57 protein-coding genes and 1 pseudogene (2 of these 58 running past the window's edge) are annotated in these 55909 nt (G+C 64.9%); 26 read left to right on the top strand and 32 right to left on the bottom strand.

Annotation, left to right across the window (positions count from 1 at the left end; genetic code table 11):
* Positions 1–845, bottom strand: partial view of a CoA ester lyase gene (locus HTY51_RS03655; protein WP_174251457.1) — the 5' portion only. It extends 235 nt beyond the left edge of the window; only the first 845 of its 1080 coding nucleotides appear in the window; it begins with the start codon at positions 843–845; its stop codon lies off the left edge, out of view.
* A gap of 7 nt (positions 846–852) precedes the next feature.
* On the bottom strand, positions 853–1839 hold the full coding sequence (locus HTY51_RS03650) for a malate dehydrogenase (protein ID WP_174251456.1): 987 nt from the start codon (positions 1837–1839) through the stop codon (positions 853–855).
* Between the two features lie 182 nt (positions 1840–2021).
* Between HTY51_RS03650 and HTY51_RS03645 the strand changes: the two genes are divergently transcribed.
* The 18 genes and pseudogenes from HTY51_RS03645 (at position 2022) to accD (ending at position 20009) form a co-directional block, all read left to right on the top strand.
* Entirely contained in the window at positions 2022–2819 is a 798-nt protein-coding gene (locus tag HTY51_RS03645; protein ID WP_174251455.1) for a GntR family transcriptional regulator, read from the top strand.
* Between the two features lie 132 nt (positions 2820–2951).
* Positions 2952–3395, top strand: a complete 444-nt coding sequence (gene sdhC / locus HTY51_RS03640) for a succinate dehydrogenase, cytochrome b556 subunit (RefSeq protein ID WP_174251454.1) — start codon at positions 2952–2954, stop codon at positions 3393–3395.
* Positions 3396–3414: 19 nt separating this feature from the next.
* Positions 3415–3780, top strand: coding sequence for a succinate dehydrogenase, hydrophobic membrane anchor protein (gene sdhD / locus HTY51_RS03635; RefSeq protein ID WP_174251453.1), 366 nt, complete (start codon positions 3415–3417; stop codon positions 3778–3780).
* A gap of 3 nt (positions 3781–3783) precedes the next feature.
* Positions 3784–5580 (top strand): succinate dehydrogenase flavoprotein subunit, encoded by a 1797-nt coding sequence (gene sdhA / locus HTY51_RS03630; protein WP_174251452.1) that lies wholly within the window; start codon positions 3784–3786, stop codon positions 5578–5580.
* Positions 5581–5602: 22 nt separating this feature from the next.
* Entirely contained in the window at positions 5603–6307 is a 705-nt protein-coding gene (locus HTY51_RS03625) for a succinate dehydrogenase iron-sulfur subunit (RefSeq protein WP_174251451.1), read from the top strand.
* Between the two features lie 20 nt (positions 6308–6327).
* Complete coding sequence (locus HTY51_RS03620) at positions 6328–6606, top strand: succinate dehydrogenase assembly factor 2 (protein WP_174251450.1); 279 nt, start codon at positions 6328–6330, stop codon at positions 6604–6606.
* A 10-nt stretch (positions 6607–6616) separates the two neighbouring features.
* Positions 6617–7927 carry a citrate synthase gene (gene gltA / locus HTY51_RS03615; RefSeq protein ID WP_174251449.1) on the top strand — a complete coding sequence of 437 codons (1311 nt, stop codon included), beginning with the start codon at positions 6617–6619 and terminating at the stop codon, positions 7925–7927.
* A gap of 67 nt (positions 7928–7994) precedes the next feature.
* The gene (locus tag HTY51_RS03610; protein ID WP_174251448.1) at positions 7995–8378 is read left to right on the top strand and encodes a hypothetical protein; all 384 of its coding nucleotides are present in this window, start codon (positions 7995–7997) and stop codon (positions 8376–8378) included.
* Between the two features lie 65 nt (positions 8379–8443).
* On the top strand, positions 8444–9865 hold the full coding sequence (gene leuC, locus HTY51_RS03605) for a 3-isopropylmalate dehydratase large subunit (protein ID WP_174251447.1): 1422 nt from the start codon (positions 8444–8446) through the stop codon (positions 9863–9865).
* An 8-nt stretch (positions 9866–9873) separates the two neighbouring features.
* Entirely contained in the window at positions 9874–10524 is a 651-nt protein-coding gene (gene leuD, locus HTY51_RS03600; RefSeq protein ID WP_174251446.1) for a 3-isopropylmalate dehydratase small subunit, read from the top strand.
* A 30-nt stretch (positions 10525–10554) separates the two neighbouring features.
* Positions 10555–11637: a 3-isopropylmalate dehydrogenase gene (gene leuB / locus HTY51_RS03595; protein ID WP_174251445.1), complete on the top strand. Its 1083-nt coding sequence runs from the start codon at positions 10555–10557 to the stop codon at positions 11635–11637.
* 72 nt (positions 11638–11709) lie between these two features.
* Positions 11710–12849 (top strand): aspartate-semialdehyde dehydrogenase, encoded by a 1140-nt coding sequence (asd, locus tag HTY51_RS03590; RefSeq protein ID WP_174251444.1) that lies wholly within the window; start codon positions 11710–11712, stop codon positions 12847–12849.
* A gap of 205 nt (positions 12850–13054) precedes the next feature.
* Positions 13055–15490, top strand: a complete 2436-nt coding sequence (locus HTY51_RS03585) for a FimV/HubP family polar landmark protein (RefSeq protein ID WP_371733853.1) — start codon at positions 13055–13057, stop codon at positions 15488–15490.
* Positions 15491–15521: 31 nt separating this feature from the next.
* Positions 15522–16304: a tRNA pseudouridine(38-40) synthase TruA gene (gene truA / locus HTY51_RS03580; RefSeq protein ID WP_174251443.1), complete on the top strand. Its 783-nt coding sequence runs from the start codon at positions 15522–15524 to the stop codon at positions 16302–16304.
* A complete protein-coding gene (locus HTY51_RS03575) occupies positions 16301–16972 on the top strand; it encodes a phosphoribosylanthranilate isomerase (RefSeq protein WP_174251442.1) in 672 nt (223 codons plus the stop codon). The genes truA and HTY51_RS03575 overlap by 4 nt, the downstream gene beginning before the upstream one ends.
* A gap of 3 nt (positions 16973–16975) precedes the next feature.
* The gene (gene trpB / locus HTY51_RS03570) at positions 16976–18262 is read left to right on the top strand and encodes a tryptophan synthase subunit beta (RefSeq protein ID WP_174251441.1); all 1287 of its coding nucleotides are present in this window, start codon (positions 16976–16978) and stop codon (positions 18260–18262) included.
* Positions 18259–19076, top strand: a pseudogene (gene trpA / locus HTY51_RS03565) (tryptophan synthase subunit alpha). Before trpB ends, trpA begins: the two are co-directional and overlap by 4 nt.
* 60 nt (positions 19077–19136) lie before the next feature.
* Positions 19137–20009: an acetyl-CoA carboxylase, carboxyltransferase subunit beta gene (accD, locus tag HTY51_RS03560; RefSeq protein WP_174251440.1), complete on the top strand. Its 873-nt coding sequence runs from the start codon at positions 19137–19139 to the stop codon at positions 20007–20009.
* 45 nt (positions 20010–20054) lie between these two features.
* On the opposite strand, the gene HTY51_RS03555 is transcribed toward accD, so the two are convergent.
* Positions 20055–20615: a YggT family protein gene (locus HTY51_RS03555; protein WP_174251439.1), complete on the bottom strand. Its 561-nt coding sequence runs from the start codon at positions 20613–20615 to the stop codon at positions 20055–20057.
* Positions 20616–20715: 100 nt separating this feature from the next.
* On the opposite strand from HTY51_RS03555, the gene lysS reads away from it, so the two are divergent.
* The 3 genes from lysS to HTY51_RS03540 are packed head-to-tail and all read left to right on the top strand — an operon-like array spanning position 20716 to position 24141.
* Positions 20716–22248, top strand: coding sequence for a lysine--tRNA ligase (lysS, locus tag HTY51_RS03550; RefSeq protein ID WP_174251438.1), 1533 nt, complete (start codon positions 20716–20718; stop codon positions 22246–22248).
* A 34-nt stretch (positions 22249–22282) separates the two neighbouring features.
* The gene (locus HTY51_RS03545; protein ID WP_174251437.1) at positions 22283–22798 is read left to right on the top strand and encodes a hypothetical protein; all 516 of its coding nucleotides are present in this window, start codon (positions 22283–22285) and stop codon (positions 22796–22798) included.
* Complete coding sequence (locus HTY51_RS03540; protein ID WP_174251436.1) at positions 22795–24141, top strand: GAF domain-containing protein; 1347 nt, start codon at positions 22795–22797, stop codon at positions 24139–24141. The genes HTY51_RS03545 and HTY51_RS03540 overlap by 4 nt, the downstream gene beginning before the upstream one ends.
* A gap of 12 nt (positions 24142–24153) precedes the next feature.
* Here the strand turns inward: HTY51_RS03540 and HTY51_RS03535 are convergent, their stop codons facing one another.
* A complete protein-coding gene (locus tag HTY51_RS03535) occupies positions 24154–24894 on the bottom strand; it encodes a hemerythrin domain-containing protein (RefSeq protein ID WP_174251435.1) in 741 nt (246 codons plus the stop codon).
* A gap of 150 nt (positions 24895–25044) precedes the next feature.
* Between HTY51_RS03535 and HTY51_RS03530 the strand changes: the two genes are divergently transcribed.
* On the top strand, positions 25045–25608 hold the full coding sequence (locus HTY51_RS03530; RefSeq protein WP_174251434.1) for a M48 family metallopeptidase: 564 nt from the start codon (positions 25045–25047) through the stop codon (positions 25606–25608).
* A 23-nt stretch (positions 25609–25631) separates the two neighbouring features.
* On the opposite strand, the gene HTY51_RS03525 is transcribed toward HTY51_RS03530, so the two are convergent.
* The 24 genes from HTY51_RS03525 to HTY51_RS03410 all read right to left on the bottom strand — a co-directional run bounded on the left by HTY51_RS03525 (position 25632) and on the right by HTY51_RS03410 (position 46780).
* Complete coding sequence (locus tag HTY51_RS03525; RefSeq protein ID WP_174251433.1) at positions 25632–25967, bottom strand: antibiotic biosynthesis monooxygenase; 336 nt, start codon at positions 25965–25967, stop codon at positions 25632–25634.
* A gap of 38 nt (positions 25968–26005) precedes the next feature.
* A complete protein-coding gene (locus tag HTY51_RS03520; RefSeq protein WP_174251432.1) occupies positions 26006–27589 on the bottom strand; it encodes a methyl-accepting chemotaxis protein in 1584 nt (527 codons plus the stop codon).
* Between the two features lie 100 nt (positions 27590–27689).
* Positions 27690–28748 carry a beta-N-acetylhexosaminidase gene (gene nagZ / locus HTY51_RS03515; RefSeq protein ID WP_174251431.1) on the bottom strand — a complete coding sequence of 353 codons (1059 nt, stop codon included), beginning with the start codon at positions 28746–28748 and terminating at the stop codon, positions 27690–27692.
* Positions 28749–28767: 19 nt separating this feature from the next.
* On the bottom strand, positions 28768–29190 hold the full coding sequence (acpS, locus tag HTY51_RS03510) for a holo-ACP synthase (RefSeq protein ID WP_174251430.1): 423 nt from the start codon (positions 29188–29190) through the stop codon (positions 28768–28770).
* A complete protein-coding gene (locus HTY51_RS03505) occupies positions 29187–29936 on the bottom strand; it encodes a pyridoxine 5'-phosphate synthase (protein WP_174251429.1) in 750 nt (249 codons plus the stop codon). The genes acpS and HTY51_RS03505 overlap by 4 nt, the downstream gene beginning before the upstream one ends.
* Positions 29933–30682, bottom strand: coding sequence for a DNA repair protein RecO (gene recO / locus HTY51_RS03500; protein WP_174251428.1), 750 nt, complete (start codon positions 30680–30682; stop codon positions 29933–29935). Before recO ends, HTY51_RS03505 begins: the two co-directional genes overlap by 4 nt.
* A 24-nt stretch (positions 30683–30706) precedes the next feature.
* Positions 30707–31642 (bottom strand): GTPase Era, encoded by a 936-nt coding sequence (gene era, locus HTY51_RS03495; protein WP_174251427.1) that lies wholly within the window; start codon positions 31640–31642, stop codon positions 30707–30709.
* Between the two features lie 5 nt (positions 31643–31647).
* Positions 31648–32334 (bottom strand): ribonuclease III, encoded by a 687-nt coding sequence (gene rnc / locus HTY51_RS03490; protein ID WP_174251426.1) that lies wholly within the window; start codon positions 32332–32334, stop codon positions 31648–31650.
* A 1-nt stretch (position 32335) separates the two neighbouring features.
* Positions 32336–32692, bottom strand: a complete 357-nt coding sequence (locus HTY51_RS03485; protein WP_174251425.1) for a DUF4845 domain-containing protein — start codon at positions 32690–32692, stop codon at positions 32336–32338.
* A gap of 28 nt (positions 32693–32720) precedes the next feature.
* Positions 32721–33695: a signal peptidase I gene (gene lepB / locus HTY51_RS03480; protein ID WP_174251424.1), complete on the bottom strand. Its 975-nt coding sequence runs from the start codon at positions 33693–33695 to the stop codon at positions 32721–32723.
* Positions 33695–35503 (bottom strand): translation elongation factor 4, encoded by a 1809-nt coding sequence (lepA, locus tag HTY51_RS03475; protein WP_174251423.1) that lies wholly within the window; start codon positions 35501–35503, stop codon positions 33695–33697. Before lepA ends, lepB begins: the two co-directional genes overlap by 1 nt.
* Positions 35504–35992: 489 nt before the next feature.
* A complete protein-coding gene (locus tag HTY51_RS03470) occupies positions 35993–37465 on the bottom strand; it encodes a DegQ family serine endoprotease (RefSeq protein WP_371733852.1) in 1473 nt (490 codons plus the stop codon).
* A gap of 57 nt (positions 37466–37522) precedes the next feature.
* On the bottom strand, positions 37523–38560 hold the full coding sequence (locus HTY51_RS03465; protein ID WP_174251422.1) for a MucB/RseB C-terminal domain-containing protein: 1038 nt from the start codon (positions 38558–38560) through the stop codon (positions 37523–37525).
* Positions 38561–38567: 7 nt separating this feature from the next.
* A complete protein-coding gene (locus HTY51_RS03460; RefSeq protein WP_174251421.1) occupies positions 38568–39158 on the bottom strand; it encodes a sigma-E factor negative regulatory protein in 591 nt (196 codons plus the stop codon).
* A gap of 11 nt (positions 39159–39169) precedes the next feature.
* Positions 39170–39796, bottom strand: coding sequence for an RNA polymerase sigma factor RpoE (rpoE, locus tag HTY51_RS03455; protein WP_174251420.1), 627 nt, complete (start codon positions 39794–39796; stop codon positions 39170–39172).
* Positions 39790–40203, bottom strand: a complete 414-nt coding sequence (locus HTY51_RS03450; protein ID WP_174251419.1) for a hypothetical protein — start codon at positions 40201–40203, stop codon at positions 39790–39792. Before HTY51_RS03450 ends, rpoE begins: the two co-directional genes overlap by 7 nt.
* Before the next feature lie 72 nt (positions 40204–40275).
* Positions 40276–41520, bottom strand: coding sequence for a beta-ketoacyl-ACP synthase II (gene fabF, locus HTY51_RS03445; protein ID WP_174251418.1), 1245 nt, complete (start codon positions 41518–41520; stop codon positions 40276–40278).
* A gap of 116 nt (positions 41521–41636) precedes the next feature.
* The gene (gene acpP / locus HTY51_RS03440; RefSeq protein WP_174251417.1) at positions 41637–41876 is read right to left on the bottom strand and encodes an acyl carrier protein; all 240 of its coding nucleotides are present in this window, start codon (positions 41874–41876) and stop codon (positions 41637–41639) included.
* Positions 41877–41982: 106 nt separating this feature from the next.
* Positions 41983–42729 (bottom strand): 3-oxoacyl-ACP reductase FabG, encoded by a 747-nt coding sequence (gene fabG / locus HTY51_RS03435; protein WP_174251416.1) that lies wholly within the window; start codon positions 42727–42729, stop codon positions 41983–41985.
* Positions 42726–43676 (bottom strand): ACP S-malonyltransferase, encoded by a 951-nt coding sequence (gene fabD, locus HTY51_RS03430; RefSeq protein WP_174251415.1) that lies wholly within the window; start codon positions 43674–43676, stop codon positions 42726–42728. Before fabD ends, fabG begins: the two co-directional genes overlap by 4 nt.
* A gap of 59 nt (positions 43677–43735) precedes the next feature.
* A complete protein-coding gene (locus tag HTY51_RS03425) occupies positions 43736–44713 on the bottom strand; it encodes a beta-ketoacyl-ACP synthase III (RefSeq protein WP_174251414.1) in 978 nt (325 codons plus the stop codon).
* A gap of 48 nt (positions 44714–44761) precedes the next feature.
* Positions 44762–45787 (bottom strand): phosphate acyltransferase PlsX, encoded by a 1026-nt coding sequence (plsX, locus tag HTY51_RS03420; RefSeq protein ID WP_174251413.1) that lies wholly within the window; start codon positions 45785–45787, stop codon positions 44762–44764.
* 110 nt (positions 45788–45897) lie between these two features.
* Complete coding sequence (gene rpmF, locus HTY51_RS03415) at positions 45898–46080, bottom strand: 50S ribosomal protein L32 (RefSeq protein WP_057676887.1); 183 nt, start codon at positions 46078–46080, stop codon at positions 45898–45900.
* Positions 46081–46231: 151 nt separating this feature from the next.
* Positions 46232–46780, bottom strand: coding sequence for a DUF177 domain-containing protein (locus tag HTY51_RS03410; RefSeq protein ID WP_174251412.1), 549 nt, complete (start codon positions 46778–46780; stop codon positions 46232–46234).
* 25 nt (positions 46781–46805) lie between these two features.
* Here HTY51_RS03410 and HTY51_RS03405 point away from each other — a divergent pair, with 25 nt between their 5' ends.
* The 3 genes from HTY51_RS03405 to HTY51_RS03395 are packed head-to-tail and all read left to right on the top strand — an operon-like array spanning position 46806 to position 49428.
* Entirely contained in the window at positions 46806–47408 is a 603-nt protein-coding gene (locus HTY51_RS03405) for a Maf family nucleotide pyrophosphatase (RefSeq protein WP_174251411.1), read from the top strand.
* Positions 47405–48169, top strand: a complete 765-nt coding sequence (locus HTY51_RS03400) for an SAM-dependent methyltransferase (RefSeq protein WP_174251410.1) — start codon at positions 47405–47407, stop codon at positions 48167–48169. The genes HTY51_RS03405 and HTY51_RS03400 overlap by 4 nt, the downstream gene beginning before the upstream one ends.
* Before the next feature lie 59 nt (positions 48170–48228).
* A complete protein-coding gene (locus HTY51_RS03395) occupies positions 48229–49428 on the top strand; it encodes an HD-GYP domain-containing protein (RefSeq protein WP_174251409.1) in 1200 nt (399 codons plus the stop codon).
* A gap of 15 nt (positions 49429–49443) precedes the next feature.
* Here the strand turns inward: HTY51_RS03395 and HTY51_RS03390 are convergent, their stop codons facing one another.
* From HTY51_RS03390 to HTY51_RS03375, 4 genes are read right to left on the bottom strand one after another with little or no spacing between them, the layout of a single operon-like run.
* Positions 49444–50436 (bottom strand): S49 family peptidase, encoded by a 993-nt coding sequence (locus tag HTY51_RS03390; protein ID WP_174251408.1) that lies wholly within the window; start codon positions 50434–50436, stop codon positions 49444–49446.
* Position 50437: 1 nt separating this feature from the next.
* Entirely contained in the window at positions 50438–50809 is a 372-nt protein-coding gene (locus HTY51_RS03385) for a Rieske 2Fe-2S domain-containing protein (RefSeq protein ID WP_174251407.1), read from the bottom strand.
* 4 nt (positions 50810–50813) lie between these two features.
* Positions 50814–51479 carry an HAD family hydrolase gene (locus tag HTY51_RS03380; protein WP_174251406.1) on the bottom strand — a complete coding sequence of 222 codons (666 nt, stop codon included), beginning with the start codon at positions 51477–51479 and terminating at the stop codon, positions 50814–50816.
* A 7-nt stretch (positions 51480–51486) separates the two neighbouring features.
* On the bottom strand, positions 51487–52536 hold the full coding sequence (locus HTY51_RS03375) for an RluA family pseudouridine synthase (protein ID WP_174251405.1): 1050 nt from the start codon (positions 52534–52536) through the stop codon (positions 51487–51489).
* Positions 52537–53030: 494 nt separating this feature from the next.
* On the opposite strand from HTY51_RS03375, the gene HTY51_RS03370 reads away from it, so the two are divergent.
* A protein-coding gene (locus HTY51_RS03370; protein WP_174251404.1) for an Rne/Rng family ribonuclease crosses the window boundary here: on the top strand, positions 53031–55909 show its 5' portion. The gene runs 31 nt beyond the window's last position; 2879 of the gene's 2910 nt are visible here — the first part of the coding sequence; the start codon lies at positions 53031–53033; its stop codon lies beyond the right edge, outside the window.

Here is a 55909-nt window from a genome sequence, read left to right as displayed (position 1 = left end):
TCCAGGATGGGGCGAATCTGGCTCGGGTGGATGCTCCACATGCGCGTGTAGCCGAACTCGCGCGATGCCTTGCGGGCGGCAGCCTTCATGGCTTCAGTGTCGCTGAATTCGGTAACCACGCAGTGGGAAGGCACTTTGCCGTGGGCATGGCAGGCAGAGGCGATCTCCAGCTTGGCGCGTAACACCAGCGGGTGCGTGAACTGGCCCAGTTCGCCGCTCACGCTGTCCGGCCGCGAACTCATGGCGCTGTCGGGGATGGCCCCGCCATGCGCCGAAACAAAATCCATGAGACCGAAGCTGATGGACTGCACGCGCGGATGTGCCGCAATATCAAAGGCACGATGCACGGCGGCCGGCGACTCCAGCAGCACCTGCAAGGGCAAGGGGGCGGCCCGGCCAGCGCCGCGGGCGGCCGCATCGACGGCCGCCACGGCGCGCTCGACATCGGCCACCGTCTCGACCTTGGGGATCATCAGATGGCACAGGGCCTGGCCGGCGCCGCCAACGATGGTCGCCACGTCGGCCTCGAAAGCGGCATGGTCCACCGGATGCACGCGCACTGCGACGCGCGGTGCCACCGGCAGGGCCGCCTTGCGCGCAGCGGCCTGCGCCTCATTGGCCAGCGCCACCACCATCTGGGCATGGTCGCGCTCGCCGCCGACGGGCGCGCCGTCCTCGCAATCGAGCGAGACGTCGAACACGCAGGCACCGAACTCGGCCGTCATCTCGGCCTGCAACTGCAGGCTCTTGCGCATGCGCAACTCGACACCGCTGTAATGGTCGCAAACCGGCAGGAAGCTGGCTGCGGCCTGGGCGCCGAGGAGGATGTCGCGCGGGTGGGCCATGACAGGATTACAGGAGGTGCTTGACGCCGTCCTGCTCACCCACCAGCTCGGCCAGAGTCTTGGCTATGCACTGCTGGCTGAATTCGTCGATGGTCAGACCCTCGACCAGCTTGTACTCGCCACCTTCACAGGTAACCGGAAAACCGAACATGACGTCCTTCGGGATGCCGTACTGACCGTCCGAGGGGATGCCCATGGTGACCCACTTGCCATTGGTGCCCAGTGCCCAGTCGCGCATGTGGTCGATGGCGGCGTTGGCCGCCGAGGCAGCGGAAGACAGGCCGCGCGCCTCGATGATGGCGGCACCACGCTTGCCCACGGTGGGCAGGAAGACGTTGGCGTTCCATTCCTGGTCGTTGATCATCTTGGCCACGCTCTCACCCTTGATGGTGGCGAAGCGGTAGTCGGCGTACATGGTGGGCGAGTGGTTGCCCCAGACAGTGAGTTTCTCGATGTCGGCCACGGCCTTGCCGGTCTTGGCGGCGATCTGGCTGGCGGCACGGTTGTGGTCCAGGCGCAGCATGGCGGTGAAATTCTTGCGCGGCAGGTTCGGGGCGCTCTTCATCGCAATGTAGGCGTTGGTGTTGGCAGGGTTGCCGACCACCAGCACCTTGACCTTGCGCGAGGCCACGGCGTTCAGGGCCTTGCCCTGGGCCGTGAAGATGGCGCCATTGACAGCCAGCAGTTCAGCACGTTCCATGCCCGGGCCGCGCGGGCGCGAGCCCACCAGCAAAGCGTAGTCGGTATCCCTGAAGGCGGTCATCGGGTCGCTGTGGGCTTCCATGCCGGCCAGCAGCGGGAAGGCACAGTCTTCCAGTTCCATCATCACACCCTTGAGCGCCTTCTGGGCCTTCTCGTCCGGAATTTCCAGCAGTTGCAGAATGACGGGCTGGTCCTTGCCCAGCATTTCGCCGGAGGCGATGCGGAACAACAGGGCGTAACCGATTTGGCCGGCGGCGCCGGTGACGGCGACGCGGACGGGCTTTTTGCTCATGGTGGAAACTCCAGAAAGTGATAGGGAATCGGTGACCGCGGGGGGATGCCGGACCGGCCGGCGGGTACCCCGGATGTGCCCGGGAGTGTAGCGCGAAAACCCTGATTTATCAATTTGTCTTATGTCTTATATAAGATATGATTCGAACTGTTTTCGCACTCCCAACCGACCCGGCACACCGCATGAACTCCAGCGCCCCCCCTCTGGCTGACAGCACTTCGGCCGCCGTCGACAACGGCGCTTCGGCGCCGCCCGCGCCCGCCTTCAGCCCCCTGTACCAGCAGATCAAGGGCCTGATCCTGCAAAGCCTGCAATCCGGCGAGTGGAAACCGGGCGAAGCCATTCCCAGCGAGATGGATCTGGCCGCGCGCTACCGGGTCAGCCAGGGCACGGTGCGCAAGGCCATCGATGAACTGGCGGCCGAACACCTGCTGGTGCGCCGCCAGGGCAAGGGCACCTTCGTGGCCACCCATGCCGAGCAGCATGTGCAGTACCGTTTCCTGCGCCTGATGCCCGACCAGGGCGATCGCCAGAGCGAGGGGCCGGCCGAGCGCAACATCATCGACTGCAAACGACTGCGCGCGCCGGCCGAGATCGCGCGCGCCCTGGCACTGCGCACCGGCGACAGCGTGCTGCAAGCCAGGCGCGTGCTGTCCTTCGCTGGCCACCCCACCATTCTGGAAGACCTGTGGCTGCCCGGCACCCCCTTCAAGGGACTGACCGCCGAGCGCCTGAGCCAGCACCATGGCCACATGTACGAACTGTTCGAGACCGAATTCGGCGTGCGCATGGTGCGGGCCGAGGAAAAAATCCGTGCCGTGCTGCCCGATGCCGCCCAGGCCACATTCCTGAAGGTGTCAAAAACCACCCCGCTGCTGAGCGTGGAGCGCATCGCGTATACCTATAACGATGTGCCCATGGAATTGCGCCGCGGCCTGTACCTGACCGACACCCACCACTATCGGAATGTGCTGAGTTGAGAAACTTGGTTACCAGCATCCAGGCGCAGAATGAACCAGCATCAGGCCCGATTGAATGCTGCATTGCAATAGAATTTGCCACTGTTTAGGCCCAGAAATTACAAAGCGGTTACATCCACAGAAAGCCCATCCATGACTGAGCTTGCCCCCTCCTCCCGGCCACAGCGGCCCGAGTTCCGCAACATCCACGCGCTGAAAGACCTGCCCAGCTACCGCCTGCCCCCGGCCGGCTGGGTATCCATCCTGCACCGCGTCAGCGGCGCGCTGATGTTCCTGCTGCTGCCCTTCATCATCTGGCTGTTCGACACCTCGGTGTCCTCCGAATACTCCTTTGCCCGCTTCAGCGCCCTGTTCAGCGCCGGCGCAGGCTTTGTACCCGGCTGGTTCTTCAAACTGGTCGCGCTGGCCCTGATCTGGGCCTATCTGCACCACATCATTGCCGGCATCCGTCACCTCTGGATGGACGTGGCCCATGCCGTGAGCAAGGAATTCGGCCACAGTTCGGCCATCGTCACCCTGGTGCTGAGCGTGGCCTTGACCGTCGTGCTGGGTGCCAAGCTGTTCGGCCTCTACTAAGAAGAACAAGGAGCAACACATGTCCGTCAACTACGGCTCCAAGCGCATCGTCGTCGGCGCGCACTACGGTCTGCGCGACTGGCTGAGCCAGCGCATCACCGCCGCCCTGATGGTCCTCTTCACCTTCGTGGTGCTGGCCCAGGTGCTGTTCACCCGCGGCCCCATCGGCTACGAACTCTGGGCCAGCATCTTCGCCGCCCAGTGGATGAAGGTGCTGACCTTCGCCATCATCGTCGCGCTGATCTGGCACGTCTGGGTGGGCATGCGCGATATCTGGATGGATTACATCAAGCCGGTCTGGCTGCGCCTGTCCCTGCAGGTATTCACCATCGTCTGGCTGGTCGGCTGCGCCGGCTGGGCCATCCAAGTCCTGTGGAGACTCTGAGCCATGTCGTATTCCGTATCCAAGCGCAAATTTGACGTCGTCATCGTCGGGGCCGGCGGCTCCGGCATGCGTGCCTCGCTGCAGCTCGCGCGTGCCGGCCTGAACGTGGCCGTGCTGTCCAAGGTCTTCCCGACCCGCTCGCACACCGTGGCGGCCCAGGGCGGCATCGGCGCCTCGCTGGGCAATATGTCCGAGGACAACTGGCACTTCCACTTCTACGACACTGTCAAGGGCTCCGACTGGCTCGGCGACCAGGACGCCATCGAGTTCATGTGCCGTGAAGCACCCAAGGTCGTGTACGACCTCGAGCACATGGGCATGCCCTTCGACCGCAACCCCGACGGCACCATCTACCAGCGCCCCTTCGGCGGGCACACGGCCAACTACGGCGAGAAGCCCGTGCAGCGCGCCTGCGCCGCGGCCGACCGCACCGGCCACGCCATGCTGCACACCCTGTACCAGCAGAACGTGGCAGCACGCACCCAGTTCTTCGTCGAATGGATGGCGCTGGATCTGGTCCGCGACGCCGAAGGTGACGTGGTCGGCGTGACCGCTCTTGAGATGGAAACCGGCGACCTGCACGTGCTGCACGCCAAGACCGTGCTGCTGGCCACCGGTGGTGCCGGCCGCATCTTTGCAGCCTCCACCAACGCCTTCATCAACACCGGTGACGGCCTGGGCATGGCGGCACGTGCCGGCATCCCGCTGCAGGACATGGAGTTCTGGCAGTTCCACCCGACCGGCGTGGCCGGCGCGGGCGTGCTGCTGACCGAGGGCTGCCGCGGCGAGGGCGCCATCCTGCTCAACAGCAATGGCGAGCGCTTCATGGAGCGCTACGCCCCGACCTTGAAGGACCTGGCCCCGCGCGATTTCGTCTCACGCTGCATGGACCAGGAGATCAAGGAAGGTCGCGGCTGCGGTCCGAACAAGGACTACGTGATGCTCAAGCTCGACCACCTGGGCGCCGAGACCATCCACAAGCGCCTGCCCTCGGTCTACGAGATCGGCGTCAACTTCGCCAACGTGGACATCACCAAGGAAGCGATCCCCGTGGTGCCCACCATCCACTACCAGATGGGCGGCATCCCGACCAATATCAACGGCCAGGTGGTGGTGCATGACGGCAGCAGCAACAAGGTCGTCAACGGCCTGTACGCCGTGGGTGAATGCTCCTGCGTCAGCGTGCACGGCGCCAACCGCCTGGGCACCAACTCCCTGCTGGATCTGCTGGTCTTCGGCCGCGCCGCCGGCAACCACATCGTCGAGTTCGCCTCGCGGACCAAGTCGCACAAGTCGCTGCCGGCCGATGCCGCCGACCGTACGCTGGCGCGCCTGGCCCGCCTCGATGCGGCGAGCAACGGTGAATATGCCCAGAACGTGGCCAACGACATGCGCGCCACAATGCAGCAACACGCTGGCGTGTTCCGCACCCAGGCCAGCATGGACGAAGGTGTCAGGAAAATCGCCGAACTGCGCGAGCGCAGCAAGCACGTCGGGCTGAAGGACACCTCCAAGGTCTTCAACACTGCGCGCATCGAGGCGCTGGAAGTCGACAACCTGATCGAGTGCGCCCAGGCCACCATGGTCTCGGCCGCCGCCCGCAGGGAATGCCGTGGCGCCCACACCGTGAGCGACTACGAGCGCCCGGTGGACGACGCCGTGGCGCCGCTGGGCCGCGACGACGCCAACTGGATGAAGCACACCCTGTGGCACAGCGCGAACAACAGCCTGAGCTACAAGCCTGTCAACCTCAAGCCGCTGACGGTCGAGTCCGTCCCGCCCAAGGTTCGCACCTTCTAAGACGTCACGCCGAGAGACCATCATGACCCTACGCACCTTCCAGATCTATCGCTACGACCCGGACAAGGACGCCAAGCCCTACATGCAGACCCTCGAGGTCGAACTCGACGGCAACGAGCGCATGCTGCTGGATGCCCTGATCAAGCTCAAGGCCGTCGACCCCACCCTGTCCTTCCGCCGCTCCTGCCGCGAAGGCGTGTGCGGTTCGGATGCCATGAACATCAATGGCAAGAACGGTCTGGCCTGCCTGACCAACATGAACACGCTCAAGGGCACTGTGGTGCTCAAGCCCCTGCCCGGCCTGCCGGTGGTGCGCGACCTGATCGTGGACATGACGCAGTTCTTCAAGCAGTACCACTCGATCAAGCCCTACCTGATCAACGAGGACGTGCCGCCCGAGAAGGAGCGCCTGCAGTCGCCCGAGGAGCGTGAAGAGCTCAACGGCCTGTACGAATGCATCCTGTGCGCCAGCTGCTCCACCAGCTGCCCGAGCTTCTGGTGGAACCCGGACAAGTTCGTCGGCCCGGCCGGTCTGCTGCAGGCCTACCGTTTCATCGCCGACAGCCGCGACCAGGCCACGGGTGAGCGACTGGACAACCTGGAAGACCCCTACCGCCTGTTCCGCTGCCACACCATCATGAACTGCGTCGACGTCTGCCCCAAGGGCCTGAACCCGACCAAGGCGATCGGCAAGATCAAGGAAATGATGGTCGCCCGCGCGGTGTAAGCAAAGCACCAGGGTAGACCGTGGACAATGAACTGATCGATGCGAGGGCGCTGAGCAAGCTGAAGTGGCGCTGCCGCCGCGGCCTGCTCGAAAACGACCTCTTCATCGAGCGATTTTTTCGCCAGTTCGAGTCCACCCTGACCGTGCGCCAGTCGCAGGGTCTGAACGCCCTGATGGACCTGAGCGACAACGACCTGCTCGACCTGCACCTCGGCCGCAAGCCCTTGGCCGAGGTGGAACCCGGGCTGGATCGCGAAGAAGTACGCGAAGTATTGAAGATGTTGAGAACCACCTGCTGAAAGGTCAAAAATGAAACTTGCTGATAACAAAGCCACCCTGTCGTTCAGTAACGGCAAGCCCAGCGTCGAGCTGCCGGTCTACCAGGGCAATATCGGCCCGGATGTCATCGACATCCGCAAGCTGTACGGCCAGACCGGCATGTTCACCTATGACCCGGGTTTCCTGTCGACCGCCTCCTGCCAGTCGGCCATCACCTATATCGATGGTGACAAGGGCGAGTTGCTGTACCGCGGTTACCCGATCGAACAGCTGGCCACCCAGTGCGACTTCCTGGAAACCTGCCATCTGCTGCTCTACGGCGACCTGCCCAATGCCGCGAAGAAGGTCGAATTCACCCAGCGCGTGACCATGCACACCATGGTCAACGAGCAGATGCAGTTCTTCCTGCGCGGGTTCCGCCGTGATGCACACCCCATGGCCGTGCTGACCGGTCTGATCGGCGCCCTGTCGGCCTTCTATCACGACAGCACCGACATCAACAACCCCGAGCACCGCGAGATCGCCGCGATCCGCCTGATTGCCAAGCTGCCCACGCTGGTCGCCATGGCCTACAAGTACGGCATCGGCCAGCCCTACATGTACCCGCGCAATGACCTGAGTTATTCCGGCAACTTCCTGCGCATGATGTTCGGCACGCCCTGCGAGGACTACAAGGTCAATCCGGTGCTCGAGCGCGCCCTCGACCGCATCTTCGTCCTGCACGCCGACCACGAGCAGAACGCCTCCACCTCGACCGTTCGCCTGTGCGGCTCCTCGGGTACCAACCCGTTTGCGGCCATCGCCGCTGGCGTGGCCTGCCTCTGGGGCCCTGCCCATGGCGGCGCCAACGAGGCCTGCCTGAACATGCTGGAGGACATCCAGCGCCAGGGCGGCATCGCCAAGGTCGGCGAGTACATGGAGCAGGTCAAGGACAAGAACTCGGGCGTGCGCCTGATGGGCTTTGGCCACCGCGTCTACAAAAACTACGACCCCCGTGCCAAGCTGATGCAGGAAACCTGCAAGGAAGTGCTGGCCGAACTGGGTCTGGAGAAGGATCCGCTGTTCAAGCTGGCCATGGCCGTGGAGAAGATCGCCGTGGAAGACGACTACTTCGTGCAGCGCAAGCTCTACCCGAACGTGGACTTCTATTCCGGCATCGTACAGCGCGCGATCGGCATCCCGGTCAACCTGTTCACCGGCATCTTCGCCCTGGCCCGCACCGTGGGCTGGATCGCCCAGCTCAACGAAATGATCAGCGACCCCGAGTACAAGATCGGCCGTCCGCGCCAGCTCTACACCGGTTCGCCGCGCCGCGACGTGCCGCCGATGGCCAAGCGCTGAACCTTTCGGAAACACAGCCCGCCGCACGGCAACGTCGGCGGGCTTTTTTCTTCAAGGCCCGTGCCGCATGAAACTCATCCGACTCGCCGCTGAACTGCGCGTCCTGCAGGCCGACAGCCCGCTCGCCGCCCACTGCAGCTGCGGCCTGGGGCCCTGCCCCGGCTGGACCAGCCTGACCGAGGAACGCTGGCCCGCCGCCCAGATGCAGGCCCTGGCCACGCTGCGCGACCCCGAGGTCCATGAGCCGACCTTCGAGGAACGCCACCCGCAGGGCACGCGCTACGACTCGCCCGACGCGCCGGTGGCGATCGAGTTCTTCCCCTACAACCGCTGCGAGCTCTGGCGCTGCAAGGCCTGCCAGCGACAGCTGCTGCGCTACACAGAGTACGGTGGCTACTACGTGGACCACCGGGTGCGTGAGTTCTCGCCCACGCTGGATATCCTGGACTGAAGCCCCTCTTCGCAACGTCCGCATAAAATGGCAGATTGCCTAGAACTGCAACGCGGACAACAGCCATGGGACGCACCCTTTACGACAAGATCTGGGACGAGCACGTCGTCCATACCGAGGAAGACGGCACCGCCGTCCTCTACATCGACCGCCACCTGGTCCATGAAGTGACCAGCCCGCAGGCCTTCGAAGGCCTGCGCCAGGCGGGCCGCAAGGTCTGGCGCGTATCGTCCATCGTGGCGACGGCCGACCACAACACCCCCACCACGGGCTGGGAACTGGGCTACGACGGCATCGCCGATCCGATCAGCAAGGAACAGATCACCACGCTGGACGCCAACATCAAGGAGTCCGGCGCCGCCGCCTTCTTCCCCTTCCTGTCCAGGCGCCAGGGCATCGTGCACGTGATCGGCCCCGAGAACGGCGCCACCCTGCCCGGCATGACAGTCGTGTGCGGTGACTCGCACACCTCCACCCACGGCGCCTTCGGCGCGCTGGCGCATGGCATCGGCACCAGCGAAGTCGAGCACGTCATGGCCACGCAGACCCTGCTGGCCAAGAAGGCGAAGAACATGCTGATCAAGGTGGAGGGCAAAGTGGCCCCGGGCGTGACCGCCAAGGACATCGTGCTGGCCATCATTGGCCGCATCGGCACCGCTGGCGGCACGGGCTACACCATCGAATTCGCCGGCTCGGCCATCCGTTCTCTCTCCATGGAAGGCCGCATGACGGTCTGCAACATGGCCATCGAAGGCGGCGCACGCGCCGGCCTGGTGGCCGTGGACGACAAGACCATCGAGTACGTCAGGGGCCGTCCGCTCTCGCCCACCGGCGTGGAGTGGGAGCAGGCCGTCGCCTACTGGAAGACCTTGCAGTCCGACCCGGATGCCAGGTTCGACACCGTGGTCGAACTCGACGCCACACAGATCCTGCCGCAGGTCACCTGGGGCACCTCGCCCGAGATGGTGCTGGGCATTGATGGCCGCGTGCCCGACCCGGACAAGGAAAAAGACGCCAACAAGCGCGGCGCCATCGAGCGCGCCCTGAGCTATATGGGCCTGGAGCCCGGCAAGCCGCTGGCCGACATCAGCATCGACAAGGTCTTCATCGGCTCCTGCACCAACAGCCGCATCGAGGACATGCGCGAGGCCGCCGCCGTGGTCAAGAAACTGGGCCAGAAGGTCGCCAGGAACGTCAAGCTGGCCCTGGTCGTACCGGGTTCGGGCCAGGTCAAGGAACAGGCCGAACGCGAAGGCCTGCACGAGATCTTCAAGGCCGCCGGCTTCGAGTGGCGTGAACCCGGCTGCTCCATGTGCCTGGCCATGAACGCCGACCGGCTGGAGCCCGGCGAGCGCTGCGCCTCCACCAGCAACCGCAACTTCGAAGGGCGCCAGGGCGCCGGAGGCCGTACCCACCTGGTCAGCCCGGCCATGGCCGCCGCCGCCGCCGTGCACGGCCACTTCGTCGACATCCGCAAGTTCTCCTGAGGTCCGCCATGCAGAAGTTCACCATCCACAAGGGTCTCGTGGCGCCGATGGACCGCGAGAACGTCGACACCGACGCCATCATCCCCAAGCAGTTCCTCAAGTCCATCCGCAAGACCGGCTTCGGCCCCAACCTGTTCGACGAATGGCGCTACCTGGACGCCGGTTACCCGGGCCAGGACCCGGCCAGCCGCAAGCCCAACCCGGACTTCGTACTGAACCAGCCGCGTTATGCCGGTGCTTCCGTGCTGCTGGCGCGCAAGAACTTCGGCTGCGGCTCCTCGCGTGAGCACGCGCCCTGGGCGCTGGACCAGTACGGCTTCCGCGCCATCCTCGCGCCCAGCTTTGCCGACATCTTCTTCAACAACAGCTTCAAGAACGGCCTGCTGCCCATCGTGCTGCCCGAAGCCACGGTGGCCCAGCTGTTCGACGAATGTGCGGCCTTCCCCGGCTACCAGCTCACCATCGACCTGGAGCGCCAGGTCGTCGTCAAGCCCCAGGGCGAAGAGATCCCCTTCGAGGTGCAGGCCTTCCGCAAGTACTGCCTGCTCAACGGCTTCGACGACATCGGCCTGACCCTGCGTCACAAGGACAAGATCGCGGCTTACGAAGCCGAACGCCTGGCCAAGAAGCCCTGGCTCGCCCACACCATGATGGGCTGATCGCTCACAAATTCATAGCAAAGCTACCACATGAAAATCGCAGTTCTGCCGGGTGACGGCATCGGTACCGAAATCGTGGCCGAGGCCGTCAAGGTCCTCCAGGTCCTGGACCTGAAATTCGAGATGGAAACCGCCCCCGTGGGCGGCGCCGCCTACGAGGCCGCCGGCCATCCCTTGCCCGATGCCACACTGAACCTGGCCAAGGCGGCCGACGCCATCCTGTTCGGCGCCGTCGGTGACTGGAAATACGACAAGCTCGAGCGCGCCCTGCGCCCCGAGCAGGCCATCCTCGGCCTGCGCAAGCACCTGGGCCTGTACGCCAACTTCCGCCCGGCCATTTGCTACGAAGAACTCGTGGGGGCCTCCAGCCTCAAGCCCGAGCTGATTGCCGGCCTGGACATCCTGATCGTGCGCGAACTCACCGGCGACATCTACTTCGGCCAGCCGCGCGGCCGCCGTACAGCCACCGACGGTGCCTTCCCCGGCGCCGAGGAAGCCTACGACACCATGCGCTACAGCAAGCCCGAGATCGAGCGCATCGCCCACACCGCCTTCCAGGCCGCGCGCAAGCGCAACAAGAAGGTCACCAGCGTGGACAAGGCCAATGTGCTCGAGACCTTCCAGTTCTGGAAGGACGTGGTCACCGAAGTGCACCAGCAGTACCCGGACGTCGAGCTGAGCCATATGTACGTGGACAACGCCGCCATGCAGCTGGTCAAGGCCCCCAAGAGCTTCGACGTCATCGTCACCGGCAATATGTTCGGCGACATCCTGTCCGACGAAGCCGCCATGCTGACCGGCTCCATCGGCATGCTGCCCTCGGCCAGCCTGAACAGCAAGAACCAGGGCCTGTACGAGCCCAGCCACGGCAGCGCGCCCGACATCGCGGGCAAGGGCATCGCCAACCCGCTGGCTACAATACTGTCTGCTGCCATGATGCTCCGCTTCTCGCTCAACCAGGCCACGGCCGCCGACCGTATCGAGTCGGCCGTCAAGAGCGTGCTCGCGTCCGGACTGCGCACGGCAGACATCTGGTCGGCAGGTACCACGAAGGTGGGCACCCGCGAAATGGGCGACGCGGTGGTCGCCGCCATTACGAAAACCAAGGGCTGAAACAGCTCTCGGTTCGTCACGCCCACCCGGCCGACGAGCCGGGTTAACAGGATTTGATTGAAAGGGCATGTGATGAGCAAGGTAGGCAATGTGGTGGGCCTCGTCGGCTGGCGTGGCATGGTGGGCTCGGTCCTGATGGACCGCATGCAGGCCGAAGGCGACTTCGGCCTGATCGAGCCGGTGTTCTTCTCCACTTCCAATGCCGGCGGCAAAGCCCCGGCCCTGGCCAGGAACGAAACCACCCTCAAGGACGCCAACAGCATCGAGGACCTCAGGAAGTGCGACATCGTCCTGACCTGCCAGGGCGGCGACTACACCAAGGAGGTCTACCCCAAGCTGCGCGCTGCCGGCTGGAAGGGCCACTGGATCGATGCAGCCTCGGCCCTGCGCATGGCCGACGACGCCGTCATCATCCTGGACCCCGTCAACCGCCACGTGATCGACCAGTCGCTGGCCCAGGGCGGCCGCAACTGGATCGGCGGCAACTGCACCGTGAGCCTGATGCTCATGGGCATGGGCGGCCTGTTCAAGGCTGGCCTGGTCGAATGGGTCAGCGCCATGACCTACCAGGCCGCCTCGGGTGCCGGCGCGCAGAACATGCGCGAACTGCTGAGCCAGATGGGCGCCCTGCACGACTCCGTCAAGGCCGAGCTTGCCGATCCGGCCTCGGCCATCCTGGACATCGACCGCAAGGTGGCCGCCACCATGCGCGATGCCAGCTTCCCGACCAAGAACTTCCGCAGCACGGCCCTGGCCGGCAGCCTGATCCCCTGGATCGACGTGCCGGTCGAGCACGGCCAGAGCAAGGAAGAGTGGAAGGGCGGCGCCGAATGCAACAAGATCCTGGGCAACCCGGCCTTCCGCAGCGCCGGCAGCATCCCGATCGACGGCCTGTGCGTGCGCATCGGCGCCATGCGCTGCCACTCGCAGGGCCTGACGGTCAAGCTGAAGAAGGACGTGCCGCTGGCCGAGATCGAAGGCCTGCTGGCCGGCGCCAACGACTGGGTGAAAGTGGTCCCCAACCAGCGCGAGATCAGCGAGCGCGAACTCACGCCGGCCGCCGTCACGGGTACGCTGACTGTGCCGGTGGGCCGCCTGCACAAGCTGGCCATGGGCAATGACTATCTGGGCGCATTCACGGTCGGCGACCAGCTTTTGTGGGGTGCGGCCGAGCCGCTGCGTCGTATGCTGCGCATCCTGCTGCAAGCTTGATGCGGAGACAGATATTCGTTGTCCGTTAACAACAAATACAGCCTGAACCAGAGCCAGGAGCTTAGGCCAAGAAAGTTAAGCGCTTTCTCAGCTTGTCAGGCTAACATATTGATGTTAACGTACTTTTCCAGTTTCATGATCACGGTTTTGGACTAAAAACCGTGGCGTTCACACCTACTTCGCCCGAGCACCGGAGGCCCCTAAATTGATTGCTAAGTCACAACGCTGGCAAAGAACCGCCCTGGCGATTGCCTCCGCCACGGTTCTCGGTTTGTGGGGCACGCAAGCTGCTGCGCTCTCCCTGGGCCGCATCGTGGTTCAGTCGGCGCTGGGCGAACCGCTACGTGCCGAAATCGAGATCCTCGAGATCAACGAGGACGAAGCCTCCTCGCTACGGCCCCGTGTCGCCCTGCCGGATACCTACCGGGCCAGTGGCATGGAGTACAGCGCGGCCCTCAATGGCCTGCAGATTTCCCTGCAGAAACGCGCGAACGGACAGCAGTACCTGCGTCTGAGCAACTCACGCGCCATCAACGAACCCTATGTGGACCTGATCCTGGAGGCCAACTGGTCCTCCGGCCGCATCGTGCGCGATTACACGATGCTTTTTGATCCCCCGGTCCTCAACGGATCGCAGCCCGTCACGCCGCAGGCCCCTCAGGTCAGTGCCGTGCCGGTCCAGATCGCGCCGCCCGCGGCACCCGCACCTGTACCGGCCGAAGCCCCGGCCGTGGTCCCCGCCCCGGCGGCCGAGCCTGTCCAGCCCAGTCCGGAGCCTGCCCCGGTGGCCACCGCCGAGCCCCCCAAAAGCACGGAGCCCCCGGCCCCGGCCGTGGCAGGACGACAGCAACTGACCGTCAAGGCCGGTGATACGGCCGGGCGCATAGCCCTGGCCCAGAAAGCGGCCGACGTATCACTCGACCAGATGCTGGTCGCCATGCTGCGCAGCAACCCGGAAGCCTTTATCGGCGGCAACGTCAACCGGCTGCGCAAGGGCGCTGTGCTGGACATGCCCGGCGCCGAGGAAGCACAAGCCACCCCGGCCGACGAGGCTCGCCAGATCCTGCAGACCCAGAGCAGGGACTTCAACGAATTCCGCCGCCGCCTCGCGGCCAGTGCCCCGGCCAGCCCCGAAGCGGCAGCCGACCGCAAGACCAGCGGCAGCGTGCAGACCCAGGTCGAGGAAAAGAAACCGGCCACCACCGCCCCCGACAAGCTGACCTTGTCCAAGGGCGCTGTCCAGGCCAAGGCACCTGAAGACAAACTGGCCATGGAGCGCAGCGCCAAGGACGCCGCAGCCCGCACGGAGGCCCTGTCCAAGAACGTCGCTGAACTGGAAAAACTCAGCAAGACGGCCGCCGCCCCCGCACCGGTGGCCTCGGCACCAGCCAAACCGGCGGCACCCGCTGTGCCTGCCGCGGCACCGGTGGCCTCTGCGCCGGTCGCGACGCCCGCCCCCGCGGTCACCGTGGCACCCGCAGCAGTTCCGGCGGCCAGCGCCCCGGCGCCTGCCCCTCAGGCCACCGCACCGATGCCGCGTCCGGTGGCATCGGCCCCGATGCCAGCTCCCGTGGTCGAAGAACCCTCCCTGCTCGACGAGCTGATGGACAACCCGCTGATCCCGGCGGCGGCTGGTGGTCTGGTGGCCCTGCTGGCCGGTCTGGCCTTTTACCGCAGCCGTCAGCGCAAGAACGCCTCCCAAGTCGACAGCGCCTACCTGGAGAGCCGTCTCCAGCCCGACTCTTTTTTCGGAGCAAGCGGCGGACAACGAGTTGACACCAATGACAACGGTGCCAGCAGTTCCTCGTCCATGGTCTACTCGCCCAGCCAGCTTGATGCTGGCGACGATGTCGACCCCGTCGCTGAAGCCGATGTCTACCTCGCTTACGGCCGTGACCTGCAGGCCGAGGAAATCCTCAAGGAAGCGCTGCGCAACCACCCCAGCCGCGTCGCCATCCACCAGAAATTGCTGGAAATCTACGCCAAGCGGCGCGACGTGAAGAACTTTGGCGTGATCGCCAAGGAAGCCTACAAGGTCACCGGCGGCAGCGGCAGTGAATGGGAACACATCTGTGAACTCGGCCGCGGCATCGACCCGAACAATGAGGCCTACCAGCCCGGCGGCGAACCGCCCGCTTCGGCGCCCGCCCCGCTGCAGGCCAGTTCCGGCAGTTATGCCAGCCAGCCCGTGCGGCAAGCGGCCCCCGTGGCGGCCGCTGCTGCCGCAGGAGCCGGCATGGACCTGGATCTGGACCTGGACTTCTCGCTCGACGAAGCCGAGTCACGCGCCCCGGCCCCTTCGGCCTCCACCATGCCTGCGCCGATCGCCACGGCTCCCGACAACAGCATGGCTTTTGAGGCCCCGTCCCTGCCCGAGATCAGCCTGGCACCCGCCGCCGCCCCGGCTGCAGACAATATGATGAACTTCGACATGGGTGGCCTGTCGCTCGACCTGGACTCGCCCTCGGAGCAGCCGGGTGGTGGCTCGGACGACCCGCTGGCCACCAAGCTGGCGCTGGCCGACGAGTTCAAGGCCATCGGCGACACCGATGGTGCCCGCGCCCTGATCGAGGAAATCATTGCCGAAGCCTCGGGTGACATGAAGTCCAGGGCCCAGAAGGCACTGGCCGCGCTCGGCTGATCCGGCCGGGCTCGTCCCTGCAGGCCGTGTCGTGAGGATCGCCCTCGGCGTCAGTTACGACGGCACCCCTTACGACGGCTGGCAGAGCCAGCCCTCGGGCCGCACGGTCCAGGACCAACTGGAAAAAGCGCTGGGCCAGTTCGCCGACCAGCGCATCTCCACCCTCTGTGCCGGTCGCACCGATGCCGGCGTACATGGCCTGATGCAGGTGGTGCACTTCGACACCACGGCCGAGCGCATGGCCTACGCCTGGGTGCGCGGCACCAACAGCTTCCTGCCGCGCGATATTGCTGCGCAATGGGCGCAGATCGTCCCTGACGCGTTCCACTGCCGCGCCAGCGCCACCTCGCGGCGCTACGCCTACCTGCTACTGGAGTCGCCGGTGCGCCCCAGCATCGACACCCACCGCGTCGGCTGGGTGTTCCAGCCCCTGGATCTGGCACGGATGCAACAGGCCCTGCCCCACCTGCTGGGCGAGCGCGATTTCACCTCCTTGCGCGCCTCGGCCTGTCAGGCCCTGTCGCCGGTCAAGAACCTCATGCGGATCGACATCAGCCGGCGCGGCGCCTACTGGCGCTTCGAGTTCGAGGCCAATGCCTTCCTGCACCACATGATCCGCAACATCATGGGTTGTCTCATCACCATCGGTCAGGGCAAGCAGCCGCCCGAGTGGATGGCCGAGGTCATCGCCGCGCGCAGCCGCGACGCCGCCGCCCCGACCTTCGCCCCGGATGGCCTGTATTTCCTGGGGCCCCGCTACGATGCCCGCTGGGGCCTGCCGGACCGTACGCCTGCGTATGATTGGTTGCCATGAACACGCGGACAAGAATCAAAATCTGCGGCCTGACGCGTGAGCAGGACGTGGAGGCGGCCGTGGCTGCAGGTGCCGACGCCGTGGGTTTTGTGCTGTACGAGAAAAGCCCGCGTCATGTCACGGCACAACGCGCCGCCGAGCTGGTCCGTCGCCTGCCCGCCTTCATGACGCCGGTGCTGCTCGTGGTCAACGCCCCCCCGGAGCAGATCCAGGCCGCCTGCGCCCTGATCCCCAACGCCACCCTGCAATTCCATGGCGACGAGACACCGGAGCAATGCCTGGCGGCGGCTGGCGCCCGCCCTTTCCTGCGCGCCGCCCGCATACCCCTGGGCGAAGCCGGCCGTCGCTTCGATCTCGTAAAATACGTCCAGCAATACTCGGCCGCCCAGGCCGTCCTGCTCGACGCGCATGTCGAGGGGTTCGGCGGCGGCGGAAAATCGTTCGAATGGTCACTCCTGCCTCCAAGCGTCGACGCTCACCTCGTCTTGAGTGGTGGACTCACGCCTGCAAACGTGACCGAAGGCATACGGCAGCTGCGGCCGCGCTGTAAGTCGCTGGCCGTTGACGTCAGTTCCGGCGTCGAGCTCTCCAAGGGCATCAAGGACGCCACCAAGATCCACCAGTTCGTCGCGGCCGTGCGTGCCACCGACGCACAACTCGCAGGTTAAAACATGTTCGACTATCACCAGCCCGATGCCAAGGGCCATTTCGGCATCTACGGAGGCAGCTTCGTCAGCGAAACGCTGACCCACGCCATCAACCAGTTGCGCGCGGCCTACGCCCAATACCAGCACGACCCGGACTTCATCGCCGAGTTTAAGTACGAGCTGGCCCACTTCGTCGGCCGCCCCTCGCCGGTCTACCACGCAGCCCGCATGAGCCGCGAGCAGGGTGGCGCCCAGATTTTCCTCAAGCGCGAGGACCTGAACCACACCGGTGCGCACAAGATCAACAACACCATCGGCCAGGCCATGCTGGCCCGCCGCATGGGCAAGACGCGCATCATTGCCGAAACCGGTGCCGGCCAGCACGGCGTGGCCACGGCCACCATCTGCGCGCGCTACGGCCTGGAGTGCGTGGTCTACATGGGCTCGGAGGACGTCAAGCGCCAGAGCCCCAACGTCTACCGCATGAAACTGCTGGGCGCCACCGTGGTGCCGGTCGAATCCGGCTCCAAGACGCTCAAGGACGCCCTCAACGAAGCCATGCGCGACTGGGTGGCCAATGTGGACAACACCTTCTACATCATCGGCACCGTGGCCGGCCCGCACCCCTATCCCATGATGGTGCGCGACTTCCAGAGCGTGATCGGTGAGGAATGCCTGGTACAGATGCCCGAGATGCTCCAGCGCACCGGCTGCAAGAGCACCCAGCCCGACGCCGTGGTCGCCTGCGTGGGCGGCGGCAGCAATGCCATGGGCATCTTCTACCCCTACATCCAGCACGAGCAGACGCGCCTGATCGGCGTGGAAGCCGCTGGCGAGGGCATGGACAGCGGCAAGCACTCGGCCTCGCTGCAGCGCGGCAGCCCGGGCGTGCTGCACGGCAACCGCACCTATGTGCTGCAGAACGAGGATGGCCAGGTCACCGAGACGCACAGCATCAGCGCCGGCCTGGACTACCCCGGCGTCGGCCCCGAGCACGCCTACCTGAAGGACATCGGCCGCGCCGAGTACGTCGGCATCACGGACACCGAAGCCCTGGCTGCCTTCCACTACCTCTGTCGCACCGAGGGCATCATCCCCGCGCTGGAATCCAGCCACGCCGTGGCCTACGCCATGAAGCTGGCCAAGACGATGCGGCCCGACCAGTCCATCCTGGTCAGCCTCTCGGGCCGGGGCGACAAGGACATCGGCACCGTGGCCGACCTGAGCCAGGCCGACTTCTACTGCCGCCCGAGCTGCAAGGGCCAGGCCGTCAAGGGCGGCATCGAACAAAAAGTCGAGTTGAAAAAATGAGCCGCATCGCTTCCACGTTCGCCGCGCTGCAAAAGAGCCAGCGCAAGGCCCTGATCCCCTTCATCACGGCCGGCTACCCCTATCCCGACATCACGCCCGAGCTCATGCACAGCATGGTGGCGGCCGGCTCCGACGTGATCGAGCTGGGCGTGCCTTTCTCCGACCCCAGCGCCGATGGCCCGGTCATCCAGGCGGCGGGTGACAAGGCCCTGGCCGCCGGCATCGGCCTGCGCCAGGTGCTGGAGATGGTGCGTGTCTTTCGTCAGAAGAACAGCAGCACCCCGGTGGTCCTGATGGGCTACGCCAACCCCATCGAGCGCTACGACCAGTTGCATCAGGCCGGCGGCTCCAACGCCTTCGCGCGCGATGCCGCAGCGGCCGGCGTCGACGGCGTGCTGGTGGTGGACTACCCCCCGAAGAGTGTGAAGCCTTCGCCGCAGCACTCAAGCAGCACGGCCTGGACCTGATCTTCCTGCTGGCCCCCACCAGCACGGACGAGCGCATGGCCCAGGTCGCCCGCGTGGCCACTGGCTACGTCTATTACGTCTCGCTCAAGGGCGTGACAGGTGCCGGTACGCTGGACACGGCCGCCGTGGAAGCCATGCTGCCGCGTATCCGCCAGCATGTGAAGGTGCCGGTGGGCGTGGGTTTCGGCATCCGCGATGCGGCCAGCGCCAAGGCCGTGGGCCGCGTGGCCGACGCCGTGGTCATCGGCACCCGCATCATCCAGCTGATCGACCCGCTGCCCCGGGCACAAGTCCTTACCGTGGCCTCGGATTTCCTGCGGGAAATTCGCCAGGCTTTGGATACATAATGCCGGTCTTGCGCCGCGCAGGCCCAGGAATCCGACCCCATTTATAGAGGGAAGCAAACCATGAGTTGGCTCGAAAAACTTCTGCCCCCGAAAATCCAGCACACCGACCCAGCGGACCGCCGCAGCGTCCCCGAGGGCCTGTGGATCAAGTGCCCCAGCTGTGAGTCCGTGCTCTACAAGACCGATCTGGAGCAGAACCAGAACGTCTGCCCGACCTGCAGCCACCACCACCGCATCGACGCGCGCACGCGCCTCAACCTCTTCCTGGACAACGAAGGCCGCTTCGAGATCGGCCAGGAAGTGCTGCCGGTCGATGCGCTCAAGTTCAAGGACAGCCGCAAGTACCCCGAACGCCTGAAGGAAGCCCTGGAGGCCACGGGCGAGACCGACGCCCTGGTGGTCATGGGTGGTGCCGTGCATGGCATCAGCCTGGTGGCAGCCAGCTTCGAGTTCGGTTTCATGGGCGGCTCCATGGGCTCGGTGGTCGGCGAGCGTTTCGTGCGCGGCGTCGAGACCGCCATCGAGCAGAAAGTGCCCTTCCTGTGCTTCACCGCCACCGGCGGCGCCCGCATGCAGGAAGGCCTGCTCTCGCTGATGCAGATGGCCAAGACCAATGCGGCCCTGACCCGCCTGGCCAAGAAAAAACTGCCCTATATCAGCGTGCTGACCGACCCGACCATGGGCGGCGTGAGCGCCGGCTTCGCCTTCCTGGGCGACGTGGTGATCGCCGAGCCCAAGGCCCTGATCGGCTTTGCCGGCCCGCGCGTGATTGAATCCACGGTACGCGTGAAGCTGCCCGAAGGTTTCCAGCGCGCCGAGTTCCTGCAGGAAAAGGGCGCCGTGGATTTCATCTGCGACCGCCGCGAACTGCGCAAGACCGTGGCCAACACCCTGGCCATGCTGCAGCGCCAGCCGGCTGATGCCGTGATCTGAAAATACCAGCCCAGACCAAAGCCGGCCTTGCGCCGGCTTTTTTATTTACAGCAGGGCCAGCCCTTGCAAATGACCCAGCACGATGGCCGCGACCTGCAGCAGGACCAGCAGGACCAGCGGCGACAGGTCCACCCCGCCCACCAGCGGCACGAAACGGCGGATCGGCGCCAGGAAGGGCGCCACCAGGCGTTGGATGATGTCGGACAGCACCGTATGGGACTGCACCCAGGACAGCACGGCATAAACGATGATCAGGCCGGTCAGGCCGGAAATCACCAGCCGCACCACGCCAAAAGCGGCCAGGATCAGCACCGATACATAGCTGGTGACAAAGCTGGTGAAGACCCAGATCAGCGAGAACATGGCCAGTTCGATCAGCCAGGCCGCCAGCAGGCTGGACAAGTCCCAGCGGCCGGCTGCCGGCACGAAACGGCGCAGCGGCAGCACCAGCCAGTCGGTCAGGGCGAAGACAAAACGCCCCAGCGGGTTGCCCGAGCGCGCCGACATGGGGATGCGCTGGTACTGCATGTACAGGCGCAAAAGGCAGGCACCGCCGAGCACGCCGGCCACGACTTCGAGCAAGAGGGAAAAGATCTGGAACAGCATGACGGGCCCGGTCAGAAGGGAAAAAGCTGAAGGGATGATAGCGTCATTAAAATAGCGGGTTCTGGCCCTCTCTCAGGGCCACCTCCTACCCGGCCCTCTCATGTCAGAACAACACACCGCTGCCCCCGCCCAGGACGAAAACCAGCTGATCGCCGAACGGCGCGAAAAGCTCAAGGCCATCCGCCAGCAGCAGGCCGACGGCAAGGGCCCGGCCTTCCCCAACGACTTCAAGCCGGCCGACCGAGCCGCCGAGCTCTTCGCCGCCCACGCCGGCCAGACCCCCGAAGGTTTGCTGGCCCAGGCCAGCCGCGCCAGCGTGGCCGGCCGCATGATGCTCAAGCGCGTCATGGGCAAGGCCAGCTTCGCCACCCTGCAGGACAGCAGCGGCCGCATCCAGATCTACGTCAAGCGCGACGAGATCGGCGAGGAAGCCTACGAGACCTTCAAGCACTGGGACCTGGGCGACATCGTGGCCGCCGAAGGCCTGGTCTTCAAGACCAAGACCGGCGAGCTTTCGATCCAGGCCACGAGCGTGCGCCTGCTGACCAAGAGCCTGCGCCCCATGCCCGACAAGTTCCACGGCGTGGCCGACCAGGAGGTCAAGTACCGCCAGCGTTACGTGGACCTGATGACCGACGAGGAGGCGCGCCAGCGCTTCGTGGCCCGCAGCAAGGCCGTGAGTTCGATCCGCGAGTTCATGGTTTCGCATCGCTTCCTCGAAGTCGAGACACCGATGCTGCACCCCATCCCGGGCGGCGCCAATGCCAAGCCTTTCATCACGCACCACAACGCGCTGGACCAGGAGATGTTCCTGCGCATTGCGCCCGAACTGTTTCTCAAGCGCCTGATCGTGGGCGGTTTCGAGCGCGTGTTCGAGATCAACCGAAACTTCCGCAACGAAGGCATCTCGGTGCGCCACAACCCCGAGTTCACCATGATGGAGTTCTATGCGGCCTACTGGGACTACCAGGATCTCATGACCTTCACCGAAGGCCTGGTGCGCCACGCTGCCCAGCAGGCGACCGGTACGCTGCAACTGAGCTATGGCGGCAAGCCGGTGGACCTGGCCCAGCCCTTCGAGCGCCTGACCATCCGTGAAGCCATCGTCCGCCACAGCGAGGCTGGCAGTGCCTTTGTCGACGACAGCGCCTGGCTGATCAACGCGCTCAAGAAACTCGGGATGAACGAGGAAAAGCACAAACTCTCGACCCGCTCGCTGTCCAGCCTGCAGGTTCTGTATTTCGAGGAAGTGGTGGAAGAGAAGCTCTGGCAGCCCACCTTCATCTGCGAGCACCCGGTGGAAATCTCACCGCTGGCGCGCGCCAGCGACACGCGCCCGGATGTGACCGAACGCTTCGAGCTCTACATCACCGGGCGCGAGTTCGGCAACGGCTTTTCCGAGCTGAACGATGCCGAAGAGCAGGCCGCGCGCTTCCACGCCCAGGTGGCGGCCAAGGACAGCGGCGACGACGAGGCCATGTTCTTCGACCACGACTTCGTGCGCGCGCTCGAATACGGCATGCCGCCCACCGGCGGTTGCGGCATCGGCATCGACCGCCTGATGATGCTGCTGACCGACAGCCCCAGCATCCGCGACGTGATCCTCTTCCCCGCGCTGCGCCGCGAGGGCTGATCCGCACCGGCCTGCTTGCATGAAGGACACCCCCATGACAGGCAAGACGACAGGCGGACCAGGCCTGCTCAGCGCCGAACACATCGCCCTGATCGACAGCGGGGTATCCACCATCGTCGCCTCGCGCGACGCTGCGCAACGCCCCAGCCTGATGCGGGCGGTCGGCGCCAGCATCACGCCCCAGGGTGATCGCATCACCGTCTACCTGAACCGCCCCAGCTCCGTCCAGCTGCTGGCCGACCTGCAGGCCACGGGACACATTGCCGTGGTGTTCAGCGAGCCCTCCACCCACCGCACGGTCCAGGTGAAAGCCGGCGCCGTTCAGCTGCGCGCGGCCCTGCCGGCCGAATCGGAACTGCTGCAACGCTATCTGCGGGCCATGGAAGGACAGCTCGCCCATGTGGGCATCCGGGCTGAGCAGACCCGCGCCATGCTGGCGCACCAGCTGGCCGATGTCGTCGCCGTCAGCTTCGCGCCGGAGCAGGCCTACGACCAGACCCCCGGCCCCAAGGCCGGATCGCAATTGCCGGGCAGCGGAGTCCGGGCATGAACGAACCCACCCTGGACGACATCCGGCCCTGCCTGGAAGGCATCATCCCGGCGATGATTGCCACCTGCGCACCCGACGGCACCCCCAATGTGGCCTATCTGTCCCAGGTCTATTACCTGGACGCACGCCACGTCGCCCTGTCCTTCCAGTTTTTCAACAAGACACGGCAGAACATCCTGGCGCACCCACAGGCCACGCTGCTGCTGCTGCACCCCCAGACCTGCATCTTCTACCGGCTGCAGATCCGCTACCAGCACACCGAAACCGAAGGACCCCTGTTCGAGGGCATGCGGGCCCAGCTGGCCGGAATCGCCTCACACAGCGGCATGGCCGACGTGTTCGAGCTCAAGGGATCGGACATCTACGAGATCCAGGCCATCGAACAGGTGCCTGGTGACGCCATGGAGGCTCCGCCGCCGCGCTGCGGCCTCCTCGGCCAGATGCGCCGCTGCAGCGAGCGGCTGGCACGCTGCAGCACGCTCGACGAGGCGCTGGGCGCGGTGATGGCCACCCTGACACAGGATTTCGGCATCGCGCACGCCATGATCCTGCTGCTGGACCCGACCCTGCAGCGCCTCTATACCGTGACCAGCCATGGCTACGCCGAGTCCGGGGTGGGCTCCGAGATCGAACTGGGCCAGGGCGTGATCGGCATGGCGGCGCGCGAGCGCACCCCGGTGCGCATCCCCCACATGACCAGTGCCAGTCTCTACAGCCATGCCGTGCGCCGCACTATGGAGAGCGGGCAGCCTGGCCTGGCGCTCAATACCGACATCCCCTACCCGGGCCTGCCCCGGCCGCAGAGCCAGATGGCCGTACCCATCCTCTCGACCAACCAGGCATTGGGTGTGATCTTCGTCGAAAGCACGCAGGAACTGCGCTTCACCTTCGAGGACGAGGATGTCCTGGTGACCATCGCCGGTCACCTCGGAGCGGCCATCGACCTGCTGCGCCTGGACACGGGCACCACGGCAGAGCCCGCGGCTCCGCCGACCACGGCTCCTTGTCCCGTCCCGCAGGGGACGGTGCAGGTGCGCCGCTACCGCAGCAACAACAGCATCTTTTTCAACGACAACTACGTCATCAAGGGCGTGGCCGGCGCCATCTTCTGGAAGCTGCTGCAGGACCATCGACAGCGCGGCCGAACGGAATTCAGCAACCGCGAACTGCGACTGGATCCCGGCATCGGCCTGCCGGAGGTGGTGGACAACCTGGAAGCCCGGCTGATCCTGCTGGAGCGCCGGCTGGCCGAGCAGGCCCAGCCCATCCGCATCGAGAAGACAGGCCGTGGCCAGTTCAGGCTGTGCGTGGCTGCCGCCCTCGAACTCAGTGAGGGCGACTAGGCTCGCCACGGCTCAGACCTCGACCAGGCCCGCCACCGGCGCCAGATTCAGGCCGCGTGAAAGCTTGCCCCAGCCGCGCAGGTCCAGGTGCGGCTGCACCACGTCCAGGGCGGCCGCAAAGACTGGTGCCGGAGCGTGGGCCTGCATGTCCCCGAGCACCTGCAGGCGTTCCGCCGGCGTCATGGCGGGCACCATCCAGCGCAATGCGAACAGGTTTTCCTCAGGTGGCAGCGAAGCGACCAGCCGGGCGTGCAGGGCCATCAACTCTTCATCGCTGTAATGCGCCCACAAAACCTGGTTGTGCACCGTCTCCTCGGTGTGCATGTGCTCGAAATTATGGGCAACGAACAGCGCCAGCTGCCGGTACAGGGACAAGGCCTCGCCGGCACGCCGCGCACCCTGGCTGGCACGCATCTGCTGTACCGCGTCCTTCAGGCGGGCGATCGCATCCCCATGCTCGAGGTGTTCATGGGCGATACGCCCGCTGGAGCCCGGCTGGCAGGCCTCCATGGCCCCGTGCACGAACTCGTTCTCGTGCATCAGATGCGAGGTGCAGACGTCGGCCAGCTGCAGCACACGCGAACTGACCCAGTCGAATTCGGATTCATCCTCCGGGTCCATGCGGCCGACGGCCACCAGAATGTCAGCCATCAGGGCTCGCAGGGCCTTGTGGATGCCGCTGTAGAGGTCCACCCTCGGGGCGGTGCCGGTGGCGTGCTCAAGCTTCGCCATTTCGTTCGTGTCAATTTTCATGGTTTACTTCCTGGTGGCCCGGAAGAACTGCCGGGCTGGTCTTGGTCCCCGCTCACCCCGAGCAGGAACATGCAGGAAGTCTAGGAATCTGGCCACATCATGTCTCTTAAGAACTCGCTAGAAAATTCCTAAAGAATTGCTAACGCAGCCATGAAACCATCCCGGCCGCCCGGCACCGCCACACCTCTGCCGCAACCCAGAGACCCGCTACGCTACCTCACCGGGTACCAGCCAGCGGTTCTGGAACAGGTGCGCCAGCTCCTGGCCAGCGAGCAGTTGGGGAAGGTCTTGCACAAGAAGTACCCGGACACCCATGACATCCGTAGCGACAAGGCCCTGTTCGACTACGTGCAGGGCCTCAAGGCAGAATACCTGCGCAGTGCCGAGCCACTGAACAAGATCTGTTTTGACAGCAGGCTGCACGTCGTCCACCATGCCCTGGGTACGCACACCAGCGTCTCGCGGGTGCAAGGATCCAGGCTGAAGAGCAAACGCGAGATTCGCATCGCCACCCTGTTCAAGAGCGTACCGCCCGAGTTCCTGAGAATGATCGTGGTGCACGAATTGGCCCACCTCAAGGAAAAGGCCCACGACAAAGCCTTCTACCAGCTCTGCACCTACATGGAACCTGACTACCACCAGCTTGAGTTCGATCTGCGTCTGTACCTGACCCAGATTGAATTTCTCAGCCAGCCGCCCGGCCCCGTGGGCTGAGACTGAAGCCCGGCTGCGGCCTCTCAGGCCGGTTTGCCCCAGGCCCGCTCGACCCGCGCCACACGGATTTCGTAGTGCTCGTACCAGCGCGTGCGGCCGCTTTCCTGTGCGATGCGGTGCTCGGCATGCCCCCGCCAGGCGGCGATCGCCGCTTCGGACATCCAATAGGACACCGTGATGCCGAAGCCATCTGCACTGCGCACGCTCTCGGCACCGAGGAAGCCGGGCTGACCTGCGGCCAGATCGACCATGCGTTCGGCCGTCTGTTCATAGCCGTCGTTACCCGCCGTTCGCAGGGAAGAAAAGACCACGGCGTAATACGGCGGTGCTGGCAACTGTGCGAACTGATGCGTCGACATGAGGGGCCTCCGGAATCAGGCCGCAGTGTAGTCCGGCTTCAGGCCGGCAACAGCAGCTGATGTTCCCGGCCCACGGTGAACATGCGCATCACGTCGGCCATGCGGTCGGCCTGGTCCCTGAGGCTGGCGGAAGCGGCAGCCGCCTGTTCGACCAGCGCGGCATTCTGCTGCGTCATCTGTTCGAGCTGTCCCATGGACTGGTTGACCCCCCCGATCTCGCTCGACTGGATGCGGGCGTCCTGCGTGATCGCCTGGATCACGTGGCTGACCTCGGCCACTTGCCGCACGATCTGCGACATTGCGCTCCCGGCTTCCTGCACCAGACGGGAACCCGACGCCACTTCGTCGCGGCTGGCATCGATCAAGGCCTTGATCTCGCGGGCCGCCTCGGCTGAACGCTGGGCCAACAGGCGGACTTCACCGGCAACGACGGCAAATCCCCGCCCCTGCTCACCCGCCCGCGCGGCCTCTACCGCCGCATTGAGCGCCAGGATATTGGTCTGGAAGGCAATCCCGTCGATGACGGCCGTGATATCGGCGATGCGACTGCTGGAGGTCTGGATGCCGGCCATGCTGAGAACGACCTGCTGGACCAGATCACCGCATTGACCCGCCGAGGAGGCCGCGGACGATGCAATCCCGTTGGCAGCGTGCGCCGAATCGGCTGTCTTGCGCACCGTGCTGGTCAGCGTGTCCAGGGACGCCGCAGCCTGCTGCAGGCTGGCAGCGGCCTGCTCGGTTCGGCTGCTCAAGTCATTGTTGCCGCTGGCAATCTGCGAACTCGCCTCGGTCACTCCCTCGGCGCCTTGCCGGACCTCCTGCACCATGGCCCGCAGCGAGGCCACCATGGTATTGAAGTTGCCGGCCATTTGTCCCAGCTCGTCGCTGGAATAGACCGGGACCTCCTGGGACAGATTGCCGGCCCTGACACTGGCAATGCCCTGGGTCAGATGCGCCAGCGGCCGCCGGATGCCACGCAACAAGGACTGGCCCAGCAGCAGGCCAAAGGCAATGGCAAGCCCCAGCCCCAGACCGATGATCCAGAAGAGTTGACGGACGGCAGCGCTCATCTGCTCGCCTCCCCGTGTGGTCAATTCACTGGTATGCAGCATGGCCTGGCCTATCTGCGCTTCGGCAGCCATTGCGGATTTCAGGTGCGCCTGGATTTCCTCTTCATAGACAGCCTGATCGAGAATTTCCTTGCTCTCGATGCGCGCCAGAATGCCGCTGAGTCGCGAGGTGTAGGCCTCGAACTCTCGTGCACCCTGCTGGATCGAATCCAGCACCTGCGGATGGAACTCAGCCTCTCTCACGGTGCGCATCAGTGCGTTGGCCTCGGCGACGTGCTGCTTCCATTCCGCAATGCGCTGTGGCACCCGATCCATTTTCATCAGCAGGTCGATCGAGACGTCCTTTTCGGCTCTGCGTGCCTGGCTGACACTCTTCTGCATGTTCGACATGCGCAGCAACTGCACCAGATCGGATTCAACTGTCTGCCTGGCCTGCTGGTGGATGCCATACACCGACCAGGCGGTGAATCCACCGGCGACCAGCATCAAGCCCAGCAACAAGCCAATGGTCAGTTCAATCCGCTGCACCAGCGTCAGCTTCAGCGCTCTCATAACTCTCCTCGATCCACCTGACCACAGGCGTGGCCTTCATGTGTGACGAAGAAAGTTTATGACCGTCGCGTTACGCCTTCATGACACTCAAGGCCAGGCTTCAGGGAAGCAGATCCAGCGCGTGCATATAGGCCGGGCTGATCATGAGTTGATCCCAGTCCGGTGCCGGCGTCTGCGGCAGCAGGGCCAGGCGCCGGGATTCACCCGCCTCGTCCGGCTGCCACCGGCCCCTGACCTGCGCCTCGGTCATGCCGGCGATCAACTCATCGACCGCCTGCCCGCCATCCAGCGACTGGTTGCACAGCAGCACCATGTCGCAGCCGGCATTCAGCGCCGTCACGGCGGCCTCGGTGTAGCTGACCTGGCGCCCGTCGATCATGCGCGCTCCGGCCATGCTGAGGTCGTCGCTGAAGACGGCGCCCTGGAAACGCAGACGACCGCGCAGGATCTCACCCAGCCACTTTTCGGAGAAACCCGCCGGCCGCGCATCGACCTTGGGGTAGATCACGTGGGCGGGCATCACGCTGTCCAGTGAAGTACTGAGCCAGCCATAAGGCGCGGCATCGTCGGCCAGGATGGCCTTGAGGCTGCGCCTGTCCACCGGGATGTCGGTATGCGAATCGGCCTTCACGAAACCATGGCCGGGAAAGTGCTTGCCACAGCTGGCCAAACCGGCCAGGCGCAGGCCGTGCATCAGGCTCTTGGCCAGCAGGGTGATGACACGCGGGTCGCGGCCGAAAGCACGGTCGCCGATGACACCACTCTCGCCATAGTCCAGGTCCAGCACCGGCGTGAAGCTGAAGTCCACGCCGCAGGCGCGCAGCTCGCTGGCCAGCACCAGGCCGCTGGCGGTGGCCGCGTTGGTGGCGCCCAGCTGATCGCGTAACCACAACTCACCCAGGGCGCGCATGGGCGGCAGATGGGTAAAGCCCCCGGTCTTGAAGCGCTGCACGCGCCCGCCTTCATGGTCGACGCAGATCAGCAGGTCGGACCGGATGCTTTTGATGTCGGCACACAAGGCGGAGAGCTGGGCGCGGTCCTGCCAGTTGCGGCCAAACAGAACGATGCCGCCGACCAGCGGATGGGCCAGGCGGCGGCGATCGTCCGCATGCAGGGTGGTGCCGGCGATGTCGATGATCAGGGGTGCGTGCTGGCTCATACGGGTCTTTCGCAGGAAATCAAGGGTTGGGCATTTCACCAGGTGTGGCGGAATTTTTCTCGACCACGACAAAACTGGCCGCGTAATCCGTCTCGTCGGTCACGCTCACGTGGGCACTCAGCCCCTGGGCTTCGAACCAGGTCTTGAGCTCGCCATGCAACACGATGAAGGGCTTGCCACTGGGCAGCTTGCCCACCTCGCACAGACGCCAGCTCATGGGCAAACGCATGCCCAGGCCGATCGCCTTGGAGAACGCCTCCTTGGCGGAAAAACGGGTGGCCAGGTAGCGCAGACCGCGTTCGGGCCAGCGCACACTGCGCGCCTTCCAGGTAGCGAACTCGGCATCACTGAGCACGCGCTGGGCAAAGCGCTCGCCATGGCGCTCGACACTCAGACGAATGCGGCGCACGTCGCAGATATCGGTGCCGATGCCGTAGATCATTTTTCAGCGTCCGCGATGCATCGCAGGTAGTCCCTGACGGTGGCGTCGTAGCCCAGTTCCAAGGCATCGGCCATCAGCGCGTGACCGATGGACACCTCGGTCACGCCAGGCACCTGGCGCAGGAATGCGGTGAGGTTATCGCGGTTCAGGTCATGGCCGGCATTCACGCCCAAACCGGCATCCAGTGCGGCCTGCGCCGCGGCGGCATAACGCTGCAACTGGGCTTCCTGGCTGGCATGGCCCCAGGCTGCGGCATAGGGCTCGGTGTAGAGCTCCACACGGTCGGCCCCGACAGCCCGGGCCAGCGCCATCTGCCCGGGCACGGGATCCATGAACAGGCTGACGCGCACGCCCAGATCGCGACATTCGGCGATCAGCGGGCGCAGCCGCTCGGCATCCTGCGGGAAAGTCCACCCGTGGTCGCTCGTGAACTGGCCCTCGGCATCGGGCACGAAGGTGGCCTGCTGCGGCCGCACCTGGCGGATGAAATCCATCAGGTTGTGGAAGGGGTTGCCCTCGATATTGAATTCGCGGTCCGGCCAGTCCTGCATCAGGGCGGCGATATCGAACACATCCTGGGCGCGGATGTGGCGTTCATCGGGACGCGGATGCACCGTGATGCCATGGGCACCGGCCTGCAGGCACAAGACGGCTGCGCGCGTGACACTGGGGATGCCCAGATGACGCGTATTGCGCACCAGGGCGACCTTGTTGACGTTGACGGAAAGGGCGGTTGTATGTTTCATAACGATTGAAGATCGACCATCATCTGCCGGGTACGCAGCGTGCCGCCCCCGCAATGGTACTGGAGCAGTGCGCGCAGTTGCGGCTTGAGCTCGTTCATCACCGCCGCACAGGCGCGCAAGGTATCGGTAAAAGGGGCGGCGGTTTCCAGCGTGCGCTGCAAAACCAGCCACTGCGCACCGCTCAAGCCGCCGCGATCGGCCTCGCTGCGGACGCGCAGCCCGCCCTCCGGCACCAGGGTATAGAAGGTGTCGGCCTCCAGCGGCGCCAGCGTCAGGGTCTGGTGATCCAGCCGCGGCAACAGGCCGATCTCGCGCAGCAGCAGCAGCTCGAAGGTACGCAAGGCCGCCTGCAGCACCTCGTCGTGCTCGGAGGCCAGCACGCGCACCACGTTGGCGTAGACATCGAACAGGGCTGGATGCGGATCGTCCCGCGCCAGCAGTTGCAGCAGCAGTTCGTTGAGGTAATAACCCGACAACAGGGACTCACCCGTGGGCATGACGTGGCCGCCCATCCATTCCGCGCCCTTGAGCGTGCGGATCTCGGCGTCGCCGCCGTAGCTGATCTGCAGGGGCTGCAGCGGCAGCAACACGGGGCGGAAACTGGAACTGGGGCGCTTGGCGCCCTTGGCCACCAGGGCAATGCGGCCATGATGGCGCGTGAACACTTCCAGGATCAGGCTGGTCTCGCTCCAGTCGTAACGGTGCAGCACATAGGCCGGCTCTTCTGAAATGCGTTTCGTCGCCATCGCACTAGCCGGCCTGGCGGCCACTCACTCGTAGCCGAAACTGCGAACGCGAGCCTCGTCATCCGCCCAGCCAGAGCGAACCTTGACCCACAGCTCCAGGAAGACCTTGGCATCGGCCAGCTTCTCCAACTCCACCCGGGTTTCCATGCCAATGCGCTTGATGCGCTCGCCCTTATCACCGATCACCATGGCCTTGTGGCCGTCGCGCTCCACCACGATGGTGGCAGCAATGCGCAGCAGGCGTTTCTGTCCCTTCTTCTGCGGTGGTTCTTCTTCAAACTTGTCGATCACCACAGTAGAGGTGTAGGGTAGCTCGTCGCCAGTGAGGCGAAACAGTTTTTCGCGTACCAGCTCGCTGGCGAGGAATTTTTCGCTGCGATCGGTCAGCTCGTCTTCGGCGTACCACCAGTCCTGCTCGGGAAGATATTTTTCGCAAATACCCAGCAGGCGCTCGATGTCCTTGGGGTTCTTGGCCGACATGGGCACGAACTCGGCAAAGGCGTGCTTGGCCTGCATTTCCTGCAACCAGGGGGCGATGTCACCGCGGCGGTGCACGTTGTCGAGCTTGTTGGCCACCAGCAGTGTAGGAATGCCCTGCCCCAAGAGGGCCAGCACACGCGCATCTGCAGGGGTGAAGCTGCCGGCCTCCACAACCAGCAAGATCAGGTCCACGTCGGACACCGCGCCCACCACCGTCTTGTTCAGCGATTTGTTGAGCGCATTTCCGTGCACGGTCTGGAAGCCCGGCGTATCCACAAACACGAACTGGGTCGCGCCCTGGGTGCGCATGCCGGTGATGCGGTGGCGGGTCGTCTGCGCCTTGCGCGAGGTGATGCTGATCTTCTGGCCCACCAGGGCATTGAGCAGGGTGGACTTGCCGACATTGGGCTTGCCGACGATGGCCACCAGGCCGCAGCGGCGCGGCACATCGGCGGCCAAAGGGAGAGAGGAATTTTCCATGATGCTCAGCCTGGGTCCCGCGTCTTGAGGGATTGCAGCATGGCGGCCGCGGCCGCCTGTTCACCGGCCCGCCGCGAACTGCCGATGCCGCGTTCGTTCAGATTCAGTTCGTTCACTTCACATTCGACATCAAAGGTCTGCCGGTGGGCCGCCCCCAGGGTACCAATGACCCGGTACAAGGGCAGTTTGAGCTTGCGCGCCTGCAGCCACTCCTGCAGCTCGGTCTTGGGGTCTTTGGCGCTGGCCTGCATCTGCGGATTGATTTCCACCTCCTGGAAGAGGCGGTGCACCAGCCCTTGTGCCGCAGCATATCCGGCATCCAGATAAACCGCGCCGATCAGGGCCTCCAGTGCATCGGCCAGGATGGAGGGCCGGCGACTGCCCCCGGAGCGCACCTCGCCTTCACCCAGCCGGACCACCTCGGGCAGGCCCAGGTTGACGGCCAGCAAGTGCAGGGTGTCCTGCTTCACCAGATTGGCACGGATGCGCGAAAGATCACCTTCGGGCAGTGTGCTGAGCCGCTGGTAGAGCAGGTCGGCCACTGCCAGATTGAGGACGGAGTCCCCCAGGAATTCCAGGCGCTCGTTGTGATCCGCCGCAAAACTGCGGTGCGTGACGGCACGCACCAGCAGGGTCTGATCGGCAAAAAGATGCTGCAGCCGATCCTGCAACGCGGTCAGTCCATCAGCCACGCTATTTGGTCTGCCCTTCGTACTTGAGCGTCAACCAGGCCGGACCGGTCAGATGGATCTCACGCTCATAGGCGAAGCTGACCACCACCTTGTCTCCGTTCTTGGTCACGGTCAAGTCCTTGCCGCTGATGGACTTGATGTCATCGATTGCTGCGGCCCTGTCAAAAACTGCCCGCACATCCGCGACAGTCCCGCCCTCAGCCGCTGCCTTCTTGGCCGCCTTGTGGATGGCCTGCAACTCGATCGCCGTCGGGACGATCTGTGCCAGGATGACCCCGCTGACCGCCAGGATGCCGCCAATGAAAAGCAGGCCGATAAAGGTGATGCCACGCTGTGCCGATTTCAGTTGCCTTGCCATAGTTTCCCCCGTCTATCCATCATCGATATCAGTTGAACGCACCAATGCGCTTGAGATTGCCGAAGTTCATCCAGACAAAAAAGGCCTTGCCCACGATGTTCTGGTCCGGCACGAAGCCCCAGTAACGCGAATCCAGCGAATTATCGCGATTGTCGCCCATCATGAAATAGTGTCCTTCGGGCACCTTGCAGACCACCCCTTCGACGCTGTAACGGCAGTTTTTCCGGGCAGGAAAGTCGCCGATCTCATCCTCGGAAAATCCCCCACGACGTTCGGCGTCGACAATCATGCGGTGCGGCTTGGCCCCCAGGGCTTCCCCATACTGCTTGAAATAGCGCATGACGTCTTCATCGAAAAACTCGGGCATCTCGCTGGTCGCCACCGGCTGGCCGTTGATTGTCAGCCGTTTGTTCAGGTAGGCCACCTCGTCGCCCGGCACGCCGATGACACGCTTGATGTAGTCCTGGCTAGGCCGTGGCGGGTAGCGGAACACCATCACGTCGCCGCGCTCGGGCTTGTTGCCATCTGTCAGCTTGGTGTTGAGCACCGGCAGGCGGATGCCGTAATGGTACTTGTTGACCAGGATCAGGTCTCCCACCAGCAGGGTGGGGATCATGGAGCCGGAAGGAATCTTGAAGGGCTCGAACAGGAAGGAGCGCAGCAGGAAGACCACCACGATCACCGGGAACAGGCCGGCCGTCCAGTCCAGCCACCAGGGCTGCATCAGCAGCCGCTCACGGGCCTGCACCAGTTCGCCGCCCTCGTCGCTCTTGATGCCGAGCTTCTCGTTGGCCATCCGGCGCTCCTGCGTCTCGGCTTCCAGGCGGATGGCAGCGGCCTGGCGCTGCGGCAGGAAATAGAAGCGCTCGGCCAGCCAGTACAGACCGGTCACCACCGAAGCCAGGAAAAGCAGCAGGGCGAAATTGCCCTCGATCGCCCCGAAATACCAGGCCCCTATATAGCCGGCGAAGGCCGCCAGCACCATCGCAGTGAGGATCTGCATCAATCCTCCACCTGCAAAATGGCCAGGAAGGCCTCTTGCGGTACTTCCACCGAACCGATCTGCTTCATGCGTTTCTTGCCTGCCTTCTGTTTTTCGAGGAGTTTCTTCTTGCGGCTGATGTCGCCGCCGTAGCATTTTGCCAGCACGTTCTTGCGCAGCGCCTTGATGTTCTCTCGCGCGATGATGTTGGCGCCGATGGCGGCCTGGATGGCCACGTCGAACTGCTGGCGGCTGATGATCTCGCGCATCTTGGCCGCCACGGCCCGGCCCCGGAAGGCCGCCTGGGTGCGGTGCACGATGATGGACAGGGCATCGACCTTCTCGCCATTGAGCAGGATGTCGACCTTGACCACATCCGATGCGCGGTACTCCTTGAACTCGTAGTCCATGCTGGCGTAGCCGCGGCTGACGGACTTGAGCTTGTCGAAGAAGTCCAGCACGATCTCCCCCAGGGGCAGCTCGTAGGTCAGCATGACCTGACGGCCGTGGTAGGCCATGTTGAGCTGCACGCCACGCTTCTGGTTGGCCAGGGTCATGACCGGCCCCACATACTCCTGCGGCATGTACAGGTGCACCGTCACGATGGGCTCGCGGATCTCCTGGATCTGGCTCTGGTCCGGCATCTTGGAGGGGTTCTCGACCATGATGACCTCGCCGTCGCCGCGAACCACCTGGTAGACCACGCTGGGCGCGGTGGTGATCAGGTCCTGGTCGAATTCACGCTCCAGCCGCTCCTGCACGATCTCCATGTGCAGCAGGCCCAGGAAACCGCAGCGGAAGCCGAAGCCCAGGGCCTGCGACACCTCCGGCTCGAAGTGCAGGGAAGCATCGTTGAGCTTGAGTTTTTCCAGGCTGTCGCGCAGGGCTTCGTACTGATTGGCTTCGGTCGGGTACAGGCCGGCGAACACCTGCGGCTGGATTTCCTTGAAACCGGGCAAGGCCTCGGTAGCCGGCCCGGCGTTGTTGGGCAGCTTCTTTTCCAGCGTCACGGTGTCGCCCACCTTGGCGGCCTGCAACTCCCGGATGCCGGCAATGATGTAACCCACTTCACCGGCATGCAACGCCTCGCGAGGCTGGTTGGCCGGCGTGAACACGCCCAGGCTGCCGGCTTCATAAACGGCATTGGCGGCCATCAGCCGGATGCGCTCGCCCTTGAGCAGGCGGCCGTCGACCATCCGCACCAGCATGACCACACCGACGTAGCTGTCGAACCAGCTGTCGACGATCATGGCGCGCAAGGGGCCGTCCGGATTGCCCTTGGGTGCCGGAATCCGGGCCACGATGGCCTCCAGGATGTCGTCCACGCCCATGCCGGTCTTGGCCGAACAGGGGATGGCGTCGTCGGCGTCAATGCCGATCACATCCTCGATCTCGGCCTTGGCATTCTCGGGATCGGCATTGGGCAGATCCATCTTGTTGAGTACCGGCACCACCTCCACCCCCAGGTCGAGCGCGGTGTAGCAGTTGGCGACCGTCTGTGCTTCCACGCCCTGGCTGGCATCGACGACCAGCAAGGCGCCCTCGCAGGCCGAGAGCGAACGGCTGACCTCGTAGGAAAAGTCCACGTGACCGGGCGTGTCGATCAGATTCAGGTTGTAGACCTGTCCGTCACGCGCCTTGTATTGCAGCGCAGCGGTCTGCGCCTTGATGGTTATCCCACGCTCTTTCTCGATATCCATGGAGTCGAGCACCTGCGCCTCCATCTCACGCTCTTCCAGTCCGCCACAGCGCTGGATCAAGCGGTCCGCGAGCGTCGATTTGCCATGATCGATGTGCGCGATGATCGAAAAATTTCTGATGTGCTTCATCAACGAGAACGCTTAAGTGGTTGAATTTAAAAAGACGCGGGCAAGAAAAAGGGCGCGTCGGGTTGTGACGCGCCCTGAACCAACAATCTATGGCAACTGCGATAGTTGGAGCTTCATTGTAGGCAAAAAGGCACCTCCGTACAGCCCGAAAAATCGCATATTTCCGTCGTTGCGACGTCACAACAGGATTTTATCAACAGTTTATCAACAGATTCTTGCGCGCCAGTCTTGAACAAGTTGTGGGTGATCTGTGGATGTTTCTGTATGAAAGTCACAGGATCCCGCATCGTGGATTCAGAACAAGGCTATATGCACCTAATGCCTGTCTGAACCAGCTGCATTCTAACCAAATTGTCGAATCCTGACAACAAGTCAGTGAATGCAAACTTATCATTCAAACATCCGCTCTGAAAATTAATATTTTTCGACAAGCGGTTTGCACGACAAAAACCCCCAACCCGACTCAGGTTGGGGGTATCGGCATCCCCCTCAACGTAAGGGCCGGATCACCGCGTACTGGGCCCACTCACCCCGGCGGAACAGCACATGCACCGGTTTGCCCTTTTCGAGCTTGCCCAGCAAGGCTTCGAATTCGCGCACGCTGGCCACCTCGACGTTCGCCAGCGCCAGGATCACGTCCCCTTCGCGCAGGCCGGCCCGGGCGGCGGCCTCGACAGCCGACTCCACCCGTACCCCACCCTTGAGCTTGAGTTCCTGCTTCTGCGCCTCGGTGAGATCGGTCACCGTCAGGCCCAGCGCCGGTGCGGCACCCGAACGCGGCTTGTCCTCGCGCTCCTTGCGAGCCACCGGTTTCTCGGCCTCGAATTCACCGATGGTCACCGTGAGGTCACGGCTGGCGCCGCGGCGGAACACCGACAGCGTGCTGCGCGAGCCCGGCTTGAGGCTGCCCACCACGCGCGGCAGGTCGGTCGACTTCTCGATCGCCTTGCCATCGACCCGGGTGATGATGTCGCCCGCTTCCACCCCGGCCTTCTCGGCCGGCGAGCCGGTTTCCACCCCGCGCACCAGCGCGCCCTGGGGCTTGCCCAGGCCGATGGCCTCGGCCACCTCCTTGGTCACCTGGTCGATCTGCACGCCGATACGGCCGCGCGTCACGCGCCCGCTGGTGCGCAGCTGTTCGCTCACCCGGATGGCCTCGTCGATCGGGATGGCGAAGGCAATGCCCATGTAACCGCCCGAGCGCGAATAGATCTGGCTGTTGATGCCCACCACCTCACCGCGCAGGTTGATCAGCGGCCCACCCGAGTTGCCGGGGTTGATGGCCACGTCGGTCTGGATCAGGGGCAGGTAATCACCCGTGTCGCGCTGCTTGGCACTGACAATGCCGGCCGTCACGGTGTTTTCCAGGCCGAAGGGTGAGCCGATCGCCATCACCCATTCGCCGACCTTGAGGCGGTTCACGTCACCGACCTTCACGGCCGGCAGGCCCGTGGCCTCGATCTTCACGACCGCCACGTCGGTACGCTTGTCGGTCCCCACGAGGCGGGCCTTGAATTCACGCTTGTCGGTCAGGGTCACGAGCACCTCGTCCGCGCCATCGACCACATGCGCATTGGTCATGATGTAACCGTCGGCCGAGAGGATGAAACCCGAGCCCACACCGCGCGGCTGCTCCTCGGGCTGCGGCCGACCCGAACGCGGCGGCTGGCGCGGCAGATTGGGAGGCACCGGCAGGCCGAAACGGCGGAAGAACTCGAGCATTTCCTCGTCCATGCCACTGCCGTCTTCCGCCGAGCGGGCGCTGACCTTCTCCAGGGTCCTGATGTTGACCACCGACGGCCCGACCTGATCAACCAGTTCGGTGAAATCCGGCAAACCACGCACCTGGGCCGTCGCCGGGCCGCTCAGGAGCAGCGGGGCCAGCACCAGCAGCAACACGGCCCCCAGCGGGTGGGCCTTGCGCTTGAATCGGAGGAAAAACGACACAACCATCGCAGACATGTTGAACCTCATGTGATCAAACAATTAGAGAAAAAGGATACCCATGAAGGCGCGGGCTCATGGCACGCGCTCCAGCCCCTGAGCAAACATCTGCAAAGTCTGGGCCGGGACCTCCCCCACAAAGGTGAGCCACCAGGACGAACTGCCCGACGTGAGGCGGCGCACCAGTGCATGGGTCGCCCCCAGGGCCTGCTGGCCCTCCTGTCCATGACGGCGGGGGTCATAACTTTCGATGAACACCGAAACCGAGGCCAGGCCATCGGAAAAAACCCACTGCACGGCGCCCTTGCCCGAAGCCGAAGGTCGGCGGTAGCAACTCATGGCCCTGAAACCGGGCACATCCTGGGCCAGCCGCCACCCTTCGGCGGCGGCCGTGGTCTTGACCAGCGCAGGGGTCTCGACCTTGTAGCCCTCGGTATTGCCCATCATGCGGCTGAGCTTGTCCATGCTGACGGGCGCGTCCAGTTGCAGCTCGGAAAACGCCACCTGCTCCAGCATCCGCTCCTGGGCATCCAGGGTCTGCAGTTTGACCACCAGGCCGGTGCGCTTTTCGCTCCAGATGCGGTAACCGAAACGCAGGCCATCCCTGGGTGCCAGCTGCACGATGTCGGCTTCGAACCCGGCCACGCGTTCGCTGCCCTGCACACTGGCGCTGTAGTGCTGCTCGATCGCCGCGTCCACCGACTTGAGCAGGTGCGGAAACAGGCCCAGAGCCTCGCGCCTTTCCGCCACGACCACACGGCTTTGCGGCGAGAAGGTGACCACTTCGTCATTGCGCCGGAAGGTCGAGCGCGGCGTGCCGGTCAGCGACTCGACGCGCTCCATCTGCTGCTGGCCATCGCAAACGTGCCAGACCTTGGCACTGGCCATGCTGCCCCCCGAAGACACCACCAGGGTGCCGATATAGGCGCGGCGGCGCGAGGCCTCGTGCATGCGCAGCAGCCACTCGGAAATGCTGCGCTCACGCGCTGCCGGCGAAGCCCCCGGGACAGCCGGCTGATCCGCGCCGGCCACAGGCAGCAGGCCCGGCAGCAGTGCCACCAGGACGATCAGGCGCAGCCAGTTGAGGAACGACAGAGGAGACACCATGTCCATGCCGGCTTCAGCGCGCCGGGCGCTCGAAGGTTGCATTGCGCAGGAAACCCGCCGGCATCTGCAGGGCCGAAGTGCCCCCCAGTTGCTGGTGAGCGGCGATCAACTGGTCCAGCCGAGGATCACGGATCATGACGGGCGCTTCAGCACCCGCCTGTGCCACCGGTACGGACGCCGGCTCGGAAGCCGCCATCTGAGCGGCTGGCTGCGAGGGGGCGGTCAGTTGCCAGCCCAGCACGGCGACCACGGCCAGAGAGCTCAGGCCGGCCACCAGCTTCCAGCGCCAGACGCTGTCGTTGGCGCTGGGCTGCACGTTGACGCGGCCAAGCCCGGCGCCCGGCAGGACAGGAGCTTCCTCCTGCTGCAGTCGCAGGCGCAGGCGCGCCACGAACGCAGCATCATGGGCGCCGACCACTGTGCCAGCGCCCGCCCGCAGGACATCGCCGACCAGGTGATAGCTGTGCCAATGGGCCTGCGCCTGCGGGCTGGACGCCAGCACCGCCAGGGCCCGCGTGAACTCGGCACCATGCAATTCACCATCGGCCAATGCCGACACCAGTTCATGGTCCTGCTCCGTCTGCTGTGTCTTGGTTTCCTGCATCGCTTCCATTCCTACCAACGTTTGCCTGTCTGGCGCTCCAGCATGGGACGCACCTTTGCCGATATCGCCTCACGCGCCCGGAAAATACGGGAGCGCACCGTGCCGATCGGACAATTCATCATGGTGGCGATGTCCTCATAGCTCAAACCTTCGATCTCGCGCAGTGTCACGGCCTGCCGCAAGTCCTCCGGCAGCGCCTCCAGGGCGGCCTGCACGGCAGTGGCGATTTCGCGCGCTGCCAGCAGGGTTTCCGGTGTTTCTTCTCCTATTGGTTCCCGTCCGGGCTGGAAAGTTTCATCGTCATCACCCTCGGGTCGCAGTGCCGCCTCGGTGATCAAGGGGTCATGCTTGAGATCCAGCAGGGCCTTTTTGGCCGTATTGACGGCAATCCGGTACAGCCAGGTGTAGAACTGGGCATCGCCGCGGAACTGGTGCAGTGCCCGGTAGGCACGGATGAAGGTCTCCTGCGCGATGTCTTCCACCAGATCGGTGTCGCGCACCATGCGCGCGATCAGGCGCTGGATGCGGCGCTGGTACTTGATGACCAGCAGCTCAAAAGCGCGGGCGTCACCAGCCAGCGTGCGCTCCACGAGCTGGACATCACTGTCACCGGGTGCATCAGCGCCCTCCTTCACCATGCCGCCCCCTGCCCTGCCGTTGCAGACGGTGTCGACACCCTTGCCGCAGGCGCATGAACGGCCCGCCGCAACTCATCCCAGCGCAGGGGCGCCCTGCTGCGTTCCAGCCAGAGCCAGGCACCCGGGCCGTCCTGCGCCAGGAACTCCAGCAGCAGGCCCTGCTGCCAGTCCAGACGGGCCCGGACCTCGCCGATGCGGCGCTGTCCCTGTATTTCCCACACCCAGGACTGGCCATCCCAGTCCAGCTGGCCCTCGTCCAGGCGTCGCGCCAACCGGTAAGCCATCCACAGGCCGCCCAGGCACCCCAGCAGCGCCAGGTCTTGGACGGCAGACCGGGAATCCGACTGCAGGACCCAGGCTGTGCAGGACAGCCCCGCCAGCAGCCAGGGCAGGAGCAGACCAGCCATGCGCATGGAAGAACGCCCCACCGGATATGAAACCGCTGGGGCGCTGTACATATGGCTGGCGGATGCTGCGCGTCAGATGCGCTTGAATACCAGGGTACCGTTGGTTCCGCCGAAGCCGAAGTTGTTCTTCACCGCGACGTCGATCTTCATGTCCCGCGCGGTATTGGCGCAGTAGTCGAGATCACACTCCGGATCCTGGTTGAAGATGTTGATGGTCGGCGGGCTCTTCTGGTGATGCAGTGCGAGCACGGTGAAGACCGACTCGATGCCGCCAGCCCCACCCAGCAGGTGGCCCGTCATGGATTTGGTCGAATTGACCACGGTCTTCTTGGCGTGGTCGCCCAGCGCCGCCTTGATGGCGTTGGTTTCGTTGGTGTCGCCCAGCGGCGTGGAGGTGCCGTGGGCATTCAGGTAATCGACCTGATCGGCATTGACGCCGGCATTGCGCATGGCACCCAGCATGGCGCGGCGCGGGCCGTCCATATTGGGCGCCGTCATATGGCCGGCGTCGGCACTCATGCCGAAACCGGACAGTTCGGCATAGATCCTGGCGCCGCGGGCCTTGGCATGCTCGTACTCTTCGAGCACCATGACACCCGCCCCCTCGCCCAGCACAAAGCCGTCGCGGTCCTTGTCCCAGGGGCGCGAAGCCGTCTTGGGATCATCGTTGCGGGTGGACAGCGCACGCATGGCGGCAAACCCACCCACGCCCAGGGGCGACACCGTGGCCTCGGCACCGCCGGCAATCATCACATCGGCGTCGCCGTACTCGATCAGGCGGCCCGCCTGGCCGATGCTGTGCAGACCCGTGGTGCAAGCCGTGACGATGGCCAGGTTGGGGCCCTTGAAACCGTAGCGCATCGAGACATGACCGGAAATCATGTTGATGATGGACGCCGGCACGAAAAACGGGGAAATGCGACGCGGACCACGACTCGTGTACTCCGCATGTGTCTCTTCAATCAGCGGCAGGCCACCGATGCCCGAGCCGATCAGGCAGCCGATCCGCACGGCCTGCTCTTCGTTCAGACCTTCACCGGTGGGCAGGCCGGCATCTTCGACCGCCTGCACGGCAGCGGCGATGCCGTAATGGATGAAGGTGTCCATCGTGCGCGCTTCCTTGCTGCCGATGTACTTCTCCAGCTCGAAACCTTTGACCTCGCCGGCGAACTTGCAGGCAAAGTTGCTGGCATCGAACCTGGTGATCAGATCGATGCCGGAGCGACCGGCCAGCAGGCTGGACCAGGACTCGGCCACGGTATTGCCGACCGGGCTGATACAGCCCATACCTGTTACGACGACGCGACGACGGGACATAGTTTTCTGTGCAGGCTAGGAAACAGGAACCACCGCAAGCGGAAGATCCCATCCGGATGGACAGGCCGCTTGCAGCGGCGGGCGGCACAGCTGCGCCGCAACCGCCGGGTTGGCCATCAGGCCTTCTGGTGCGCCTTGGCGTAGTCGATGGCGTTTTGCACCGTGGTGATCTTCTCGGCGTCTTCGTCCGGGATCTCGATGCCGAACTCGTCTTCCAGTGCCATCACCAGTTCGACGGTGTCCAGGGAGTCGGCGCCCAGATCAGCCACGAAAGCCTTCTCGCTGGTCACCTGGGACTCTTCCACACCGAGTTGTTCGGCAATGATTTTTTTGACGCGTGCTTCGATATCGCTCATGTGTTCCCTCAGAGGGTTGTAAATGAATCCGTGATTTTAGCTGGCCCGGGAAAAGGGTTTTCCCGGGCTGCTGCCGTACGGATAAATCGGCTTGATTCTTGTCTCGTTACATGTACATGCCGCCATTGACGTGCAGCTCCTGCCCCGTCACGTAGCCCGCATGCGGCGAGGCCAGGTAGGCCACCGCGTGCGCAATGTCGGCCGGCTTGCCCAGATGGCCCAGCGGAATCTGTCCCAGCAGGGCCTTCTGCTGCTCTTCGGGCAGGTGGGCCGTCATGTCGGTTTCGATGAAACCCGGTGCGACGCAATTCACCGTGATGTTACGCGTACCGAGTTCCCGCGCCAGGGCACGTGTCATGCCGGCCACACCGGCCTTGGCAGCCGCGTAGTTGGCCTGGCCCGGATTGCCCGAGGCGCCAACGACCGAGGTGATGCTGATGATGCGGCCGTAACGCTGCTTCATCATGGTGCGCATCACGGCCCGGCTCATGCGGAACACGGCCTTGAGGTTGGTGTCCAGCACCTCGTCCCACTCGCCATCCTTCATGCGCATGGCCAGATTGTCACGCGTGATACCGGCGTTGTTGACCAGCACGTGCAGGGCGCCCTGCTCCTTGACGATGGCATCGATGGCGGCCTCGCAGCCTGCCGCATCGTTGACGTTGAGTTTGATGCCCTTGCAGCCATTGAAGGCCGCCAGGGCGGCGCTGATCCTGGCGGCCCCCTCGTCGCTGGTGGCAGTGCCGATGACCTTGAGGCCCTGATGGGCCAACTCGTGCGCGATGGCCGCACCAATGCCGCGCGAGGCACCGGTGACCAGGGCCACCTGGCCGTCGAATTTCATCTCACTCATGCCAAAGCTCCTTGGACTTCTGTCAGCGTGGCTGGATCGAACAGGGCCATACCGGTCAATTCGGGGTCGATGCGCTTGACCATGCCGGCCAGCACCTTACCCGGACCGCATTCCACGATGTGGGTCATGCCATGCGCCTTGATGGCCTGCACACACTCCACCCAGCGCACCGGCCCAAAGGCCTGGCGGTACAGGGCGTCACGGATGCGATCGGCGTCGATCTCGACCGTCACGTCGATGTTATTGATGAGGGTAATCTGCGGCTCGCCCAGTTCCACATCCTCCAGGCGCTCGCGCAGCTTCTCGGCTGCCGGTTTCATGAGGCTCGAGTGGAAGGGAGCCGATACTGGCAGCGACAGAGCGCGCTTGGCACCGTTGGCCTTGAGCACTTCGCAGGCCTTCTCGACCGCCGCCTTGGAGCCGGCTATCACGGTCTGGGCCGGATCATTGAAATTCACGGCTTCGACCACCTCGCTCGAATCCGGACCAAAGGATTGCACCACCTCGGCGCAGCCCGCAATCACCTTGGCCGCGTCCATGCCCAGAATGGCGGCCATGGCGCCGGTGCCTACCGGCACGGCTTCCTGCATGGCCTGGGCACGGAAGCGCACCAGCGGCACAGCCTGCGACAGCGTCAGCACGCCGGCGGCCACCATGGCCGAATACTCGCCCAGGGAATGTCCGGCCACGGCGGCCGGCGCCACACCGGTCTCGCTCATCCAGACACGGTAGGCAGCCACGCCGGCCACCAGCATGACGGGCTGGGTATTCGTGGTCAGCGCCAGGGCTTCCTTGGGGCCGTCCTTGATCAGTTGCGCCAGGTTTTCGCCCAGCGCCTCGGAGGCTTCGTGCAAGACTTCACGCACCTCGGGGTGGTCGCCCCAGGCGTCGAGCATGCCGACCGACTGCGAACCCTGGCCCGGGAAGACAAAGGCAAACGGTTTCATGGTGTTGACTTGAAGAGTGTGTGGTTGGGAGTGGAGCTGCCCTGTGTGGCAGCCCCTGCCTACATTTTCAGCAGGACCGAGCCCCAGGTGAAGCCGCCGCCCACGCCTTCGAGCATGACCAGATCACCCGGCTTGACACGACCGCTGCGCACGCCAGCATCCAGGGCCAGCGGAATCGAGGCCGCCGAGGTGTTGCCGTGCTGGTCCACGGTAACGATCACCTTGTCCATGGGCAGCTTCAGCTTCTTGGCCGTGCCCGTCATGATGCGGATATTGGCCTGGTGCGGGATCAGCCAGTCGATGTCGCTTTCCTGCTTGCCGGCCTTGGCCAGCACCGCGCGGGCCGTCTCTTCCAGCACGCCCACGGCCAGTTTGAAAACGGCCTGGCCGTCCATCTTGAGCAGCGGGTCGCCCAGAACGATGCCGCCGCAGACATGCCCAGGCGTGCACAGGATGTCGACATGCTTGCCATCGGCGTGCAGGTCGCTGGCCAGCAGACCCGGCTCGTCCGAGGCTTCCAGTACGACCGCACCTGCACCGTCACCGAACAGCACGCAGGTGGTCCGGTCCTTGAAATCGATGATGCGCGAGAAGACTTCGGCACCGATCACCAGCGCCCGGCTCGCCGCACCGCTTTTGATCATGGCGTCGGCCACGGTCAGGGCATACACAAAGCCGCTGCAGACCGCCTGGACATCAAAAGCCGGGCAGCCGTTGGCACCGATCTTGTTCTGCAGGATGCAAGCCGCCGAGGGAAAGACCATGTCCGGCGTCGAAGTCGCCACAATGATCAGGTCGATGTCCTTGGCCGCCACGCCGGCAGCGTCCAGGGCGCGGCGCGCGGCCTCGGCGCCCAGGTCGCTGCTGGTCACGCCGGTCTCGGCGAAATGGCGCGCGCGGATGCCGGTGCGCTCGACGATCCATTCGTCGGAACTCTCAACGCCATCGGCGGCCAGCTGGGCCACCAGGTCGGCATTGCTCAGGCGCTTGGGCGGCAGGAAGCTGCCGGTACCGGTGATGCGGGAATAACGTCTCATGGATGATTCAGTAGTGGGTTCCAGGGCCGGCCAGGCAGCCCGCCCGGGCTACTCCGCGGCGGCCACACCGGCCAACAGCGGAGCGGCATGCGCGATACGGGCCTGGACCCGCTCAAGTAGCTTGTTCCGGGCTGCATCATACGCGCGGTTCAGGGCCTGCTCAAAAGCAAGTTCGTCGGCCGAACCGTGACTCTTGAACACCAGCCCGCGCAAGCCCAGCAGGGCTGCACCGTTGTAACGGCGATGGTCAACCCGCTTTTTAAATGCCGAAAGAACCGGAAGGGCGCAGATGGCCGCAATTTTCGTGAAAATATTGCGCGAGAACTCCTGCTTGAGGAAGCCCCCGATCATCGAGGCCAGGCCCTCGCTGGCTTTCAGCGCCACATTGCCCACAAAGCCATCGCAGACCACGATATCCGTCGTGCCCTTGAAGATATCGTTGCCTTCAACGTTGCCGTAAAAATTCAAATCGCCAGAGTTAGCTGCAGATCGAAGCAATTCACCGGCTTTTTTGATGACTTCGCTGCCCTTGATGACTTCCTCGCCAATATTGAGCAGTCCTACCGAAGGGTTGGGATCATCGCGCAGGACCGAGACCAGGGCCGATCCCATGACGGCAAACTGCAGCAGGTGCTCGGCCGTGCAATCCACGTTCGCCCCCAGATCCAGGACCGTGGTGGCCCCACCGGCGGCATTGGGCAACTGGGTGGCGATGGCCGGGCGGTCTATCCCCTCGACCGTCTTGAGCACATAACGGGCAATCGCCATCAGGGCGCCGGTATTACCGGCGGAAACCGCCGCCTGCGCAACTCCGGCCTTGACCTGCTCGATGGCCACGCGCATGGATGAGTCTTTCTTGCGGCGCAGCGCCACCTCGATCGGATCGTCCATGCCCACCACCTCGCTGGCGGGCACCACACGTGCGCGCGCATGGGTGGGGCCGCTCAGGCGGTCGGGCAGGCCGACCAGAAGCAACTCGGCATCCGGGTGATGGTCAAGGAAGTTGCGGCACGCCGCCAGCGTGACGCGGGGGCCGTGATCGCCCCCCATGCAGTCCACAGCAATCGTGATCATGGGTTGGCAGCGCGATCAGGCGCGGTAAAGACCGGGAAAGGCACTCAGCATCAAGACAAAGGCCCGAGCTACCTGCGTTGTAGCGTCGGGCCCTTTGCAACCTGGAATGATCAGGCTTCGGATTTGGTCTTCAGCACCTTGCGGCCACGGTAGAAGCCGTTGGGGCTGATGTGGTGACGCAGGTGGGTCTCACCCGTGGTCGGCTCGACAGCGATGCCGGGCACGTTCAGGGCGTTGTGCGAACGGTGCATGCCGCGCTTGGAGGGCGACTTCTTGTTTTGCTGGACTGCCATGGTTGGCTCCTGGTAATCAGGCCGCGCGACGGACGCTCGGCACAGGTTGTTCAAGGGTTGGACGGCTCGGCACAGGTTGGGGCTGCGCGAAACCACGAATTATAGCCTAACTTGTTGATTCTGGGGCAGTTTCACAAACCGCCCGGCCACCTCAGCCAGGCTTGCCGCCCTTGAGCCCGGCCAGGGCGGCAAAGGGGTTGGGCTTCTCGGCCTGGGCTGCCTCGAAATCCGCGTCCTGGGCGACCAGCTTGACCTCGGTCGGACAAACCTCGTGACGCGGCACCACGGGCAGTTCCATCAGCAGCTCATCCTCGATCAACTCCTGCAGATTGAACTCGCGGGTCAAGGCCAAGACGTCCTCTTCGGCCGCCTCATCCTCGGCCTGGGCCTGCTCTTCGCTCGCCACAAAACGGAAGTCGCGCGCCACCGCGAGTTCGATGTCGGCTGGCCCCAGGCAGCGCTGGCAGGTCAGCGGCAGCGTAACCTGGGCGCTGAGGTGCAGCCAGATCTGGGCGAAACCGCTGGCGTCGATGCGCTGCTCGCCCCGGGCATCCCAGCGGACCGGGCGCTCGGCGCCAACGCCACCCGTTTCCGCGAGCAATCGCTCATATTTTGACAGTGAATCCTGGCCGGACAGGACCGCACCGGCCTGGGCAAAGGCCTTGATATCCAGGCGGCGGGCATGAAACTCTTGGGTCATGCCGGCAGTGTAAGAGAATCGACGCATGAGCGTCCCCGCCCCCCGCCCCCTGATCCTCGGCTCCACCTCGGCCTACCGGCGCGAACTGTTGCAGCGCCTGCGCCTGCCTTTCGAGGTGGCCTCGCCCGAAGTCGATGAAACCCCCCAGCCCGGCGAAAACCCGCGTGATCTGGCCCTGCGCCTGGCGCTGGCCAAGGCGCGCGCGGTGGCCGCACGCCATCCGGCAGCCGTGGTGATCGGCTCGGACCAGGTCGCCGACCTGGGCGGCGAACCGCTGGGCAAGCCCGGCACGCACGCACGCGCCGTGGTCCAGCTGCGCCGCATGCGCGGTCGCACGGTGATCTTCCAGACCGCCGTGGCCGTGGTCTGCGTCGAGACGGGTTTCGAAAAGGTCGAGCTGGCGCCGGTGCGCGTGCGCTTTCGCGATCTGACGGACGCCGAGATCGAAAGCTATCTGCGCACCGAGACCCCCTATGACTGTGCAGGCAGTGCCAAGAGCGAGGGCCTGGGCATCGCCCTGCTGGACACCATCGAGAGCGACGATCCGACCGCGCTGGTCGGCCTGCCGCTGATCCGCACCGCCCGCTTGCTGCGCGCGGCGGGCCTGTCCCTCCTAGGGGCAGCATGACCACGCCCGGCAAACTCTATCTGGTGCCCGCGCCGCTGGACTTCGGCTGCAGCACCCAGACCCCGCTGACCGAGGTGCTGCCTGCCGGTACCCTGGTCGTGGCGGCGCGGCTGCAGCACTGGATCTGCGAGAACGCCAAGAGCGCCCGCGCCTATCTCAAGCGCGTGGGTGAACTGCATCCTCTGGCAGTCCCGATCCAGTCACTGGACCTCCAGGAGTTGCCGCGCGAAGTGCACAAAAAAGGTGACCACGGCAGCACAGGCTTCGACGCCAGGCCGCTGCTGGCCCCGGCCCTGGCTGGCCAAGACCTGGGGCTGCTGAGTGAAGCCGGTATGCCCGCCGTGGCTGATCCGGGTTCTTCGGTGGTGCGAGCCGCGCACGAACTCGGCATCACGGTGGTGCCGCTGGTGGGGCCAGTCTCTTTGCTGCTGGCACTGGCCGCCAGCGGCCTCTCGGGCCAGAACTTTGCTTTCGTCGGTTACCTGCCGCAGGACGCCGCCGAGCGCGCCACGCGCATCCGCGATCTGGAGTCGCTGGCGCTCAAGAGCGGCCAGACCCAGCTCTTCATCGAAACGCCCTACCGCAACGCCGCCCTGCAGGAAGCCCTGCTCAAGACCCTGCAGCACAACACCCGTCTGGCGGTGGCCAGCGGGCTGACACTGGCCACCGCGCAGCTGCGCAGCAACACCGTCAAGAACTGGAAGCAGCAGCCGCTGGCGCCAGACAAAGATACGCCGGCGGTCTACGCCATCGGACGCTGACCCCATCGCAGGGCAACCCCGCTTGTTGCCCGGGAGGATCGTCCCCATAATGGTCCGGCATGAAGCTGCTTCGACTGCCCCGCTCGAAGGTCAGGCTTGGGGAGCCCTTGCCATGGAACATCCGTGACGAGAACACCCGGCTCCTGCTATCGCGAGGCCACATCGTCGAGAGCGAGGAGCTGCTCGATGCCTTGCTGACCCGTGGTGCGTTCGTCGACATCGAGGAAGCCCGTGCGGTCGCTCACCTCGCGGACCTGGCCGAAAAAGAACGGGCCAGCCTCTCCGCCCTGAAACGTCCGGAGAATCTGTTCAGCCTCTGGGGCCAGAGCGCCGAGGAGATGCACCAGCTCATGGCGAAGCTGCCGGAGGCGCCGCCCTCGCCGGGTCAGATCACCGACTTTGCCAGCCGGCTGATCGCTCTGGTGGACCAGGACGTGGACATGGCCCTGTACCACATGGTCCGGCAGGAATCGGCCCACCTGTATTACTACGGCTACAACCACGCCATCCATGCGTCCGTTCTCTGTCTGCTGATGGCGCGTCGGCTGCAATGGCCGCAAGCCAAGGTTCTGAGTCTGGTGCACGCGGCGCTCACCATGAACATGCCGATCCTGCAGCTGCAGGGCGTGATGGCCGAGCAGGACGAACCCATGCGTGAAAGTCAGAAGACGCAGATTCATGCACATCCGGAACTGGCGGTCCAATGGCTGACCGAAGCCGGCGTAACCGATGGCGACTGGTTGACCGCCATTGCCCAGCATCACGAGCATGCGGATGGCAACGGTTATCCGCGGGGCCGGACCGACCCCACCGATCTGGCGGTCGCCTTGCGTGTCGCCGATGTCTTCACGTCCAAGATCAGCCCGCGCAAGCTGCGGGCTGCACTGCCGATCCAGGAGGCGGCCCGGCAACTGTTCCGTGAAGATCATGGCAGCCCGCTCTCATCGGCCGTCATCAAGGAGTTCGGACTCTATCCGCCAGGTGAGCTCGTGAAGCTGAGCAGCGGAGAGATCGGGGTCGTGATGCGACGGACCGACAGCGTCAAATGCCCACTGGTGGCAGCTATCACCGATGACAAGGGCCATCCGACGGTCCACACTGTCCAGCGCGACACATCACAACCGCAGTACGCCATCGTCGGGCCCGTGGCCGACAAGACGCTGGTCGCCCGCATGCCTCCGGAACGGATCTACGGCTACCGGCAACTCGCCCCCGCGGCCGCACAGCAGACAGGCCAACGGCCCGGCAGTCCGGCTTGATACTGGGCTGCTGGCTCAGCGCCAGGCCGGCTGCGCGCGCACGGCCTTGACCGAGCCCTCGCCGATGGCCGCGCCAAAGCGCTTGATCAGCCGTTCGGCCACGTTGGGATGGCGCGTGTAGTCGACGATCTCCTCGGCCTTGACCACCTCGCGCGCCACGTAGTCCAGGTTGCCCAACTGGTCGGCCAGGCCCAGTTCCACGGCCTGCTGGCCGGTCCAGAACAGGCCGCTGAACATGTCGGGCGTTTCCTTCAGGCGCTTGCCGCGCCCGGTCTTGACCACGTCGATGAACTGCTTGTGGATCTGGTCCAGCATGGCCTGGGCAAAGGCGCGCTGCTTCTCGGTCTGCGGGCTGAAGGGGTCGAGAAAACCCTTGTTCTCGCCGGCCGTCATGAGGCGACGCTCGACACCCAGCTTGTCCATCAGGCCGGTGAAGCCGAAACCGTCCATCAGCACGCCGATGCTGCCCACGATGCTGGCCTTGTCGACGTAAATCTTGTCAGCCGAGACGGCGATGTAATAGGCGGCCGAGGCACAGGCCTCTTCGACCACCGCATAGACAGGCTTTTTGTGCTTGGCCTTGAGGCGGCGGATCTCGTCGTTGATGATGCCGGCCTGCACCGGGCTGCCGCCGGGCGAGTTGATCAGCAGCACCACGGCCTGGGCCCCATGGTCCTCGAAGGCGTTGCGGATCGCACCCACCACCAGATCGGCACTGGCCTCGCTGTCCGAGGCAATCTCACCCTGGATCTCCACCAGGGCAGTATGGCGCGTACTCGGAGCAGACCCCGAGTTCCCCAGACCGGCGACCAGCCAGACCAGCACCCCGAAAACAGCCAGCCAGCCCAGGCGGCTGATGATCTTCCAGCGTCGTGCCGCGCGCTGTTCCTCCAGCGCGGCAAAGGCCAGTTTTTCCAGCACGGCGCGCTCCCAGCCCGGGGCCTGGGCCGCCGACGTGGATGCTTCCTGTTTAGGGCTGCCGGATTCGGCGCCAAAGTTGTCACTCATGTCAGAACTCGAGAGGTTTCAGGTTGTAGGCAGTATGCCAGTGCACGACACCATCGTGCTCCGTCAGGGCGATCTTGACCAGCCCACCGCGGCAGGGCCCGCCGCGGCAGGCGCCGGACTCGGGCGAGTACAGGGCACCATGCGTGGAGCAGATCAGCCAGTGGCCGGTGATGTCGAAAAAATGGTTGGGCTGGTAGTCCAGCTCCATGGCCACGTGCGTGCAGCGGTTCAGGTAAGCCTGCACCCGGCCAGCGTAGCGGATGGCAAAGGCGCGGCAGGTCTGGCCGCCGTAGACCACGTCAAAAGGCACACCCAGGCCGCCGTCGGCCAGGTCAGCCGAGTTGCACAGGGGGATCAGTTCTGCTGCCTCCATGGTTTCAGGCGTTGTGTAACAGCCAGTCGTGCAATTCGCGCACCGAATGCGCCACATGCAACGGCTGCAGGGCATGGAAGGCCTCGGGCTCGTGGGCGCCATAACTCACCCCCACGCTGGGGCAGCCGGCATTGAGCGCCATCTGCAGGTCATGCGTGGTGTCGCCGATCATGAGCGTGCGCTCGGGCTCCACGCCGAACTCGCGCATCAGCTCCTGCAACATGCGCGGATGCGGCTTGCCGGCGGTTTCATCGGCAGTGCGCGAGCCGTTGAACACGCCCTTGAGCTGCACCGTGTGCAGCACCTCGTCCAGGCCGCGCCGGCTCTTGCCCGTGGCCACGGCCAGCCAGTGGTGGCGCTGCTTCAGGTCGGCCAGCAGTTCCAGCACACCGGTGAACAGGCTCAGGTCATTCTGGTGCGCCATGTAGTGGAAACGATAGCGTTCACCCAGCAGGGGGTATTTGTCGGCCGGCACATCGGGCGCGGCATGCGCCAGCGCCTGCATCAGGCCCATGCCGATCACATAGGCGGCCTCCTTGTCGCCGGGCACGGTGCCGCCGACGTCACGCACCGCGTTCTGGATGCAGCGCGTGATGATGGCCGTGGAGTCGAACAGCGTGCCGTCCCAGTCGAAGGCGATCAGGTCGTACTGTCTTGGTCGGGAGCTCATGAAATCTTCAGATCTTGTCGGGAATGGCCTGGGCCAGGAACTGTTCCAGCTCCGGCGGCAAGGGGGCCAGCAGTTCGATACGCTCGCCGCTGGCCGGATGGTTGAACTGTAAACGCCAGGCATGCAGGAACATGCGGCGCAGAGGCACTCGTCCCTGCGGGGCGGCGGGTTTCTGCAAGGCCTTGTTGAGTTCGAAATCGCCGTACTTGTCGTCGCCCACGATAGGCAGGCCTTCGGAAGCCAGGTGCACGCGGATCTGGTGGGTGCGGCCGGTCTTGATGGTCACCTCCAGCAGGCTGTAGCCCGTGGCGGACGGGACCACTGCCCCCTCCGAGCGGCTGCGCACCTTGACCAGGGTGACGGACTTCATGCCGTCCGGGTCGTCGCGCGCCACCACCTTGACGCGGCGCTCACCATCCTCCAGCAGGTATTTGTGCAGGGGCTTGTCCAGTACCTTCTTGTTCAGCGGCCACTGCCCGGCCACCAGGGCCAGGTAGGTCTTGCCGGTCTCACGCTCGCGAAACTGGTCCTGCAGGTGTTTGAGCGCACTGCGCTTCTTGGCCAGCAAGAGGATGCCGCTGGTCTCACGGTCCAGCCGGTGCACCAGTTCCAGGAATTTGGCCTGGGGCCGGGCCATGCGCAGCTGCTCGATCACGCCGAAACTCACACCCGAGCCACCGTGCACCGCCACCCCGGCCGGTTTGTCGATGGCCAGCACGGCATCATTCTCAAACAGCACCGGGAATTCGCGCGCTGGCGCCCCCTTGGCCACCAGCCCCGCCATGGCCTCGGCCTTTTCCGTGGCCCGCTCGGACAGGCGCACCGGCGGCACCCGCACCACATCACCGGGCTCGACCCTTGTATCCGCTGAGGCCCGGCCTTTGTTAACCCTCACTTCGCCGCTGCGGATGATGCGGTAGACATGGGTCTTGGGCACGCCCTTGAGCTGGCGCAGCAGGAAGTTGTCCAGGCGCTGGCCGGCCGATTCTTCATCGACCGTCACCTGTTTGACTTCTGGGCTCACAGGGGCCGATTTGCCCCCTATAATGTGTTTCACTAGCGACGAGCTGTAAGTGGTTGATTTGTCTGGAGTTTAGTCCACATGACACCACCGGCCGCGCTGGAAGGTCGATGTCACCGACCACCGGGTACGCAAACCGCAAGCCAGCTGCTTGCCGTGGCCTGCCCAGTGGGAGGCGCAACCGACGCCTTGAAACACTGAACGGAATACCCAGTGCTGCCAGCCACAAGCTGGCAGCCGGATCAAAGCGAAATGTTTGTGTTGATGAGCCTGATACTCATGTGCCTGCAGCGCGTACGCGCGCTGTTCATCGGCACGGATCAGCCGTCAGCGCCCGCAGTGCGGGCCGTCTGGGCCACCAAGTTGGTGGTGGCCCCACACTCACCTCCCCTCGCCCCCATCCACGCGCCTATGCCGCGGCTCACCCACTGAGCCTGCGGTTCTCCGGCAATTCCATCCGTTTCGAAGCGTCAGTTCCGGCATCGTGCGCCCGCACAGGGCATGTGTACTGATGTAAAGGAAACCATCCCATGAAACGGATGCTGATCAACGCCACGCAGGCCGAAGAACGCCGCCTGGCCATCGTCGACGGACAAAAGCTCCTCGACTACGAAATCGAGGTCGAAGGGCGCGAACAGCGCAAGGGCAATATCTACAAGGCCGTCGTCACGCGCGTCGAGCCCTCGCTGGAAGCCTGCTTCGTCGACTACGGCGAAGACCGCCACGGTTTCCTGCCCTTCAAGGAAATCTCCCGCAATTATTTCCAGCAGGGTGTATCGGTCAGCCAGGCCCGCATCCAGGACGCCATCAAGGAAGGCCAGGAGCTGCTGGTCCAGGTGGAAAAGGAAGAACGCGGCAACAAGGGCGCCGCCCTGACCACCTTCGTCTCGCTGGCCGGCCGTTATGTCGTGCTCATGCCCAACAACCCGCGTGGTGGTGGCGTGAGCCGCCGCATCGAAGGTGACGACCGTGCCGACCTGAAGGAAGCGCTCGACCAGCTCGAGTACCCCAACGGCATGTCCATCATCGCGCGCACCGCCGGCATCGGCCGCGCCGCGCCTGAACTGCAGTGGGACCTGAACTACCTGCTCAAGCTGTGGACCGCCATCGACGGCGCTGCCAAGGGCGGCAAGGGCGCCTACCTGATCTACCAGGAATCGAGCCTGGTGATCCGCGCCATCCGCGACTACTTCAACAACGACATCGGCGACATCCTGATCGACACCGACGACGTGTACGAGCAGGCCCAGCAGTTCATGGCACACGTCATGCCCGAGCATGCCGCCCGCGTGAAGCGCTACCGCGACAACGCACCGCTGTTCAGCCGCTTCCAGATCGAGCACCAGATCGAGTCGGCCTACGCCCGCACGGTCAACCTGCCTTCGGGCGGCGCCATCGTGATCGACCACACCGAAGCCCTGGTCTCGGTGGACGTGAACTCGGCGCGCGCCATCAAGGGCAGCGACATCGAGGAAACCGCCACCCGTACCAACCTGGAAGCCGCCGACGAAGTGGCGCGCCAGATGCGCCTGCGTGACCTGGGCGGCCTGATCGTGATCGACTTCATCGACATGGAAGAGTCGAAGAACCGCCGCGAAGTGGAGAACCGCCTGCGCGATGCCCTGCGCCAGGACCGCGCCCGCGTGCAGTTCGGCACCATCAGCAAGTTCGGCCTGATGGAGATGAGCCGCCAGCGCCTGCGCCCGGCCCTCTCCGAAGGTGCCTCCATCCCCTGCCCGCGTTGCGGCGGCTCCGGCCACATCCGCGACACCGAGAGCTCGGCCCTGCAGATCCTGCGCATCATCCAGGAAGAGGCCCAGAAGGACAACACCGCTGCCGTGCACGTACAGGTGCCGGTGGACGTCGCTTCCTTCCTGCTCAACGAGAAGCGCAACGAGATCACCAAGATCGAGCTCAAGCAGCGCCTCAACGTGCTGATGGTGCCCAACAAGTCGCTGGAAACGCCGAACTACAAGCTCGAGCGCCTCAAGCACGACGACCCGCGTCTGGACCACATCGAGGCCAGCTACCAGATGGTCGAGGAGATCGAGGATCCCACCGCCGTCACGCGCCGCTCGCAGGAACCGACCAACAAGCAGACCCCGGTCATCAAGGGTGTGTTGCCCGATGCACCGGCCCCGATCGTGGCACCGAAACCGGTGGCCGAGCCGCAGGCAGCAGCCAAGCCCGTGGCGCGCAAGGCCGAGCAGCCGGCCAGCGCAGGTTTTGTCGGCTGGCTCAAGGGTCTGTTCGGCACGAAGCCGGCCGCCGAGCCGGCCAAGACCGCCGAGAAGAAGGAAGAGAAACGCGAAGGCCGTGGCGGCCGTGACGGCAGCCGCAGCGAAGGTCGCGGCGAAGGCCGGGGGCGTGGCGGCCGCGGAGGCCGGGGCGAGCGCGGTGAGCGCCAGGAACGTGGTGATCGCAGCGAACAGCGCGGCAACCGTGGCGAACGCCCGGGCCAGCGCGGCGACGCCGAGCAGCGTGCACCCCAGACGGCCGAGGCCGGCGGTGAACAGCAGCCGCGCCAGGAACGCGCCCCGCGCAACGGTGAGCAGCGTGGTCGTGGCGAGCGCGGTGATCAGCCGCGCGGCGAGCGCCAGGAACGAGGCAACCGTGGCGATCGTGGCGACCGTCAAGGTCAGCGCGGCGACACCGAGCAGCGCGCCCCCCAGACGGCCGAGGCCGGTGGTGAGCAACAGCCGCGCCAGGAACGCGCCCCGCGCAACAACGAACAGCGTGGCCGCAATGGCGAGCGCGGTGAACGCCAGGAACGCGGTGAGCGCACTGAGCGTGGCCCGCGTCCCGAAGGCGAGCGCCGTCCCGTCGAGGACCTGCGCCAGCCGCTGCCAGCCGCTGCGGAACAGCAACTGGCGCCTGAAGCCCAGGGCGAAGCCGACACCCAACCCATGTACGACGTGCGCCCCGAAGGCGAAACCGGCAGCAACGGCCAGCGCGAGCGCCGCTCGCGTGACCGTTACGGCCGTGACCGCCAACGTGGCGAGCGTGGTGAACGCCAGGAGCGCCCGGCACAGGAAGCCGTCGCAGCCGATGCGCCCGTGAGCCCCGAGAGCGTGCCGGCCGCAGCACCGGCCGACACCCGCACAGCGCCCACGCCGGCAGCAGCCCCCGCCAGGGCCGTTGCACCGGCTGCCGCCCCCGCGGCGACCGGACGTGCGCTGCCGCGCGTGCAAGCCTATACCCTGCCCCTGTCCGACCTGGACCAGATCGCCAGTACGGCGGGCCTGCAATGGGTCAACTCCGATGCCGGGAAGATCGCCGTCGTCCAGGCTGCCATCGCCGCCGAACCCAAGCCGGTGCACGTGCCGCGCGAGCGGCCGGCGCCGGTGGTGATTGACGAGGGTCCGCTGATCCTGGTCGAGACGCGCAAGGACCTGCGCGACATGACCCT

The sequence above is a fragment of the Rhodoferax sp. BAB1 genome (assembly GCF_013334205.1).
In the GTDB taxonomy this organism is placed as follows: domain Bacteria; phylum Pseudomonadota; class Gammaproteobacteria; order Burkholderiales; family Burkholderiaceae_C; genus Hylemonella.
The sequence above is the reverse complement of the archived record's forward strand: the minus strand, read 5'-3'. Positions and strand labels throughout refer to the sequence as shown.

Excerpts from the sequence above, each read along its gene's own strand:
- HTY51_RS03650 (WP_174251456.1), bottom strand. The coding sequence starts at position 1,839 with ATGAGCAAAAAGCCCGTCCGCGTCGCCGTCACCGGCGCCGCCGGCCAA.
- HTY51_RS03645 (WP_174251455.1), top strand. The coding sequence starts at position 2,022 with ATGAACTCCAGCGCCCCCCCTCTGGCTGACAGCACTTCGGCCGCCGTC.
- sdhC (WP_174251454.1), top strand. The coding sequence starts at position 2,952 with ATGACTGAGCTTGCCCCCTCCTCCCGGCCACAGCGGCCCGAGTTCCGC.
- sdhD (WP_174251453.1), top strand. The coding sequence starts at position 3,415 with ATGTCCGTCAACTACGGCTCCAAGCGCATCGTCGTCGGCGCGCACTAC.
- sdhA (WP_174251452.1), top strand. The coding sequence starts at position 3,784 with ATGTCGTATTCCGTATCCAAGCGCAAATTTGACGTCGTCATCGTCGGG.
- HTY51_RS03625 (WP_174251451.1), top strand. The coding sequence starts at position 5,603 with ATGACCCTACGCACCTTCCAGATCTATCGCTACGACCCGGACAAGGAC.
- gltA (WP_174251449.1), top strand. The coding sequence starts at position 6,617 with ATGAAACTTGCTGATAACAAAGCCACCCTGTCGTTCAGTAACGGCAAG.
- HTY51_RS03610 (WP_174251448.1), top strand. The coding sequence starts at position 7,995 with ATGAAACTCATCCGACTCGCCGCTGAACTGCGCGTCCTGCAGGCCGAC.
- leuC (WP_174251447.1), top strand. The coding sequence starts at position 8,444 with ATGGGACGCACCCTTTACGACAAGATCTGGGACGAGCACGTCGTCCAT.
- leuD (WP_174251446.1), top strand. The coding sequence starts at position 9,874 with ATGCAGAAGTTCACCATCCACAAGGGTCTCGTGGCGCCGATGGACCGC.
- leuB (WP_174251445.1), top strand. The coding sequence starts at position 10,555 with ATGAAAATCGCAGTTCTGCCGGGTGACGGCATCGGTACCGAAATCGTG.
- asd (WP_174251444.1), top strand. The coding sequence starts at position 11,710 with ATGAGCAAGGTAGGCAATGTGGTGGGCCTCGTCGGCTGGCGTGGCATG.
- HTY51_RS03575 (WP_174251442.1), top strand. The coding sequence starts at position 16,301 with ATGAACACGCGGACAAGAATCAAAATCTGCGGCCTGACGCGTGAGCAG.
- trpB (WP_174251441.1), top strand. The coding sequence starts at position 16,976 with ATGTTCGACTATCACCAGCCCGATGCCAAGGGCCATTTCGGCATCTAC.
- accD (WP_174251440.1), top strand. The coding sequence starts at position 19,137 with ATGAGTTGGCTCGAAAAACTTCTGCCCCCGAAAATCCAGCACACCGAC.
- HTY51_RS03555 (WP_174251439.1), bottom strand. The coding sequence starts at position 20,615 with ATGCTGTTCCAGATCTTTTCCCTCTTGCTCGAAGTCGTGGCCGGCGTG.
- lysS (WP_174251438.1), top strand. The coding sequence starts at position 20,716 with ATGTCAGAACAACACACCGCTGCCCCCGCCCAGGACGAAAACCAGCTG.
- HTY51_RS03545 (WP_174251437.1), top strand. The coding sequence starts at position 22,283 with ATGACAGGCAAGACGACAGGCGGACCAGGCCTGCTCAGCGCCGAACAC.
- HTY51_RS03540 (WP_174251436.1), top strand. The coding sequence starts at position 22,795 with ATGAACGAACCCACCCTGGACGACATCCGGCCCTGCCTGGAAGGCATC.
- HTY51_RS03535 (WP_174251435.1), bottom strand. The coding sequence starts at position 24,894 with ATGAAAATTGACACGAACGAAATGGCGAAGCTTGAGCACGCCACCGGC.
- HTY51_RS03530 (WP_174251434.1), top strand. The coding sequence starts at position 25,045 with ATGAAACCATCCCGGCCGCCCGGCACCGCCACACCTCTGCCGCAACCC.
- HTY51_RS03525 (WP_174251433.1), bottom strand. The coding sequence starts at position 25,967 with ATGTCGACGCATCAGTTCGCACAGTTGCCAGCACCGCCGTATTACGCC.
- HTY51_RS03520 (WP_174251432.1), bottom strand. The coding sequence starts at position 27,589 with ATGAGAGCGCTGAAGCTGACGCTGGTGCAGCGGATTGAACTGACCATT.
- nagZ (WP_174251431.1), bottom strand. The coding sequence starts at position 28,748 with ATGAGCCAGCACGCACCCCTGATCATCGACATCGCCGGCACCACCCTG.
- acpS (WP_174251430.1), bottom strand. The coding sequence starts at position 29,190 with ATGATCTACGGCATCGGCACCGATATCTGCGACGTGCGCCGCATTCGT.
- HTY51_RS03505 (WP_174251429.1), bottom strand. The coding sequence starts at position 29,936 with ATGAAACATACAACCGCCCTTTCCGTCAACGTCAACAAGGTCGCCCTG.
- recO (WP_174251428.1), bottom strand. The coding sequence starts at position 30,682 with ATGGCGACGAAACGCATTTCAGAAGAGCCGGCCTATGTGCTGCACCGT.
- era (WP_174251427.1), bottom strand. The coding sequence starts at position 31,642 with ATGGAAAATTCCTCTCTCCCTTTGGCCGCCGATGTGCCGCGCCGCTGC.
- HTY51_RS03485 (WP_174251425.1), bottom strand. The coding sequence starts at position 32,692 with ATGGCAAGGCAACTGAAATCGGCACAGCGTGGCATCACCTTTATCGGC.
- lepB (WP_174251424.1), bottom strand. The coding sequence starts at position 33,695 with ATGCAGATCCTCACTGCGATGGTGCTGGCGGCCTTCGCCGGCTATATA.
- lepA (WP_174251423.1), bottom strand. The coding sequence starts at position 35,503 with ATGAAGCACATCAGAAATTTTTCGATCATCGCGCACATCGATCATGGC.
- HTY51_RS03470 (WP_371733852.1), bottom strand. The coding sequence starts at position 37,465 with ATGTCTGCGATGGTTGTGTCGTTTTTCCTCCGATTCAAGCGCAAGGCC.
- HTY51_RS03465 (WP_174251422.1), bottom strand. The coding sequence starts at position 38,560 with ATGGACATGGTGTCTCCTCTGTCGTTCCTCAACTGGCTGCGCCTGATC.
- HTY51_RS03460 (WP_174251421.1), bottom strand. The coding sequence starts at position 39,158 with ATGCAGGAAACCAAGACACAGCAGACGGAGCAGGACCATGAACTGGTG.
- rpoE (WP_174251420.1), bottom strand. The coding sequence starts at position 39,796 with ATGGTGAAGGAGGGCGCTGATGCACCCGGTGACAGTGATGTCCAGCTC.
- HTY51_RS03450 (WP_174251419.1), bottom strand. The coding sequence starts at position 40,203 with ATGGCTGGTCTGCTCCTGCCCTGGCTGCTGGCGGGGCTGTCCTGCACA.
- fabF (WP_174251418.1), bottom strand. The coding sequence starts at position 41,520 with ATGTCCCGTCGTCGCGTCGTCGTAACAGGTATGGGCTGTATCAGCCCG.
- acpP (WP_174251417.1), bottom strand. The coding sequence starts at position 41,876 with ATGAGCGATATCGAAGCACGCGTCAAAAAAATCATTGCCGAACAACTC.
- fabG (WP_174251416.1), bottom strand. The coding sequence starts at position 42,729 with ATGAGTGAGATGAAATTCGACGGCCAGGTGGCCCTGGTCACCGGTGCC.
- fabD (WP_174251415.1), bottom strand. The coding sequence starts at position 43,676 with ATGAAACCGTTTGCCTTTGTCTTCCCGGGCCAGGGTTCGCAGTCGGTC.
- HTY51_RS03425 (WP_174251414.1), bottom strand. The coding sequence starts at position 44,713 with ATGAGACGTTATTCCCGCATCACCGGTACCGGCAGCTTCCTGCCGCCC.
- plsX (WP_174251413.1), bottom strand. The coding sequence starts at position 45,787 with ATGATCACGATTGCTGTGGACTGCATGGGGGGCGATCACGGCCCCCGC.
- rpmF (WP_057676887.1), bottom strand. The coding sequence starts at position 46,080 with ATGGCAGTCCAGCAAAACAAGAAGTCGCCCTCCAAGCGCGGCATGCAC.
- HTY51_RS03410 (WP_174251412.1), bottom strand. The coding sequence starts at position 46,780 with ATGACCCAAGAGTTTCATGCCCGCCGCCTGGATATCAAGGCCTTTGCC.
- HTY51_RS03405 (WP_174251411.1), top strand. The coding sequence starts at position 46,806 with ATGAGCGTCCCCGCCCCCCGCCCCCTGATCCTCGGCTCCACCTCGGCC.
- HTY51_RS03400 (WP_174251410.1), top strand. The coding sequence starts at position 47,405 with ATGACCACGCCCGGCAAACTCTATCTGGTGCCCGCGCCGCTGGACTTC.
- HTY51_RS03395 (WP_174251409.1), top strand. The coding sequence starts at position 48,229 with ATGAAGCTGCTTCGACTGCCCCGCTCGAAGGTCAGGCTTGGGGAGCCC.
- HTY51_RS03390 (WP_174251408.1), bottom strand. The coding sequence starts at position 50,436 with ATGAGTGACAACTTTGGCGCCGAATCCGGCAGCCCTAAACAGGAAGCA.
- HTY51_RS03385 (WP_174251407.1), bottom strand. The coding sequence starts at position 50,809 with ATGGAGGCAGCAGAACTGATCCCCCTGTGCAACTCGGCTGACCTGGCC.
- HTY51_RS03380 (WP_174251406.1), bottom strand. The coding sequence starts at position 51,479 with ATGAGCTCCCGACCAAGACAGTACGACCTGATCGCCTTCGACTGGGAC.